Annotated in this window: 40 protein-coding genes and 1 riboswitch; of the genes, 26 read left to right on the forward strand and 14 right to left on the reverse strand. The window is 59.8% G+C overall.

What is annotated here, in order from left to right; translation table 11 throughout:
- Nucleotides 1-155 precede the first annotated feature (155 nt).
- From HMPREF3135_RS02265 to HMPREF3135_RS02300, 8 genes are all read right to left on the reverse strand, one after another.
- On the reverse strand, nucleotides 156-506 hold the full coding sequence (locus HMPREF3135_RS02265) for a monovalent cation/H(+) antiporter subunit G (protein ID WP_038626688.1): 351 nt from the start codon (nucleotides 504-506) through the stop codon (nucleotides 156-158).
- Nucleotides 503-913, reverse strand: a complete 411-nt coding sequence (locus tag HMPREF3135_RS02270) for a monovalent cation/H+ antiporter complex subunit F (RefSeq protein WP_049193795.1) — start codon at nucleotides 911-913, stop codon at nucleotides 503-505. The genes HMPREF3135_RS02265 and HMPREF3135_RS02270 overlap by 4 nt, the downstream gene beginning before the upstream one ends.
- A complete protein-coding gene (locus HMPREF3135_RS02275; RefSeq protein WP_049193796.1) occupies nucleotides 894-1547 on the reverse strand; it encodes a Na+/H+ antiporter subunit E in 654 nt (217 codons plus the stop codon). Before HMPREF3135_RS02275 ends, HMPREF3135_RS02270 begins: the two co-directional genes overlap by 20 nt.
- Nucleotides 1547-3250 (reverse strand): Na+/H+ antiporter subunit D, encoded by a 1704-nt coding sequence (locus tag HMPREF3135_RS02280; RefSeq protein WP_070437777.1) that lies wholly within the window; start codon nucleotides 3248-3250, stop codon nucleotides 1547-1549. The genes HMPREF3135_RS02275 and HMPREF3135_RS02280 overlap by 1 nt, the downstream gene beginning before the upstream one ends.
- Entirely contained in the window at nucleotides 3240-3755 is a 516-nt protein-coding gene (locus tag HMPREF3135_RS02285) for a Na(+)/H(+) antiporter subunit C (RefSeq protein WP_048760372.1), read from the reverse strand. The genes HMPREF3135_RS02280 and HMPREF3135_RS02285 overlap by 11 nt, the downstream gene beginning before the upstream one ends.
- The gene (locus tag HMPREF3135_RS02290) at nucleotides 3752-6889 is read right to left on the reverse strand and encodes a Na+/H+ antiporter subunit A (RefSeq protein ID WP_070437780.1); all 3138 of its coding nucleotides are present in this window, start codon (nucleotides 6887-6889) and stop codon (nucleotides 3752-3754) included. The genes HMPREF3135_RS02285 and HMPREF3135_RS02290 overlap by 4 nt, the downstream gene beginning before the upstream one ends.
- Before the next feature lie 218 nt (nucleotides 6890-7107).
- The gene (locus HMPREF3135_RS02295) at nucleotides 7108-7662 is read right to left on the reverse strand and encodes a 2-isopropylmalate synthase (protein WP_070437783.1); all 555 of its coding nucleotides are present in this window, start codon (nucleotides 7660-7662) and stop codon (nucleotides 7108-7110) included.
- A 225-nt stretch (nucleotides 7663-7887) separates the two neighbouring features.
- A complete protein-coding gene (locus HMPREF3135_RS02300) occupies nucleotides 7888-9273 on the reverse strand; it encodes a dipeptidase (RefSeq protein ID WP_070437786.1) in 1386 nt (461 codons plus the stop codon).
- Nucleotides 9274-9600: 327 nt separating this feature from the next.
- Between HMPREF3135_RS02300 and groL the strand changes: the two genes are divergently transcribed.
- Nucleotides 9601-11226 (forward strand): chaperonin GroEL, encoded by a 1626-nt coding sequence (gene groL, locus HMPREF3135_RS02305; protein ID WP_016421501.1) that lies wholly within the window; start codon nucleotides 9601-9603, stop codon nucleotides 11224-11226.
- A gap of 340 nt (nucleotides 11227-11566) precedes the next feature.
- On the opposite strand, the gene HMPREF3135_RS02310 is transcribed toward groL, so the two are convergent.
- Entirely contained in the window at nucleotides 11567-12043 is a 477-nt protein-coding gene (locus HMPREF3135_RS02310) for a DIP1984 family protein (RefSeq protein ID WP_070437789.1), read from the reverse strand.
- A gap of 153 nt (nucleotides 12044-12196) precedes the next feature.
- Between HMPREF3135_RS02310 and ppk2 the strand changes: the two genes are divergently transcribed.
- Nucleotides 12197-13096 (forward strand): polyphosphate kinase 2, encoded by a 900-nt coding sequence (ppk2, locus tag HMPREF3135_RS02315; protein ID WP_005510168.1) that lies wholly within the window; start codon nucleotides 12197-12199, stop codon nucleotides 13094-13096.
- A gap of 267 nt (nucleotides 13097-13363) precedes the next feature.
- Here the strand turns inward: ppk2 and HMPREF3135_RS02320 are convergent, their stop codons facing one another.
- Nucleotides 13364-14485, reverse strand: a complete 1122-nt coding sequence (locus HMPREF3135_RS02320; protein ID WP_070437792.1) for a Dyp-type peroxidase — start codon at nucleotides 14483-14485, stop codon at nucleotides 13364-13366.
- Between the two features lie 208 nt (nucleotides 14486-14693).
- A riboswitch (cobalamin riboswitch) is annotated at nucleotides 14694-14877 on the forward strand.
- Nucleotides 14878-14915: 38 nt separating this feature from the next.
- Here HMPREF3135_RS02320 and metE point away from each other — a divergent pair.
- On the forward strand, nucleotides 14916-17225 hold the full coding sequence (gene metE, locus HMPREF3135_RS02325) for a 5-methyltetrahydropteroyltriglutamate--homocysteine S-methyltransferase (protein WP_070429770.1): 2310 nt from the start codon (nucleotides 14916-14918) through the stop codon (nucleotides 17223-17225).
- 285 nt (nucleotides 17226-17510) lie between these two features.
- Here the strand turns inward: metE and HMPREF3135_RS02330 are convergent, their stop codons facing one another.
- From HMPREF3135_RS02330 to HMPREF3135_RS02345, 4 genes are all read right to left on the reverse strand, one after another.
- Nucleotides 17511-21557 carry a Pls/PosA family non-ribosomal peptide synthetase gene (locus HMPREF3135_RS02330; RefSeq protein ID WP_070437794.1) on the reverse strand — a complete coding sequence of 1349 codons (4047 nt, stop codon included), beginning with the start codon at nucleotides 21555-21557 and terminating at the stop codon, nucleotides 17511-17513.
- Nucleotides 21554-22372 carry a MarR family winged helix-turn-helix transcriptional regulator gene (locus HMPREF3135_RS02335; protein ID WP_070437796.1) on the reverse strand — a complete coding sequence of 273 codons (819 nt, stop codon included), beginning with the start codon at nucleotides 22370-22372 and terminating at the stop codon, nucleotides 21554-21556. The genes HMPREF3135_RS02330 and HMPREF3135_RS02335 overlap by 4 nt, the downstream gene beginning before the upstream one ends.
- Before the next feature lie 157 nt (nucleotides 22373-22529).
- Nucleotides 22530-22826: a rhodanese-like domain-containing protein gene (locus tag HMPREF3135_RS02340; RefSeq protein ID WP_016421494.1), complete on the reverse strand. Its 297-nt coding sequence runs from the start codon at nucleotides 22824-22826 to the stop codon at nucleotides 22530-22532.
- 153 nt (nucleotides 22827-22979) lie between these two features.
- On the reverse strand, nucleotides 22980-23453 hold the full coding sequence (locus HMPREF3135_RS02345; protein ID WP_005510088.1) for an inorganic diphosphatase: 474 nt from the start codon (nucleotides 23451-23453) through the stop codon (nucleotides 22980-22982).
- A 124-nt stretch (nucleotides 23454-23577) separates the two neighbouring features.
- Here HMPREF3135_RS02345 and dacB point away from each other — a divergent pair, with 124 nt between their 5' ends.
- From dacB to HMPREF3135_RS11085, 23 genes are all read left to right on the forward strand, one after another.
- Complete coding sequence (dacB, locus tag HMPREF3135_RS02350) at nucleotides 23578-25062, forward strand: D-alanyl-D-alanine carboxypeptidase/D-alanyl-D-alanine endopeptidase (protein WP_246818294.1); 1485 nt, start codon at nucleotides 23578-23580, stop codon at nucleotides 25060-25062.
- A gap of 48 nt (nucleotides 25063-25110) precedes the next feature.
- Nucleotides 25111-26391, forward strand: coding sequence for an amidase family protein (locus HMPREF3135_RS02355; RefSeq protein ID WP_070437801.1), 1281 nt, complete (start codon nucleotides 25111-25113; stop codon nucleotides 26389-26391).
- The gene (tilS, locus tag HMPREF3135_RS02360) at nucleotides 26375-27457 is read left to right on the forward strand and encodes a tRNA lysidine(34) synthetase TilS (RefSeq protein ID WP_256364750.1); all 1083 of its coding nucleotides are present in this window, start codon (nucleotides 26375-26377) and stop codon (nucleotides 27455-27457) included. The genes HMPREF3135_RS02355 and tilS overlap by 17 nt, the downstream gene beginning before the upstream one ends.
- Nucleotides 27458-27578: 121 nt before the next feature.
- Nucleotides 27579-28163, forward strand: a complete 585-nt coding sequence (gene hpt, locus HMPREF3135_RS02365; RefSeq protein ID WP_016421490.1) for a hypoxanthine phosphoribosyltransferase — start codon at nucleotides 27579-27581, stop codon at nucleotides 28161-28163.
- A gap of 269 nt (nucleotides 28164-28432) precedes the next feature.
- Nucleotides 28433-31111, forward strand: a complete 2679-nt coding sequence (gene ftsH / locus HMPREF3135_RS02370) for an ATP-dependent zinc metalloprotease FtsH (protein WP_069358994.1) — start codon at nucleotides 28433-28435, stop codon at nucleotides 31109-31111.
- Nucleotides 31112-31120: 9 nt separating this feature from the next.
- A complete protein-coding gene (gene folE, locus HMPREF3135_RS02375; protein ID WP_070437804.1) occupies nucleotides 31121-31696 on the forward strand; it encodes a GTP cyclohydrolase I FolE in 576 nt (191 codons plus the stop codon).
- 86 nt (nucleotides 31697-31782) lie between these two features.
- The gene (gene folP / locus HMPREF3135_RS02380) at nucleotides 31783-32724 is read left to right on the forward strand and encodes a dihydropteroate synthase (RefSeq protein ID WP_070437833.1); all 942 of its coding nucleotides are present in this window, start codon (nucleotides 31783-31785) and stop codon (nucleotides 32722-32724) included.
- 5 nt (nucleotides 32725-32729) lie between these two features.
- Nucleotides 32730-33134, forward strand: a complete 405-nt coding sequence (gene folB / locus HMPREF3135_RS02385) for a dihydroneopterin aldolase (RefSeq protein ID WP_005510214.1) — start codon at nucleotides 32730-32732, stop codon at nucleotides 33132-33134.
- On the forward strand, nucleotides 33131-33643 hold the full coding sequence (folK, locus tag HMPREF3135_RS02390; RefSeq protein WP_070437807.1) for a 2-amino-4-hydroxy-6-hydroxymethyldihydropteridine diphosphokinase: 513 nt from the start codon (nucleotides 33131-33133) through the stop codon (nucleotides 33641-33643). Before folB ends, folK begins: the two co-directional genes overlap by 4 nt.
- A gap of 2 nt (nucleotides 33644-33645) precedes the next feature.
- Nucleotides 33646-34152: a DUF3180 domain-containing protein gene (locus HMPREF3135_RS02395; protein WP_049194055.1), complete on the forward strand. Its 507-nt coding sequence runs from the start codon at nucleotides 33646-33648 to the stop codon at nucleotides 34150-34152.
- Entirely contained in the window at nucleotides 34149-35420 is a 1272-nt protein-coding gene (locus HMPREF3135_RS02400) for a DUF6779 domain-containing protein (RefSeq protein ID WP_070429764.1), read from the forward strand. The genes HMPREF3135_RS02395 and HMPREF3135_RS02400 overlap by 4 nt, the downstream gene beginning before the upstream one ends.
- Before the next feature lie 64 nt (nucleotides 35421-35484).
- A complete protein-coding gene (locus tag HMPREF3135_RS02405) occupies nucleotides 35485-36405 on the forward strand; it encodes a Rossmann-like and DUF2520 domain-containing protein (protein ID WP_070437810.1) in 921 nt (306 codons plus the stop codon).
- Nucleotides 36406-36502: 97 nt separating this feature from the next.
- On the forward strand, nucleotides 36503-37621 hold the full coding sequence (gene panC, locus HMPREF3135_RS02410; RefSeq protein WP_070437814.1) for a pantoate--beta-alanine ligase: 1119 nt from the start codon (nucleotides 36503-36505) through the stop codon (nucleotides 37619-37621).
- A gap of 137 nt (nucleotides 37622-37758) precedes the next feature.
- Complete coding sequence (gene panD / locus HMPREF3135_RS02415) at nucleotides 37759-38181, forward strand: aspartate 1-decarboxylase (protein ID WP_016421480.1); 423 nt, start codon at nucleotides 37759-37761, stop codon at nucleotides 38179-38181.
- A gap of 247 nt (nucleotides 38182-38428) precedes the next feature.
- Complete coding sequence (locus HMPREF3135_RS02420; protein WP_070437817.1) at nucleotides 38429-40606, forward strand: PhoX family protein; 2178 nt, start codon at nucleotides 38429-38431, stop codon at nucleotides 40604-40606.
- Between the two features lie 170 nt (nucleotides 40607-40776).
- Nucleotides 40777-41391 carry a DUF4178 domain-containing protein gene (locus HMPREF3135_RS02425; RefSeq protein ID WP_168163229.1) on the forward strand — a complete coding sequence of 205 codons (615 nt, stop codon included), beginning with the start codon at nucleotides 40777-40779 and terminating at the stop codon, nucleotides 41389-41391.
- A gap of 11 nt (nucleotides 41392-41402) precedes the next feature.
- Entirely contained in the window at nucleotides 41403-41942 is a 540-nt protein-coding gene (locus HMPREF3135_RS02430) for a DUF2617 family protein (protein WP_083280594.1), read from the forward strand.
- Between the two features lie 4 nt (nucleotides 41943-41946).
- A complete protein-coding gene (locus tag HMPREF3135_RS02435) occupies nucleotides 41947-42411 on the forward strand; it encodes a DUF4247 domain-containing protein (protein WP_069358987.1) in 465 nt (154 codons plus the stop codon).
- A 2-nt stretch (nucleotides 42412-42413) separates the two neighbouring features.
- On the forward strand, nucleotides 42414-42935 hold the full coding sequence (locus tag HMPREF3135_RS02440) for a DUF350 domain-containing protein (protein WP_083276369.1): 522 nt from the start codon (nucleotides 42414-42416) through the stop codon (nucleotides 42933-42935).
- Nucleotides 42936-44498 (forward strand): polyamine aminopropyltransferase, encoded by a 1563-nt coding sequence (locus tag HMPREF3135_RS02445; RefSeq protein ID WP_070437827.1) that lies wholly within the window; start codon nucleotides 42936-42938, stop codon nucleotides 44496-44498.
- 70 nt (nucleotides 44499-44568) lie between these two features.
- Entirely contained in the window at nucleotides 44569-46101 is a 1533-nt protein-coding gene (gene lysS, locus HMPREF3135_RS02450; RefSeq protein WP_038626637.1) for a lysine--tRNA ligase, read from the forward strand.
- Between the two features lie 126 nt (nucleotides 46102-46227).
- Complete coding sequence (locus HMPREF3135_RS02455; protein ID WP_210384698.1) at nucleotides 46228-46812, forward strand: hypothetical protein; 585 nt, start codon at nucleotides 46228-46230, stop codon at nucleotides 46810-46812.
- Between the two features lie 30 nt (nucleotides 46813-46842).
- A partial coding sequence (locus HMPREF3135_RS11085; RefSeq protein ID WP_141739567.1) for a helix-turn-helix domain-containing protein occupies nucleotides 46843-47067 on the forward strand: 225 nt, incomplete at its 3' end.

A 47067-nucleotide genomic window follows, 5' to 3' on the forward strand; every position in this document is an offset into this window, starting at 1 on the left:
AGCGGACACACTTTTTGTCACTTAACCCCCTATAGCACTTTTGGGGTGCATAAACCTAGCCACTAACTGAAGAAAGGCGCCCCCCCTGGGCGGCCCCGGTCGAACCCGGTTCCGCTCCAGGTCGGGGTCCAATCTTGACGGGGAGTGTCCTCTCGTTATTCCCGGCTGTCATCGCGGGCGAGGCTGTCCTCGTCGACGAGCCTCTCTTTGAACGCCTCGTGGCCAACGCGGTTACTAACAATTGGCGATGTACCCAGAGCAAACAGGATAATCAGGGTCAACAGAGCCAAGTCACTACTAGTAGTTGTGTGAGCTGACGCGTGCGTGGCGACGTGCAAAAGCGAACCCGACAGCGTCAGAATTAGCCCCAGCGTTTGTGGCTTGGAGGATGCGTGCATGCGACTGATGGTGTCGCGGAAGCGTATTAATCCCACGGACGCTGCAACGCACAGTAGCATTCCGGTGATAATGAGTGCGATGGCGATAATGTCTGCCACGAGAATCATTTGGGCTCTCCCTTCACTGTTTTCGGAGCTGCTGTCGGTGTTGCCTTAGGCGCTGCTTTCTGTGCGGTTTTCTTTGTGGCGACCTTTCCGGCTGCTTTCGCCACACCCTTTCGGGAGCCCTTCGCGGGCTGCTTTCCGTCATCCGGAACACGGAACTTGGCGACTGCCAGCGAAGACAGGAAACCGAGCAGCGCAATGATGAGCATTGGGTAGACCACCGAAGTGTCCAAACTCCATGCCATGAACGCAGCGAGCATGCCCTGCAACATTGCAGTCATGGACTCCAGCGCCACCAGGCGGTCCAGCGAGTTTGGTCCTGCGATCATGTGCCCGAGGGTAATCATCACCGCAATGAAATAGCCTGCAGCAGCTACGCCGAGCAGAATGTTAAAAACTTCCGGGTTCATCGGCTGCTCCTTTCTCCCCTTTTTCGCTGCTCGTTTCGCCTTGCTCGCCGCTTTTCGCACTGCTCGGCTGCTCTTCGCCAGAGCCTGGCTTAGTCGGTTGCTCATGTACATCGCGGTTCTCAAACGCGCGAATCACCCGTCGCTCGATTCGGGTCAACTGGTTGATTTGTTCAGCTACCTTGCCTGTCGACGAAGCGTCGAGAAGATGCATGGTCAGCGTCTTTTTTCGCTTATCGATGTCCACGATGATGCCGCCCGGCTGCAGATTAATTAGTGCCATTGCAGTCGTGAGCGAAATATCGTCATTGGTCCGCATGGGGACCTTGATAATGGCAGTCGGTGGCGGATCATCTCGTCGGATGGCCAGCCAGGCGACACTGATAGAGGCCTTCACGAAGTCGATTGTCCAAGAACCGAACAGTCGCACCATGCCACCGAAGTTGATATCCAGCGCGCTGTTTGGCGGGATAGGCATGGCGAGGTTCAGCAACGTGGCTACAAGGATTCCCGAGAGCACATTGGCAAATGTCACCTCGCCCCACAGCATGACCCAAATAATCACTGTGAATAAGAAGAGCAGGATTGAAATACGTGGTGGTCGCTTTGCAGCCACCTTGGCGCGCGCTTTACTCATCAGCTTTCACCTGCTCCTTCCAGCGTGCTGGTGGCACGTTCGGTCGCTGAATCCGACTTCCATGGGCTCTTGGTGCGGCCTGGGTTTTCCAGCTGCTCCAGGCCCTTGTCATCGGCCGAGTCGATACCGAGGACCGCTGCGCGGTACTCATCAACATTCGCGACGTTGCTTGCCGCTTCGGTAGCCACATTGGACAGTGGCCCGGCCAGAACGGTAACCCCCACAGAGGCAATCACCAGCAGGGCCGTCGGCATCACCATGCCGAGTGGCATCTTGCCGACGTCGTCACGCTCTGCGATAGCAACCATCTGAGTCCTTTCCCGGAGCGCGGCTGGCTGCGCAAGCACGGTGTCGCCCTCGGGGGCGTCGGAACGGTCGCGCCAGAAGGCCTTCGACCAGACGAGAATCATGGTGTAGAGGGTCAGCAGGCTGGTGATGATAGATCCCGCAACCAGAATCCATGCGGTGGCGGATCCGTTCTGTGCGCCGGCCTCGATGAGCATGACCTTGCCCAGGAAGCCTGAGAACGGTGGGATACCACCGAGGTTGAGCGCGGGCACGAGGTATAGCAACGCCAGCAGCGGCGACGTCTTGGCCAGGCTACCGAGGCTGCGCAGGGAGGACGAGCCCGCCTGGCGCTCGATAAGCCCGACCACCAGGAACAATGCCGTCTGCACCAGAATGTGGTGGACGATGTAGAAAATCGCGCCGCCGAGTCCCAGCGTATTGCCGACGGCAATACCGAAGATCATGTATCCGATGTGGGATACCAGCGTAAAAGACAAGAGACGTTTAATGTCATTTTGGGCCATGGCACCGAGAATGCCCATGAGCATTGTCGCTAGGCCAGCCCACATCAGGACGTCGTCAAGCCTGCCGTCTGGGAAAACGACACTGCGCGTGCGGATGATCGCGTAGACACCCACCTTCGTCAGCAGCCCCGCGAAGACCGCGGTAACCATCGACGGTGCGGTGGGGTAGGAGTCTGGCAACCACGCCGACAGCGGGAACACCGCCGCCTTCACTGCGAAGGCGACGAGCAGCACTGCGAAGATCGCGGTGCGGGTGCCATCGGGGATGTCCTCCATGCGCAGGGAAATGTGTGCGAAGTTCACCGTGCCGGCCGCTTGATAAACCAGGCCAATCGCCAGCAGGAACACCATCGAGGACAACATGTTGACCATCACATACGACACGCCTGCGCGAATGCGTGACGACGATGCCCCCAGCGTGAGCAACACGTAGGAGGCTACGAGCAGAACCTCGAAGCCGACGTACATGTTGAACAGATCGCCGGCCAGGAAGGCCATGGAGACGCCCATGTTGAGCAGCATGTACGTCGGAACGAAGACGGAGATCGGCTCATCTTCGTCACCATCGCTAATACCCTGGCCGATGCCGAACCACATCACGGCAAAGAGGACCAGCTGAGAGACGGTGATCATCAACACTGCGAGGTTGTCGGCTACGAGCGTGATGCCGATTGGTGCGTCCCAGCCGCCCACCTGGACCGTGTGGACGCCGTGCGCGTAGATGAGATACACCAAGGCGCTGGCGACTCCCAGCAGGCTGCCGAGCGAGATTAGCGCGATCGCCTGCTGTGCTTTGGGAAAACGTGCCAGCAGCAGAGCAATTGCGGCGGTGGCGGCGGGGACGATGATAGGCAGCGGAATTAGTGCCAGAATTATTTGCTCAGTCGTCATCGTCGTCACCTCCTGGGGAGTTTGATGGCGGGGTCACGGGCTTTTCGAAACTGGCCGGACCGAAGCTATCGCCGGCCTCTGTGGGACGACCGGTGGTGGGATCGTCGGACTTGTCGTGGTCCGGAGCAGCTGATGGGTCGCTGGCCCGACGCATTGCCAGGCTGCGGTCCTCGTGGTCATCTTGCACGTGATCGCCGATGCGGTAGCGGTGCTGGCGATAGAGCAGAGCCAACAGGAATGCGGTCATGCCCATGGAAATAACAATTGCGGTGAGGATAAAGGCCTGGGGCAGTGAGTCTGCCTGAGCATCGCTGACCAGCGATTCCCTATCCCAAATTGGTGGCCGTCCCGGCGAACCAGAGCCAAGCAGGATGAGCAGGTTGATACCGTTGCCCATCAGCAACAGTCCCATGAGCATCCTGGTCAACGAACGATCGAGGAACAGGTACACCCCTGTAGCAATCAGCGTGCCGACAGTTGCTAGCAGAACAAAATTGAGAATCACGGGTGTGTGTCCTTTCCTTCGGTCCTAGCTGGGGCTGTCGGTTCTGAAGCCTCTGAGGTGGCTGTGTTGGCAGAGTCTGCGGGTTTAGTGCCGGCAGGTTTAACGCTTGCGGGATTAGCGCCTGCGGACTTAACACCTGCGGGCTTAGCCGCCGCCAACTTGCTGCGCAGCTGGCGGGACTGGCCGAGTGCGGCTCGATTCACACGACGTGAACGATCACGCTCAGCGCGAAGGTTTATCTGAGCGTCGATGCCACCGCCCAAACTGCGCAGGATGTAGACAATCGTGCTAACCACGATCATGTATACGCCCAGGTCAAAGAGCATCGGGGAGACAACAGTGACATCTCCGAGCAGCGGAATTTCCCGCGAGCCATACGTAGAAGTTAGCGGTGCCCACCCCACAAACAGTGGCCACAACGCGCTGAGTGCCGACACCAGCAAACCGCCGCCGAGAAGCATCTCGTTAGGAATCGGCAGAGTTGCCGCCAACTCACGACGACCACCGATGAGATAACGCATGGTCAGTGCCAGCGCAGCCACGAGACCACCGGCGAAGCCACCGCCGACATCGTTATGGCCGGCAAAAAAGAGATAGAAGGAAACCACCATCATGGCGGGGAAGAGCACGCGCGATGCCACCAGCACCATGATCGGGTAGCGCAACCGCTCGGCTTCACCGGACTCATCGAGAGTGTTCAACCAACGGTTGGTGCGGCGAGCTCGATTCCGCTGCGGCTTAATCTTTGAACGCATATGCATGGTATGCGTGCGGAAGACCAGTGAGGTAATCCCCAGAGCCACCATCACCAGCACGGTGATTTCACCGAAGGTGTCCCAGGCGCGGATGTCGACAAGCAGTACGTTGACTGCATTCTGGCCGTGTCCAATATCGTGCGCCAGCGGCGGAATGTCGCCCGAGATTGGCTCAGTACGACGGGAGCCCATGGCGTAGGCGGCCAACACGGGAACCGTGACACCGACTGCAATGGCCAACCAAGCACGGTGTCGTGTCCACCTCGGGTTCGATGCCGGTGCCCGCGGGGAGAGCGTACGCAACACCAACACGAAAATAATCATTGAGACCGTCTCGACCAGCAGCTGCGTCAGGGCCAAGTCAGGAGCGCCGTACATGGCGAAAATAATGGCCAAGCCGTAGCCTGTCACGCCTACCAGGATGACACCGGAGAGCCTGTTTTTCTGTTGGGTGGCGGCCAAAGCCGCGATGATCATAATCAACGCGACCGCGCCCTGCGGTGCAGAGTCCCACAGTTCCATTCGGAGCTCATCACGCTCACCGAGCAACAAGGCACCGATGGACAGCACGATGAGGGTCAGCAAAATGACCGCCTCATTCAACGGAAGGGAACCACGCTGGGTCGCAGCAGTGGCACGGAGAGAAAGACGGCGGGCCAAGTCCAGGATGCCGTCGTAAAGCGCATCGGCACTACCGAGAGCCGGCTGTTCAAACTGTAGCTGACGCACCAGTTTGCGCTGCCAGTGCATGATGCCACCTGTGATCAGAATTGTGGCTGTCAGCGCCAGAGGAAGGGTGAAACCGTGCCAGAGAGCCAGGTGCGATTCTGCTTCCGCATTCGGGTAGGCATTGGTGAGGTAGGGCGAGATAGTCGAGTCGAGGACCCGCGGAATCAGACCGAAAACCAGACCTGCCAGCGCCAGCAGCCATGCCGGGCCAATCTGATCCCAGGTCGGGGAATCCATCTCGGCGACGGCGGGGGAAGTGCCACCGCCGCTGGCGTGCGTGCTGGGCTTGGTCGCAAACGCGGCACGTAGCAGGTAGAGCGAGTACGCCACGGTCAGAATCGAGCCTACGACCAGGCCAATAGTGGTGAACACCGCCGGCATACCGTGCAGTGGTTCAGCATTGAGCGTGGCCTCGAGCGCCGCTTCCTTGGCGACAAAGCCGAAGAACGGCGGCACACCCATCATCGAGGCGGCAGCGAGAATCGAAATCACCAGCAACTGTGGCGACTTCTTGCCCAGGCCAGAGAGCTTACGGATATCGCGCGTACCAGTCAGCCTGTCAATCGTTCCCGCCGTCATAAACAGCGTGGCCTTGAACATGGCGTGGCCAAGAGTCAGCGCCAGGGCCGCCAGCATCGTCGCACGCGTGCCTATCGACGCTACCGTGATGATGAATCCCAACTGGCTGACAGTGCCATACGCCATGATCAGCTTGAGATCCTTCTGGCGCAGAGCCATCCAGCCACCCATAATCATGGTCAAAAGGCCGAGCGGGATGATGATTGGTTGCCACGCGTTGGTGGCGTTGAAAGTTGGCGCAAGTCGGGCGACCAGGAACACACCGGCTTTGACCATCGCTGCCGAATGCAGGAAGGAAGAAACCGGGGTAGGAGCGGCCATTGCGCCGGGCAGCCAGAAGTGGAAGGGCGCGATAGCGGATTTAGAAAGTGCGCCGATGACCAGCAGGATTGCGGCGGTGGAGATTGCTGTGGAGTTCAGCTGTGACGTGGTCAGCGCGCCAGGTGCTGTGAGGTCGGAGAAGTTCCAGAACCCGGTGGTCACTCCCATCAGGACGATACCGACCAGCATGATCAGCCCGCCCAGTGTCGTGACCAGGAGCGCCTGGCCTGCTGCGCGACGGGAGGAAGCTCGCTCGGCGTAGTAGCCCACCAGGAGGAAGGAAAGAACCGAGGTAATTTCCCAGAAGACAAACATCAGCATGATGTTGTCGCTGATGACCAGGCCGTACATAGCCGCGGCGAAGGCAACCATTTGGGCTGCGAAGGAGCCTATTCGACGACGTTTTCCGGGCGGCGGATTGACGAAGTATCCGGAGCAATACACCAGTACGAGAAAGCCGATGGTCAAAACCAGTGTGCCGAAGAGCGATTCAATAGGACCTAATCGCAGGTTTACATCCAAGTGGATAATGGGCATCCACGAAAAATGCGTGACGGCGGGTTGCGTGGTTGCGGAGGTTTCCCCGTTTCCATTCGCTAGAGCTAAGCGAACCAGATGGGCACCGGTGTAGATAGCGCCACCTGCCAGAGGGAGGCTGAGAACGAGAAACCCGCGGGTTCCGAGCCACTTAATCGTCCATGGTGCAATCGCTGCCGTAAGGAACAGGATGCACAGGAGAGAAGTCACCATTCCATAATGAATGGAACACACCGGTTCATGCAACCCCGTTTTAGGGACTTAAGTATTCAAAACGGGGTTAACCGAGTGTGGGAAAATGGGGAATTTTTCCGGTGTGGTGAAAATTCGGGGGTGAGGATTTGGGCATTTTTTGGGGCTTGGCAATCGACTGCCAAGCCCCAAAATCGGTGCACTTCTTACTCGTGCGCTACTCGAATGTCACCTGCGCATTAGCCATGCAGGCGGTTAGCAGCACAGACCAAAGCGGAGAGCACGGAAGCCTCCGGAGTCTGACCAAAGCCCATGGTCCACACATGGTCATTGTTGTGACCTGCGTAGACAAAGGTAGCCGTAGCTTCGAAAATCTCGAACTGGTGGAACTCCACGATTTCAACGCGGTAACCTGCATCAGCCAGCAAGTTGGTGCAAGCCGACACCGGCCCCATAGCGGTGATTTCCTGGGTGAAAGTCCGGGTGCGGCCGTCCTTGTCGGTCAGCGACAAATCAGCATTGAAGTTCCAACGGCCCAGTGTGCCACGAGTTGCCTCGAAATTCTTGATTTGAACCGGGCCGTTAGTGGGAGAGTAAGTGTCCTTGAACTTCTGCCAGTTCATGCCACGAGCTTCCTGCCTCAAGCCACGAGGCAGGCGATGTCCGAAGCGAGCCCTAAACGGATCGTCGGAATAAGTTCGCACATTGCCGTTGTTCTGGTGCTCCAACGAAGGGCGCTTGCCCGTGAAGGTCGTCGAAGTGGACATGTTCTTCTGTGTGCGAGTGGAAAACATTCTTTTCTGGTCCTTTGCTTAATGGCTTTGCTGTGAGTGGCGGACCAACCAAGTGCTTCAAGAAGTTGCGGCCAGAGACCCCGCGTGGAGGGGTCAGTCCTGTCGGCCTCCACCGGGGTTCGTAGCCTTCGCTACTCGAATAAGAATGTTCTGCTGCATGGGTCGAACCTTACTACAGAAAAAAGATGTGACACAAGTCATTCAGCCAATATTTTTGGCATTGACTTAAATTCCGTTGACGGAAGCCAAGAAAACTGCCTCGCCAATAGCGATGTCGCGAATCTCGTTCGGGTCCACCGATTCGTCAGCCGAGTGAATGCGGGCCTGTGGCTCTTCCACACCGTAGAGTGCGATGTCAGCACCTGGTACGGCCTCCAGCAAAGTGGCGCACAGCGGAATCGAGGCTCCCTCGCCCATGCTTGCCGTCTCCTTTCCGTAGGCGGCCGACAGGCTGTCGGCAACCAGCTGCACAACCTTGCCCTCAACATTGGCCCGGAATGGGTTCGCTAGCTCGTCGCGCTCGACCGTCACCTTCACTCCCCACGGAGCATGCGCGCGCAGGTGATTCTCCAGTGCCTCCTGTGCTTCGGCCGGGTCGACGCCGCCTGGGATGCGGAAGTTGATGTGCGCCATAGCAGTCGATGAAATTGCGTTGACAGCATTGGTCGCTGGTGGGCAGTCGATTCCGGTCACAATCACAGACGGGCGAGCCCAGGTCAGGTCAGAGACGGAAGCGTCCTCGTTGCTAATTAGGTCCACGCCGTCGAGTACACCTGCGTCGGCGCGGAAAGTCTCTGGCGCGTAGTCCAGCCCCTCCCAGCGCTGCGAGCAGTCCAGGCCGTCAATAGAGGTAAAGCCATTTTCATCGCGCAGGCTGTCGAGCATACGAATCAACGCCGCCAGTGCATCCGGAGCTGCTCCGCCGAACATGCCCGAGTGCACCGGCTGCTCCAGCGCATCGACGCGAACTTCCACATCGGCGGTGCCGCGCAGGGTGGTCACGAGTGTCGGCTGGCCAACCTCGGCATTGCCGACATCCGCAATGAGGATGACGTCGGCGTCGAAAAGCTCCGGCTGCGTGGCGATGAGGTTGTTCAGGCCCGCCGATCCGCGCTCCTCGGAGCCTTCCACGATGAGCTTGATGTTTGGCAGATCGACGCGGTCCGCAAGCGCGTCGTCACGCAGCGCGCGCAGCGCAGCTAGGTGCATGACCACGTTGCCCTTGCAATCGGCGGTGCCACGGCCGTACCAGCGACCGTCGCGCTCGTCGAGCGTCCACGGATCTGCAGTCCAGGCGGATTCGTCGCCCGCCGGCTGAACGTCGTAATGGGAATAGAGCAGTACGGTCTTCGCGCTTTCCGACGACCCGGGGACGAAACCCGACAGTGCAATCGAGCCGTCGACGGTGTGGTGCGCCTCCAGTTCGATGCCCAGCTCTGCGTACATGTCGGTAACCGCCTGAGCTGCGTCAATGCAGGCCTGCTTGGTTTCTTCGGTGCCGTGTACGGAGGGGAAGGCCACCAGCTCGGTCAGCTGGGTGCGGATGGTCTCGCGTTGGCTGGAGATGTGGTCTCGCAGGGTCTCCGTGAGTTCCTTATTAATAATGCTCATGTGCGACAGTGTAGGCGCACAACCATGATGGCGTTGGAAGTGGCATAAGGAGTGACGCCAGGAGTGACAGTGCTTAACCTTGCACTCGATGGGGTTGAGTGCTAGAAAAGTGAATTAGCACTTGCTCTAATTGAGTGCTAATAAAAACAACTTCACACCTTGTGTATGCGTGTGCTGAAACAAGTGTTGAAAAGTCGTTAAAAAGTACAGTGTTGACTCCGGTGATGGAGAGGGCGGCGCTTCCCTCGAATCACATGCCGTCGCGGGCGCCTGGGTCAACTTCCAATGTAAGTGCCACATAAATAGACGGAGGATTCTTCAAACCTCATGGCTAAGATGATTGCATTTGACGAGGAGGCCCGCCGCGGTCTCGAAACGGGTCTGAATACCCTGGCAGACGCTGTCAAGGTCACGCTGGGCCCGAAGGGTCGCAACGTAGTCCTCGAGCGCAAGTGGGGCGCACCGCTGATCACCAATGACGGTGTCTCCATTGCACGTGAAATCGAACTTGAGGATCCTTACGAGAAGATCGGCGCTGAGCTGGTCAAGGAAGTTGCCAAGAAGACCGACGACGTCGCTGGTGACGGTACTACTACCGCTACCGTTCTGGCTCAGGCTCTGGTTTCCGAGGGTCTGCGCAACGTTGCTGCGGGCTCCAACCCGATGGGCATCAAGCGCGGCATCGAGAAGGCTGTCGCGGCTGTTACCGAGAAGCTGCTGGAGTCCGCTAAGGACATCGAGACCAAGGAGCAGATTGCTGCTACCGCTGGTATCTCCGCTGCTGACCCGGCTATCGGTGAGCTGATTGCCACCGCTATGGACAAGGTCGGCAAGGAAGGCGTCATTACCGTGGAAGAGGCCAACACCTTTGGTCTCGACCTGGAGCTGACCGAGGGTATGCGCTTCGACAAGGGCTACATCTCCGGTTACTTCGCCACCGACATGGAGCGCCAGGAGGCCGTTCTGGAGGATCCGTACATCCTCCTGGTTTCCGGCAAGATCTCCAACATCAAGGACCTGCTGCCGCTGCTGGAGAAGGTCATGCAGTCCGGCAAGCCGCTGCTGATCATTGCTGAGGACGTCGAGGGTGAGGCTCTGTCCACCCTGGTCGTCAACAAGATCCGCGGCACCTTCAAGTCTGTCGCTGTGAAGGCTCCGGGCTTCGGCGACCGCCGTAAGGCAATGCTGCAGGACATGGCTATCCTGACCGATGGCCAGGTCATCTCTGAGGAGGTCGGCCTGTCGCTCGAGACCGCTGACCTGCCGCTGCTGGGTCGCGCTCGCAAGGTCGTCGTCACCAAGGACGAGACCACCATCGTCGAGGGCGCTGGTGAACAGTCCGCTATCGAGGGCCGCGTCAACCAGATTCGCGCTGAGATCGAGAACTCCGACTCCGACTACGACAAGGAGAAGCTGCAGGAGCGCCTGGCTAAGCTCGCCGGCGGTGTCGCAGTCATCAAGGCTGGCGCCGCAACCGAGGTCGAGCTCAAGGAGCGCAAGCACCGCATCGAGGATGCCGTCCGCAACGCAAAGGCTGCTGTGGAAGAGGGCATCGTCGCTGGTGGCGGTTCCGCACTGCTGCAGGTCTCGCACGTGCTTGACGACGAGCTGGGTCTGACCGGCGACGAGGCAACTGGTGTCCGCATCGTGCGTGCGGCTCTCGCAGCTCCGCTGCGCCAGATTGCTCTGAACGCTGGCCTCGAGGCCGGCGTCGTCACCGAGAAGGTTGCTTCCCTGCCGCAGGGCGAGGGCCTGAACGCTGCTACCGGTGAGTACATCGACCTGATGGAAGCCGGCATCAACGATCCGGTGAAGGTTACCCGCTCCGCACTGCAGAACGCTGCTTCGATTGCGGCTCTGTTCCTGACCACCGAGGCTGTTGTCGCTGACAAGCCGGAACCGGCTATGCCGGCAATGCCGGGCGGCGACGAGATGGGCGGCATGGGCTTCTAAAAGAGGTCCCAACTGCTTGAGTTAGCCTTAAAAATCGCCGCTGAGGGGTGTCCCTCAGCGGCGATTTTGCTCTGTAACTTGAGAAAGCTTAAGTCCCCGAACCCACCCTCGTCGCATCAGATGCCTCAGCGCTTGGTAGTGAAAAATAACCGATGATCTGTACCCATGTACGCAATGCCGAGGACTGTCTGTTATTAATCCTGCTGCCTCAGTACAGGTGAGATCTTTAGGTGCCCCTTTAAGGCCAGAGACAGGCCGTCGCGCTCGCCGACAATCTGGATGCAACTACCGACTTATCAAAGTGTGAAATTCTTCTGGTCTCGCTACCGAACCCTGCTTGCTATTCGGCCGGCTTATCCGCGGCCTCGATAAGCTCGGTTGACCAGTTCGCCTGCTGAATACGGGTATCCAAGTCCCGGTATTCCTTCGCCGCCTTGTCGGCTTTCTGGCGCAGCGACCGGATATCCACAGTGGCGACATAGCGAATCTCCGAAGCTGAGTATCGATCCCGCCGACCCGAGCCCTGATCGGCTGCGGAGGTGTAGAACCGCCGCCGTGTTAGCAGGTGGTCGCGCTTCGCAAGTGCGTCGCTAAGCGTTCCGTCCTCGAAGGCAGTAGCGGAATTCGTTGCGTTAATCGAGCGCACCAGCCATTCGAAGCGCGCCATCAGACGCTCGGCTTCGGCAATAAGCGCTTGCGGATCTTCATCAGGCGTATCGCCTTCCTGCACCTGCGCTACTAGCGAAAGACGGCGATTAATCTCAGCCAGCCGGTCGGAAACTTCGGATCGTGCGGCAAGAGCTTCGGATAACAACATGGCATTTATTGTACGCGCAGTGCTCATCGACGGTCGCTGCGTGCAGTCCCACCCCTCAATTTCGGTAAGACGGAACGTTAACTGCTGGGAAATTGCAGGTAAGGGCACCCGCATGGGGGACGCGTGGCAGAGAAATTCAGTAGGATAAGGGGTATGGCTGACAAGAATGAAGAGGAATTCCACATCGTCGATTTGGCGAAGACCGAAGGTTACGTCGTCGATGATTCTGATGAGGACGATCCGGTACTGGTCACTCCAGACGGTGAGCGGGTTGATACCTGGCGCGATGGCTACCCGTACGAGGAGCGCATGACGCGCAAGGAATATGAGTCTATTAAGAGGAAGCTGCAGATTGAGCTTCTGAAGTGGCAGAACTGGACCAAGGAAACTGGTCAGAAGCACATCATCCTCTTCGAAGGCCGTGACGCCGCCGGTAAGGGCGGTACTATTAAGCGTTTTAACGAGCACCTGAATCCGCGTGGTGCTCGTACTGTGGCTCTGGAAAAGCCGTCGCCGCGTGAGTCCACCTCGTGGTACTTCCAGCGCTACATTGAGCACTTTCCGTGCGCTGGCGAGATCGTCTTCTTCGACCGTTCTTGGTACAACCGTTCGGGCGTTGAGCGCGTGATGGGTTTCTGTACTGAGTCGCAGCACGCAGAGTTCCTGCGTGAGGTCCCGATGCTGGAGAACATGATTCTGGGCTCCGGTATTTCGCTGACCAAGCTGTGGTTCTCTGTGACCCAGAAGGAGCAGCGCACTCGCTTCGCAATTCGCCAGGTTGACCCGGTACGTCAGTGGAAGCTCTCTCCGATGGACCTCGCTTCGTTGGATCGTTGGGGTGACTACACCCGCGCAAAGGAAGAGCAGTTCCGCTATACGGATACCGATGAGTCCCCGTGGATTACCATTAAGTCCAACGACAAGAAGCGTGCCCGCATCAACGCGATGCGTTACGTGCTGAGCAAGTTTGAGTACACGGAGAAGGACCACGAGCTGGTTGGTACTCCGGACCCGAAGATTGTTAAGCGTGGCCGTGACCAGATTGGTGACTAGCTCGGTGGTCCGTGACTGACAAAGTTCTTGTCTAGAGGTAACGCCCGCATGAGTGCTCAGGCACTCGGCGGGCGTTTTCTTATGGCGGGCGGCGGCGGGCCAATCCTCCTGTGGCTGGGGACCCGGGACCACCGCGAGTTAGTGAATGAGTTTATGACAAAAACGGCCAGAAATTTTGCTCGAAAGTGTCATAAACTGGGTCAGTTTCACATTTGCAGCCCGCCAGCTTTTTAGTCCGTCAGACTTTAGCCTGCCAGCTTGCAGCCTTTACCCCTCAATCAACTCCTGACCCCAGTAGGAATCTGGGGTGGTGCCAGGGGCAATCCAATACACAGCGGAGCCCATGTGACGGTTCCACTCATTGAGCAAATCGCCGCGATCCAAACGGGCCTGGATTGCGCTGAACTGGTTGTCCGGGTTCTTCTGGAATGCAACCCAGACCAGGCCAACGTTCGGTCCTTCGAATGGGAAAGCTGGCTCACCGGGCTGGTCTTCGTATGCATAGGCGCGGCGACGCAGGGCGTCGTCAGGCTGGCCATCCTGCTCACGGGACAGTGCCAAGTGAGACTGGCGGTGGATGAGGTACTCGCCCTGGTCATCGACGGCGTCCATGTCCTCTTCATCGAACTCGTCGTTGCCGCCGGAAAGAGGAGCGCCGGTGTGGAAGTCACGACCGATAACGATGGAGCGTTCGTCGGTGCTGAGCTCCTCCCAATTGTTCAAGTCGAGCGCAATACGGCGAACAACCATCACGCAGGAGTTGTTAATCGCCTTGTCCTTGGAGTCGATCCACACCTGTTCGGACCATTCCTCTGGAGTGGACGGGTTGACGGTGCCGTCGAGCTGGCCCAGCGGGTTGCGTGGGGTAGCGCCGTGAGGCTGCGAACCCCAGGCGTAGGAAAAGCCCTTCTGGAACCACTTCACGCGAGCCCACGGAGCCGCCTTCTTTTCCAGTAGACGGGACGCGGCCGAAACGGTGACGAGATCATCACCGCACAACTGCAGAGCGAAGTCAGACTGACCCCACTCAGGGCGGAGCATGTCATGCTGGAATGATGGGATATCGTGCAGACCAGCCGGCTTGCGCTCTGGCTTGCCGAGGACATCGAAGATGCGCTCACCGAAACCGGCTGTGATAGTCAGGTTTGCAGTGGCTGCAACCATTTCCGGTTCCAGATACCCCTCGATGTCCTGGCCTTGGGTGAGGCGGCGGGCAACGTCGGTAAGCGAGGAGAACAGTGCCTTCAGATCTGCTGCGTCGACGCCGTCCTTCAAATCGAATGCGACGAGGCGGAGATGTGCTTGGCCGGGCTGTTCAACGCCTGACTGGACCGGGCCATCGAACGGAATCTTGGCGCCCCTCAGGGAAGTTTCGGAAGCCTGTGTCAATCGAGGTCACTCCTTGAAAGCGGTGGAATGAATAGCCTTTATGACTACGAGCTTAATCACTTTGGTCCCAGCAGGAGAGCATCAAAGCAAAGGCTCGGGGAGGGGGCTAAGTGAATGAGATATTTGTATATTGCGATATACTTCACATCCACAGCCGCCTCGAAGGTGTTCATTAAGGAAAGTGCTGCATATCGCACGTTTTCCGCGCAAGGTGTGTTTTGAGCCTAGCGCGCATAAGGCCTTCGAGTTATGCAGGGGAATCCCGGTGCAAGTCCGGAACTGTCCCGCAACGGTAAGCATCACTGCCAGAGCTTTGGTTTATCCGACGCGTTGATAACCAATCTTTTCAGTGATGACAAGTCCGAATGCCTGCCGGTTGTGCAATTTCATACCCGATGCTGATCACGACTGACGAGGAAATCACGAGATCATGGCAATTCACGCAACCCTCGCGGGCATTCCGCGGATAGGGCGTAATCGTGAGCTCAAAAGAGCTCTGGAAAACTACTGGCGCGACCCGGCGACCGGCGGCCTGCTGGCCGCGACGGCGCGCAACACTGTCAATAGCTACATTGGCGCAGCGCTGAAGGCAGGAATCGACTCGGTTCCGACAATTGGGCGCTCGTTCTACGACTCTATGCTGGATACATCGGCGCTGCTCGGAGTGCTTCCAGCCCGCTTCCAGAATGTCCCGAAAACGGACGGTTCCAACCTACCGGAATGGATCAACCACTACTTCGCCGCCGCTCGCGGTACGAAGACGCAACCGGCATCCGCAATGACCAAGTGGTTCGACACCAATTACCACTACATTGTTCCGGAGCTGTCAGCCGATACTGAATTTACCTCTGACCTCACTGACTGGTTGGATGATTCCTGCAGCTTAAACAATGGCGCCACCACCATGCTGCGCCCTCATTTGATTGGTCCTGTGACCTACTTGAGCCTGTCGCGTACCGACGATGATTCGAACCCACTTGGCCTTTTGGAAAAGTTGACCGATGCGTACGCGGAAATCATCGCTCAACTGGGGGATAAGGGCTTTGAGTGGATTCAGCTCGATGAGCCAGTATTGGTCACTGACCTCGATGAAGTGACTCTTGCTAGGACTCGCCAGGCCTACGAGAAGTTGGCCGGCGTGGCGGAGTCTGCGAATACCAAGTTGTGGGTGCAGACCTACTTTGGTGATGGTGATCAGGCGCTGGAAACCCTTTCTGGCACAGGCGTGCAGGCCATTGGTTGCGACCTGGTAGCAGGTAGCTTTGAGTTGCCGCATTGGACCGGCAAGGAACTGCTGGTTGCGGGCATTGTTGATGGGCGTAATGTGTGGCGCACCGACTTGGATGCAGCCCTGGCGACGCTGGAGAAGCTGGCAGTCCGAGGCCCCATCGCGGTGTCGACTAGCTGTTCGCTGCTACACGTCCCGTACTCCCTGGCCTCGGAAAACCCGAGCGAAGAAGATGCCGAGGTGCTGCAGTGGCTGGCCTTCGGGGATGAGAAAATCGGCGAGGTGACCCTCTTGGCGAGGGCGCTTGATGCCAGGTTGAATGACCGCCAACTCGATGCCGCGGATTTGAAGGCGTTGAGGGAGTCCCGGGCAGCACTGGCATCAAGGGCAGAATCGAAGCGGATTGTTAAGCCTGAAGTTCGTGAAGCTTTGGCAGCAATCGAGGAGAGCGACCGGACTCGTTCCTCGTTTGCAGCTCGCCAGGCGGCTCAGGCTGAGGCCCTTAACCTGCCTCCGCTGCCGACCACCACAATCGGTTCCTTCCCGCAGACCAATAGCATTCGTCGTGCACGTGCGCAGTTGCGCGCGGGAGAGCTCACCCCAGTCGACTACGAATCAGCAATGCTCGCTGAAATTCGATGCTCCATTGAGCAGCAGGAAGAATTGGGACTCGATGTGCTCGTTCACGGCGAACCTGAGCGCAATGACATGGTGCAGTACTTCTCGGAGCAGCTGGACGGCTACCTCGCGACCGCCAATGGCTGGGTCCAAAGCTATGGTTCCCGCTGCGTGCGGCCGCCGATTCTCTACGGTGATATCACCAGGCCAGAGCCAATGACGGTGCAGTGGTACAAGGCAGCGGCAAACATGACTGACCTTCCCGTCAAGGGAATGCTCACCGGGCCGGTGACCATGTTGGCATGGTCGTTTGTCCGTGATGACCAGCCCATCGGTGACACTGCGGATAACGTTGCGCTGGTTTTGCGCGATGAGATTGCAGATCTCGTGGCCGCTGGAGCGCAAATCGTGCAGGTCGATGAGCCAGCCATTCGCGAGTTGCTGCCCCTGAATGAAGCGGACCAGCCCGCCTACCTGAAGTGGGCCGTAGGTTCCTTCCGTCTGGCTACCTCTGGTGTGGCTGACGACATTCAGATTCACACGCATATGTGCTACTCGGACTTCAATGAGCTTATCGACACCGTCGATGATCTCAACGCCGATGTCACGTCCATCGAAGCAGCTCGCAACGGTATGCAGGTGCTCGCAGCGCTGAAAGATGAGGGATACGTTCGCGGGATTGGTCCAGGTGTCTGGGACATCCACTCGCCTCGCGTGCCGACGGACGGAGAAGTCAACCAGCTCGTGGAAGATGCGCTTGAAAGCGTTGACCCCAACCTGCTGTGGATTAATCCGGACTGTGGTCTAAAGACCCGAGGTTGGGAAGAGGTTACGGCTTCACTGAAAGTATTGGTAGCCGCAGCTCAGCAGGCTCGGTTGCAGCTAGCAGAGTAAGTCGCGAACTGCATAGCCGCAAAATAAATAGTGGGTTAAGTAGCAAAAAGTGTGTCCGCTCGGCGTGTCGCCGGGTGGGCACCTTTTGCTACTTAGCCCTACTTAGCCCCAATGCGAGTTAGTGACCTCGGTTATGGCTGGCAGCGGGCCAATGGAGTTACTGACCGCGTTTATAGCAAAAATTGTCCGAAAAATGGCTTGAAAGTGTCATAAACTCTCACAGTTTCACATTTGCAGCCCGTTGTGCCTACCAGGCTCCTACCTAAGCCCCCCACTCAATCCGGGCTACTTCTTGGCCACCACTGGCTCAATTGGGTTACCTCGCCAGGAGGTGTGCGCAGGAACATGGTCACCGCGCATGACGAGAGAACCGGGCTCGACGCGGCAGCCGTCGTCAAGTACAGATGCCGGCAGTGCGACTGAGTGCGGTCCCAGCACGGAGCCGTGTCCGATGTGGACGGTGTCGAGCGTCATCACACGGTCGGTGAACAGGTGCGTCTGAACGACACAACCGCGGCCGACAGAGGCACCCCGCTCGATTGTGACCAGGTCGGTCTCGGGCAGCCAGTACGTCTCCAGCCACACGCCGTGGCCGACGTTCGCGCCGAGCAGACGCATCGCGCGTGCGATACCGCCGGTGGCCATCGCCGGGTTCAGGTACCACGGCGCGGCGACCATTTCGACGAATGCATCCTGCAGTTCGTTGAGCCAGACGAACTTGCTCCACAACGGGTGATCGCCGGGCTTGTGCTTGCCGACGCATACCCACTTGGCCAAGACCGTGACCAACAGCCCCAGCACACCAACAATCAGCAGCACGGCAGGGGAGAGCAGCCACGCGACCACCAGGCCGAGCAGGGCAGCGTTGACGCCACCTGCAATGACCAACTCCGCGGTGAACATGCCAATTCCCTGCAGACTAAACAGCGTGATCGTCGCCAGCATGAGAGAGACCATCGGTGCCAGGACGCGCAGCGTCTCCACAATGCCGCGGGCGACCTTCAATCCCGTAGTCGGACGGTAGGTCTGTGCCGACTCATCGCTGGAGACGGTGCCCACGCGGCGCATGCGCTCTGGCGGCGAACCCCACCAGTTGGAACCGGACTTGGTCTTCTTCGGGGTAGAGGACAGCACGGCTACCAACGAGTTCTTCGCCAGCTTGCGTTCCGGAAGTGTAATGCCGGAGTTGCCCAGGAAGGCGCGCTTGCCGATGCGGGAGTCACCCACCAGCAGCCAACCGCCGCCGAGCTCGTAGCTGCCGACCATGGTGTCGTCAGCCAAGAAGGACTCGTCCTTGACGTGCAAGAACTTCGGAATACCGATCGCGGTGGAGACTTCGCTGTCGTGACCAATTTGGGCGCCCAGTGCACGCAGCCACAGCGGCGTCAACATGGAGGCGTAGATGAAAAATAGGTCGTGACGGGCAGCGTCCATCAGGCGAATTGTCGCCCACGACTGCCAACCCACGCGCGAACGCACCGGGAACACTCCCGGCTTCAGGCCGATGCTGAACAGGCGCACGAGAATCAGCGTCAGCAGGGCATACACCGCAACACCGACGAAGGTGGCGGGAATAGCCCACAGCACGGCGCTACCCAGCGTTGGCCAGAGATTCGAGGTGGTTAGCTCGGTGGTGCCGTCGATAAGCCCCGTGCCCCAACCGATGACAGCAGCCATCGCGACCGCAGCGGACAGCGGTACGAGTGTCAGCAAAACAGCGGTGAGACCGTAGATAGCCACCCAGTGGCGGCGAGCCGGCGGAACTTCCTCCGGGAAGCGGTGCTTGGACCGACCGACCTTGCGAGCCGGGGAACCCGACCAGCGCGCGCCAGCCTTGACCTTCTTCTCGCCGGTGACGGTGGAACCCGCCTCGATGTGAGCGTCATTGCCAATACGCGCGCCGGGCAGCAGCGTTGAACGGGCACCGATGCGGGCGTGCTTGCCAATAGTGACCTCGCCGACGTGGACGACATCGCCATCGACCCAGTATCCGGACAGGTCTACCTCCGGCTCGATCGAGCAGTAATCATCCAGTTTGACCAGACCCGTCACCGGCGGCAGCGCGTGCAGATTCACACCCTTACCAATGCGGGCACCCAGCATGCGGGCGTACCACAGCACGAACGGAGCGCCCGCCACAGAGTGGGCGCCAGAGCTCTCCGCCAGGCGTTCGGCCGCCCATAGCCGCAGGTGTACCGAACCGCCACGCGGGTAATCACCCGCGGTGATGTTGCGCGTGAGCAGGCGTGTCGTCGCCGCGTTGATGGGCATGACCCCCAGCGGGGTCAGGAACAGCACGGCCAGTACGGCCACCAACCAGCCTGGTAGCGCCAGCGGTCCGCCGATAACCCAGTTGATAATCGCAAGCCACGTTACCCAGCGCATGCCACGTGCCCACTGCAATGGCACCATGAGGCCCACCTGGGCCCAACGGGTCTTACGGGAGACAGGCGTCGGCTCGGGCACCTTTTCCAGGTGAGCGGTGGGGTCGCTGGTGTCGTCGGCAAGCATGTCGTCGCTGATGAAACCGCGCGCGACCAGCTCTTCAGCGAGATTTCCCAGGCGCGGGTGGTCGTAGAGATCGCGCACGGCGACCTGTGGGGCGCGCTGGCGAATGCGCGCAATGACGCTCGCCGCCGCCAAGGACGTGCCGCCCAGGGCGAAGAAGTCCGAGGCCGCGCCGGGCGCAGGTACGGACAGCACGTCCGCCCAGATGTCGGACAGCCACTTCTCCACAGGGCTCAGCTTGTCGACGTCGCCCTCACCCGCACGCGCAGGCAGTGGCCACGGCAACGCCGCCTTGTCGACCTTGCCGGAGGTACGAACCGGCAGCTCATCCATGATGTGCAGGCGTGGCACCATCGCGGCTGGCATGGCATCGCGGAGAGTGTCCATGCACTTGTCATAGTCCATGGCTGCGGCGTCGCCACCGGCGCCGACGTAGCCGACCAGGATGGAATCGCCAGCACCGGTCTTCTGCACCACGACAGTCGCCTGAGTAGCGCCGGGGAGGGCAGCCAGGTGCGCCTCGACCTCGCCGAGCTCAATTCGCCGACCGCCGATTTTCACCTGATCGTCGACGCGGCCGGTGAAGTACAGTCCGGCCTCGTCCATGATGACGTGGTCGCCGGTGCGATACGCACGCTCCCAGCCGAGGGCTGGCAGCGGTGCGTACTTCTCGGCGTCCTTCTCCGGATCCAGATAGCGTGCGAGTCCCACGCCGCCGATGACCAGCTCGCCCTTGGTGCCCGGTGGGACGGGGTTGCCCTCTTCGTCGATGACGGTGAGGTCCCAGCCGTCCAGAGGAAAACCGATGGTTACGGGCTTGCCGGGCTTCAGCTCGATGCCGGAGGCCACGACGGTGGCCTCGGTGGGGCCGTAGGTGTTCCACATTTCGCGCTCTGGGGTGGACAGACGCTCGACCAGCTCTTGCGGGCAGGCCTCGCCGCCAACGATGAGCAGGCGCACGCTGTCGAGCGCCTCGGCAGGCCACAGGCCGGCCAGTGTCGGCACCGTGGAAACAGCGGTGATGTGGCGGGAAATCAACCATGGCCCCAGGTCCACGCCGGAGCGCACCAGTGAACGCGGGGCTGGCACCAGGCAAGCTCCATTTCGCCAGGCCAGCCACATTTCCTCACAGGAGGCGTCGAAGGCGACGGACAAGCCGGCGAGAACGCGGTCATCCGGGCCGAGCGGTCCTTCCGGGTGGTTCGCCAAGAACCAGCGGGCCTCCGCATCGACAAAAGCGGCGGCGCTGCGGTGGGTGACCGCCACGCCCTTGGGCTTGCCGGTGGAGCCAGAGGTGAAAATAATCCAGCAGTCGTCGTCCGGAGTGGGCTCCTGCGAGATGATCTCGCGTGCGCTCGGCGGTGTCGGTTCCGTCTCTTCCTCGTCGGAGTCGGCATCGGAGTCCAGCGGGCGGGGGCGATTACGTGCCGTGGAGCCAGCCAAATGCAGGCCTTCAGCATCGAAGTAACCGGCGATACCGGCCTCGCCGAAGACCATTTCTGCACGCTCGTCGGGGTCATCCGCATCCACCGGAACGTAGGCGGCTCCGGCGGCCATGATGGACAAGATTGCCAGGTAGAGCTCGCGGCTTCCCGACGGCATCCGCACACCAATGCGGTCGCCGCGACGGATGCCCTGTTCGTAGAGCCACGTAGCTGTGGAATCAATCTCGTTGATCAACTCCGCATACGTGACGACAACCTCGCCGTCATCGATGGCCTCAGCCTCGGGGAACCTTCGCGCGGTCGCCCGGACAATGTCAATGAGTGTGCGCTCAAGCGGCTGTTCCGTAGCGCGTAGGAACTTCGCTTCAGTGGTTGTCACTTAGAAGACCCCTTCTTATTCTTCTTCTTGCGCTTTTTCTTCTTCGACTTCTTACGTTTAGGACGCGGGGCATCGCTTGACGACGTCGCCTGCGTCTTATTCTCCGCCATGTCCTTGGTGTCTGTCTCAGTGGCCGTGACCTCTGGGGTAGTGGTCTCGGGGTTCTTCGCGCCGGCATCGGTTTCGGGGCTTGCAGCGGAGTCGTCGGCAAGCGATGCAAGCAGCGCGCGTACCTCGGGTGCGCATTCGGCGACGGCGGCGCGTTCGGCTCTGCGGAGTGAGCGTCGCAGAGATGCGCGGGTGGTGTTGCCCGTTTCTGTCAGCGCGATGAGCTGGCGGCGTCGATCCTTGGAGTCTCGGGTGCGTTCGACTAGATTTGCCGACTCCAGAGAGTCAATCAGGCGAACCATGTCAGAGCGGTCCATGCCGAGCAGCGCGCTCAGCTCGGTTTGAGCCATGTCGCCGCCATCGGCGATAGCCTCCAGAACCCAATACCCGCGGATGGAAATCGACTCAATCTGAGTGCGGCCCAGAGCCGCGTTGACACTGGCGCGGACAGCCGCATCGAGCTGTGCCAGGCACCAGGACGCGGATTTGCGCAGGGCGGCCGGTGTGACGGCGAGTTCGCTTGCGGAGCCGGGCTTGCACTTGGACTTAGCGCTGGCCTTGTTTTTCGCTTTCGCTCCCTTGCGAGCCTTCTTCGCCTTGGTGCTGCTCTGTGCGTCGACAGCAGGCACCTTCGCGTCTACGTCGGGTGCCACACCACCGCTGGTGTCGGCTGAGTCCGCCGAGGAAAGTACGGATGAATCAGACATACTTCCCATACTAGACAATCTGGGGAACCATCAATAATGGGACATGGCCAACTAATAATGTCCCTGTTTGCCTGCGGATTGTTAGAAGGTCGGTGCTTTGGGGTGGGTAGATAAAAGAAAAACTGCCCTGCAGGTAGGCAGGGCAGTTGTAGTTGATTTAGTTGGCCTTCTCCATTGGGCGGCCGAAGTGCTCCCAGTCGATCATGCCGCCGGTGATGACGATGGTGTCGATACCGTTCTTCTCCAACCAGGAAGAAACCTGAGCGGCACGTCCACCGGAGCGGCACATCAGGTAAATGTCGGAATCCAAATCCAGCTCGCCGTAGCGGGACGGAATCTCTTCCATGGGGATGTGAACGGCGCCGGTGGCGTGGCCGTCATCCCACTCCATCTGTGAGCGGACGTCAATGATCTGTGCGTCTTCGGGTACTTCGGATACGTTTACGGTTTCCATAGTGCGCACTATACGCAATCTGGCCTTATCGCCGGAAGCACAAAGGCCGCCGGAGGAAAACTCCGACGGCCGTAGCGCTGAATCACGGGAACTGCGTCAAAGGTGCGAGCCCCAGAAAGGGAGATTGGCTAGCGCAATTTTTACTTGTGGCTCTTACTTGTGGCGCTCGATAGCCTCAGCCAGGATGCGCTCAGCCTCAGCCTTGTCGCCCCAGCCCGAACCGGAAACTTCCTTGCCCGGCTCCAGGTCCTTGTAGTGGACGAAGAAGTGCTCAATCTCGTCCTTGGTGAACTGGGAAACATCGTCGATGTCCTGGTAGTGGTCGAAGCGGACATCATCCAGGACGCACAGCAGCTTGTCGTCGCCGCCGGCCTCGTCGGTCATCTTGAAAACGCCGAGCGGACGAGCCTTGACAATAACGCCCGGGAAAACCGGCTCCGGCAGAATCACGAGAGCGTCCAACGGATCGCCATCCTCGCCGAGGGTTTCATCGATGAAGCCGTAGTCGGCCGGGTAGGCCATTGGGGTGAACAGGTAGCGGTCGAGGTAGACCTTGCCGGTCTCGTGGTCGACTTCGTACTTGTTGCGCTGACCCTTCGGGATCTCAATAGTGACCTCAACGCTCACGGCGATGACTCCTTATAATCGGTGTACACTTCTCTGACGGCTATCTTATGCGAAACCCGCTCAAAATCGTTTATTTGTGCACCTTAAGTGAGGTTTTGTTTCCAGGAAGAAGGTGTTTGTGACCGTGGGTAGTACCGACTCTGACAGCTCCAAAACCGCCGCTAAGGGCACGCAAAAATCGCCCAGTTCCGTAAAATCCGGCAAGTCCAAGAAGTCGCGTGGACTGAAAATCGGCGGTGCCATCGCCGGTGTTCTCGTTATCGCAGCGGGCAGCGGCGTAGCGGTTGTCGTCAATAACAATCGTCAGATTGTGGTCGATGCGCCGCCCGCCGTCAGTCAAGCTTCTGTTCCCGTGACGGCTGCGCAGTCTTCGCTTGACGACGGCACTCTGGCCCAAAAAGTCAGCGCCATCATGGACGCTGCTGCGGCTGATCCAGCCTTCGGTGAGCTGCATGGAATTGTCAGCGATGCTTCGACCGGCCAGAAACTGTGGGGGATCAATGACACCGCGGTGGCCTTGCCGGCGTCCAGCATGAAGATTCTCACCGCGTCTGCCGCACTGTTGGACTTAGGTGAAGATCATCGGGTTTCCACCCGCGTCTCCCGGGTTACGGGGACTAATGACATCGTTTTGCACGGCGGGGGCGACCCTACCTTAAGCAAGGACGGGGAAGGGTTCTTCCAGGACTCGGCTTCAATCGCTGAGTTGGCGAAAAAGATTTCCGTGGTCATTCCGGAGGGGGTCGGCAAGGTTTATCTCGACAACTCTCTATTCACCGAGAGTTTCCACGAGACCTGGGAGCGCGAGGGGTTGGAGGACGGCTACATCGCACCGGTGGAGTCGGTGATGATGGATGCCGGTCGTATCGATCCGACGAATGAAGAATCGCAGCGCAGCGCCACGCCCGCTGCGGATGCAGTTGATGCGCTGGCCAAGGCGCTTGGTGCGGAAAACGGAGGCAGCCTGAGGGATGCAGCCAAGGATGGTCAGTCACTACCTCTGGACCCAGACATTGTTGCGCTCGTGCAGTCGGCTCCGCTAGTTACCCGTGTGCACGAGATGATGATTTACAGCGACAACGTGCTCGCAGAGTCCATTGCCCGTGAGGTGGCTATCTCTCGCGGTCTGCCGCCGACCTTTGAGGGGGCCGCACGTGCCGTGCGTGACACTCTCGCGGAGCACGGTTTTCCTCTCGATGGTGCGGTGCTGTCGGACTCCAGCGGCCTGAGCACGGATAACCGTATTTCTCCGCAGCATCTCTCCGAGGTGCTCAATTCCGCCGCGGGGCCGGTGGAATCGGCTGAGCAGGGAGGACTGGCGGAGTCGCAGGAGTCGTCGGAAAGCACTGCGTTGCGGTTGCGCCCACTGTTGGACAGCCTGCCGGTGGCGGCAGTGTCCGGCACTCTGGCGACGCGCTTTGCTGGTCAGTCCGGGGCGGGCATCGTCCGTGCGAAGACAGGCACGCTGAATAAAGCCTCGGCGCTGGCGGGGTATGTGGTGACGAAGTCGGGGCAGGTGCTGACGTTCGCATTTATTTCCAATGAAGCGAGCCTGTTGCCAGCAAGAGCTGCGGCGGATAAAGCAGCGAGCGCACTGGCAGATATCTAAACTGAGATTCATTTACCACTGAAAATAATTTGAGGAGATGAATCCGCAATGGCCTCTCACACTTCCGCGATTAGGAACTTGCCAACCGTTCACGAGATTGCCGCACTGGTTCGCGAGGGAAAGCTAAGCCCGGTGGACAGCGTGCAGCGCAGTCTCGACGCTATCGCCAGACTGGATGGAGGGATTCATGCCTTCCGTGAAGTGTGGGTGGATAGGGCTCTGCAGGCTGCGCGGGAACTCGAGCACAGCGAGAACCTCTCGGAGTTGCCGCTCGCAGGTGTGCCATTCGCGCTGAAGGAAAACACCGCTCTAGAGAACCCGTTTGTCCAGCAGTTGACTAGCGCCGGTGCAATCGCAGTGGGAACTACGGTGAATCCGCAGTTCTGTACGTGGGGGACGACGACGCTGCCGGGGCTGGCCGTCGATAATCCGATTCTGCCGGGGCACACTCCGGGTGGGTCCTCCGGTGGATCCGCAGCGGCTGTCGCCGCTGGGATGGTTCCGTTTGCGCAGGGCAACGACGGCATGGGGTCACTTCGTATCCCTGCAGCGTGCTGCGGGCTTTCGACTCTGAAGGCGACCCCGGGAACAATGCCGGGGCGCGTGGGCGGCAATGACTGGTACGGAATGTCTGTCCAAGGGGTGCTCACAGTCAATAACGATGACTTGCGCCTGATCACCAAGATCCTCACAAATGGCATGGTGGATGCGGAGGACCCGGCGAAGACCCTGCCTGAAAACTTCGCAGTCAGCGTGGACACCACTGCGCCCGTATTCGGTTTGAAGGCTGCACCGGAGTACGTCGATGCGGCACAACAGGCGGCGAGAGTATTCGCGGACAAGGGCTTTGCCGTCTCGGAAAAGAACATGCCGTACCCGCTGAACCCACTGCCGATGCTCGCGCGCTGGACTGCGGGGGTGGCGGATCAGCTTCGCGACGAGCCGCGCCCTGATCACCTGGAGTGGCGCAATCGAGTCCACGCCGGCATTGGTCGCTTGCTGCGTTTCACAATCAATGGCCGCCAAGTGGCACGCGATGGCGCTCGCATCGAGCGTGAGCTACCGGGTGACACCATCTTGATTACCCCGGCTCTGGCCAAGAACCCACCGCGAATCCGCGCGTGGCATCGCATGCCCTGGATTGTGAACCTGCTGTCCAATCTGCGTTTCACTCCCTACGTCTCGACGTGGAATTACCTGGGATTCCCGGCTGGCATCGTTGTGGAACCGACCTCTGGGTTGCCGGTGCAACTGATTGCGCGCCCGACCCAGGAGCGAATTCTGCTTACCGCGATGGAAACCATCGCAAGTGGTGGGCGCGTTGGCTAGACCTTTTTGGCCGGACCGCAGCCCTCATTTCCTCATCATTCGGCACGCTGTCCGCGCGATAGTGCAGCAGGTGGGGCAGGAATTGGGCAGCGGTGTCGTCATTGGGCTTTCCGGTGGTGCGGATTCGCTGGCCCTGACCGCCGGGGCCTGTGCGGAAGCTCTCGGGCCCAAGGGTGCGCTGGCCGGCCGCAAAGTCCACGCCGTCGTAGTTGATCATCAGCTTCAGCAGGGCTCTGCAGAAGTTGCCGAGCGCGCCGCCCACATTGCTCGGGGGATGGGGGCTACGGCCGAGGTTATCGCGGTCGATATCAACAACAATTCCGACCGTGGTCCCGAATATGAGGCGCGTTTGGCACGACACGCAGTGCTACGGGAGGTCGCCCAATCTCGAGGTGCGGCGCTGATGCTCGCTCACACCTTGGACGACCAGGCGGAAACAGTTTTGCTGCGGCTGGCCAGGGGAGGCGGTCCGCAAGCGCTGTCCGCCATCCGCGACAACCTCACGTGGTCTGACGGGACTCGGATTCTGCGCCCGCTGCTCGGTGTGCGACGCTCAGATACTCAGCTCTGCTGCGAAGAGCTGGGCTTGAAGGTGTGGCACGACCCGCACAACCATGACGACCATTACGCCCGCGTCCGGGTTCGAAAGACGATTTTGCCGCTGCTGGAGCAGGAGCTGGGTCCGGGAGTTGCGGAAAATCTCGCTAAGACTGCGGCGATTGCAGCAGTCGACAATGACTTTTTGGACGCTCACGCCGAGTCGGCTCTGCATGCGCTGCTGGGGGAGGAAGAGGCGTCGGCAAGCGGGAGCCTGTCTGTGCGAGGGGTGGCTGAGCTTGACGACGCCATCGCGGTGCGCGTCCTCGCGCGTTGGTTGAGGCAGGCGGGTGCGGAGCCCAGTAGTAAACAAATCGACATGGTGATGGCGCTCGTGCACCGCTATCACGGACAGGGCGAAGTGCCGGTGACCCGAGGTCGCGATGGTGCCGACAGAAATGCCAGGTTGGTCGTTGAGCGAAAAGATGGCACTCTACAATTGGTAATGAATCGTCCCGCGGTGCCTTAAGAAGGGTGCCGCAATCCAACTTCCGGCGGCTGAGAACAATCGGTTGCCATAACCCTGAACTTGCCCTGGGGCAGTTACGCTCCATCGACACGCCGCCATAGAAGTGCGGAAAGGAAATGCGATGCATGATGTGAAGGATTTCAACGTCCCCGCAAACCCCTACGGCGATGAGGTAGAGGCAGTTCTCATTGGCGAAGAGGAGCTGCATGCTCGCATTGACGAGATGGCGCATCGTGTGAATGAGAAGTACAAGGATGCCGACAGCGATCTGATTCTGGTCGCAGTGCTGAAGGGCGCGGTGTTCTTCCTGACTGACTTCGCCCGTCAGCTCAGCATTCCCAGCCAGATGGAGTTCATGGCGGTTTCCAGTTACGGAAACTCCACCTCGTCGTCAGGCGTGGTGCGTATTTTGAAGGACCTGGATCGCGATATTGAGGGACGCGATGTCGTGATTGTCGAGGACATCATTGACTCCGGCCTGACCCTGTCCTGGTTGATGAAGAACCTGCGCAACCGTAATCCGCGCTCCCTGGAGGTCATTACGCTGTTGCGTAAGCCAGAGGCTGTGCGCACCAGCCTGGATGTTGCGGATGTTGGCTTCGACATTCCGAACGAGTTCGTCATCGGTTACGGCCTGGATTACGCCGAGCGCTACCGCGACCTGCCGTACGTCGGCACGCTTCACCCGCGCGTTTACCAGGGCTAGGTCTGTCTTCGGCGCTTATTGCACAGTGCCGATGCTTGACGACGGGCATTGCGCGCTTACCCTCCCGCAGTTCTAGCTGTCTTCTAGCTGTGAAAAGTAGGAGTTGGAAACTTTTTTCGGTTGCGATGCGTTATGCCTACTGTGGGGTCAGGTGCCATGAGCCCTGGCCCCACGTTGTGTCATTGATGCGTCTTCGAGAAGAACTCGTTGATGCGTACAATTAATAAAAGCAACTAATAGATGTAGAGAGCGAAAAGCGAACCCACTGTATGGACAAGAAAAAGGTGTTCCGGTTTGCCACCGTTGCCGGCATCATCCTGATTATCCTCTTTGCTATTACTCAGCTGGCGGATGATTCCCGGGAATACCGCGAGGTGGATACGTCCGTTGCCCTGACCCAGTTGGATAAGGGCAACGTCACGGAAGCTCAGATTGACGATCGCGAACAGCGAATTCGCCTCACCCTAAAGAAGGGCGTGGAGGTCGAGGGTACTGAGGACGTCACGAAGGTGATGACCAAGTACCCAGCGCGTGCGACCGACCAAGTCTTTGACAAGGTCACCGCCGCCGAGGGCATGGAGAAGTTCGATACCAAGGTCACGCAGGATTCCTTCCTGATGTCCACCTTGGGCTTCCTGCTGCCGATGGTGATCTTCTTCTTCGTCATCATGTACTTCTTCAGCCGCATGCAAGGCGGCAAGAACGGCATGTTCGGCTTTGGTGGCAACCGCGCCAAGCTGCTGAACAAGGAGACCCCGACCAATACGTTCGAGGATGTTGCTGGTGCCGATGAGGCCGTCCAGGAGCTCGACGAGATTAGGGATTTCCTGCAGCACCCAGCTCGCTACGAGGAGCTCGGCGCGAAGATTCCGCGTGGTGTTCTGCTCTACGGTCCTCCCGGTACCGGTAAGACCTTGCTGGCCCGCGCCGTCGCTGGTGAGGCAGGAGTGCCTTTCTACACCATCTCGGGTTCGGACTTCGTTGAAATGTTCGTCGGTGTCGGTGCCTCTCGTGTCCGTGACCTGTTTAATCAGGCCAAGGAAAACAGCCCGTGCATTATCTTCATCGACGAGATTGACGCCGTCGGTCGCCAGCGTGGTGCCGGTATGGGCGGCGGCCATGATGAGCGTGAGCAAACCCTGAACCAGCTGCTGGTGGAGATGGATGGTTTTGGTGATCGTCAGGGCGTAATCATCATGGCTGCGACCAACCGTCCGGATATTCTCGACCCGGCGCTGCTGCGTCCCGGCCGTTTTGACCGACAGATTCCGGTGGGCGCACCAGACCTGAAGGGCCGCGAGGCAATTCTGAAGGTCCACGCCCGGAACAAGCCGCTTGGACCGGATGCGGATCTGACGTCGCTGGCGAAGCGCACCGCCGGTATGAGCGGTGCTGATCTGCAGAACGTGCTGAATGAAGCTGCGCTGCTGACCGCTCGCGTCAACGGCAACATCATTACTGCGGATGCGCTGGAAGAGGCAGTCGACCGAGTTATCGGCGGTCCGCGCCGTACCTCCAAGGTGATTTCCGAGCAGGAGAAGAAGGTCACCGCCTACCACGAGGGTGGCCACACCCTGGCTGCGTGGGCGCTGAAGGACATCGAGCGTGTTTACAAGGTCACCATCTTGGCTCGCGGTCGCACTGGTGGACATGCGCTGACCGTCCCCGAGGACGACAAGGGCATGTATAACCTGCCAGAGCTCTTTGCCCGTCTGGTCTTCGCCATGGGTGGTCGCGCTGCCGAGGAGCTGGTTTTCGGACTGCCGACTACCGGTGCTTCTGCCGATATTGAGCAGGCCACCAAGATTGCTCGCGCCATGGTGACCGAGTACGGCATGTCGCCGGAGCTCGGCCCGGTGAAGTACGGGGAGGAGCAGGGCGACCCGTTCGTCGGCCGCGGTGGCAGCGGCTCTTTGGACTACTCTCCGGAGGTGGCAGCAACCATTGATCAGCAGGTTCGTTTGCTGATCAATAAGGCTCATGACGAGGCCTACGCCATCTTGAAGGAAAACCGCGACACTCTCGATGTTCTGGCTGAGAAACTGCTGGAGAAGGAGACTCTGCGTCGTCCGGATCTGGAAGTTATCTTCACCGATGTCGTTCCCCGTGAGCGCCTGAACTTCTTCGATAGCGACACTAAGCACCCGGCCGATGGCCGCGAGCCGGTGAAGACACCGGTGGAGTTGGCAATCGAGCGCGGCGAGGAACCGCCGAAGCGTGTCAACATCTTCGCGCCGGTGCGCCGCCGCGAACCGGAGAACCAGGACGCGGGCAACAACGGCAATGGTCAGGGGCCGGCAGGCTCCGCTGGTGCCGGTAATGCTAGTGTCCCGGGTTTGCCGGGCGCCCAGCAGGACCGACCGAATGTTCCGGTTTACGGTGGCACCCCACCGCCGGCTGGTTGGACCGCTCCAGGTTGGCCGCCGAAGGATACCGGCAGCACGCACAGTTCGGCTCCCGCACCGGCACCGGCGCCTGCGCCGACTCCTCGCCCTGATGGGCAGAACCAGCCGGGTTCGCAGGAAGGCCAGGGCAACGCGCGTGGCCAGCACCCGGGCACTGCTAACTACCCGGCAGGTGCGCCGGACTTCGGCTCGAAGGCAACCGGTACGGGTAGTAACGGTGGCAACGGCCCCGCGAATATCCCTGCCCCTCCGAAGATGCCGTGGGACAGGCAGGGCGGACGTCACCGCCAGGACAACTCTGGCAGCGATGCCACCCCGACTACGGTGATGCCGTCGGCAGGACAACAGCAGGAGCTGCGCGGATTCCGCCTGCCGGATAACGAGCAGCCGGAACACACAGAACGTCCGGAAAACCCGAAGAACGCCGACAATTCCGATGACAAGGGGGCACAGATGCACGATTCGGATAAGGACGGCGTCGTCAAGCGAAACGAAGACAACAGCGCCTGGCAGGACAAGCCGGACACCAACGAGGAGCGATAAGTACACATCATGGAGCGCGAATTCGATCAGGGGCGGGCCGAGGCTGCGGTTCGTGAACTGTTGATTGCCGTCGGTGAGGATCCCGACAGGGAAGGCCTGAAGGAGACACCGGCGCGAGTGGCGCGAGCCCACCGTGAGGTTTTCGCGGGCCTGTTTGAAGATCCGTCTGAGGTGCTGGCAAAGACCTTCAACGAGGATCATCAAGAACTCGTTTTGGTGAAGGACATCCCGATTTACTCCACCTGTGAGCACCATTTGGTGCCGTTCTTCGGCGTTGCCCACATTGGTTACATCCCGGGCAAGGACGGTCGTGTGACGGGCTTGTCCAAGCTCGCTCGTCTGGTCGATGGCTATGCGAAGCGCCCGCAGGTGCAGGAACGTCTGACCAGTCAGGTTGCGGATGCCTTGGTGGAGCGGCTGGATCCGGCCTCGGCGATCGTCGTCATTGAAGCGGAGCATCTCTGCATGGCCATGCGCGGTATCCGCAAACCGGGTGCGCGCACGGTGACCTCAGCCGTCCGCGGTGGCTTCAAGACGGATGCCCGTTCGCGCGCAGAGGCAATGGCGCTCATCCGCAAGAGCTAACGCAACAGTTAAATGGTCGATTGGAAAGGCTGGACAACAAGGTGACTGAATCCCCCTTGCAAGCGCAGGCAGGACAGCCGGCGGAGATGGGTATCGAGAATCAGCTCTGCAAAGTGATGGGCATTGTCAACGTCACCGAGGACAGCTTTTCCGATGGCGGCCTGTACAAGACCTTCGACGCGGCGATTGCCCATGCGCACGAGCTGCTCGCTGAAGGCGCACATATTCTCGACATCGGTGGCGAGTCCACTCGCCCCGGCGCACACCGCGTTTCCGAGGATGAGGAAATTGCCCGAGTCGTGCCGGTGGTCCGTGAGCTCGCGGCAGACGGGCACCTGATCAGCGTCGATACTATGCGCGCAAGTGTCGCAGAGGCAGCAATCGCCGAGGGCGCGGTGTTCATCAACGATGTCTCCGGCGGTCTCGCAGACCCCAACATGTACGCAGTCTGCGCCGATGCCGATGTGCCCATCTGTCTGATGCACTGGAAGACCGATCGCTTTGGCTCCGCTTCTGGGCGCGCCGAAACTCACCCGGACGGCATTGTCGCCGATGTCCGTGAGCACCTGCTTCAGCTTGTCGACGGTGCCATGGGCGCCGGAATCGTCGAGGAAAATATTGTCCTCGACCCAGGCTTGGGCTTTGCCAAAAACGCCGATGACAATTGGGCGCTCCTCCACGACCTGCCGGAGCTTATTGACCTCGGTTTCCCCGTGTTGGTCGGTGCTTCCCGCAAGCGTTTCGTCGCCGCCGTTGGCAGTGAGGCACGCGCACCAAAGCAGGCTGATGCCGCGACTACCGCAATTTCCGCGCTGTCCGCAGCGGCGGGCGCATGGGCGGTTCGAGTTCACAATGTGGCCGACAACCTCGACGCAGTGCGTGTGGCGCAGGCATGGAACCTTGGACGTTCACTGACCGGTTACACAGCGGCCGGCGACTATCCGGAAGGTGGGTCTAACCGCGCTGCGCAGCACGACGAGTCGGCTGCGGAATCGCCAGCCGAGTCGACTCTGGAAGGAGACGCGTAAACACAGTGGCTGATCGCATTGAACTCAAAGGTCTGAAAGCCCACGGCTACCACGGTTGTCTCGACTTCGAGCGCCGGGATGGCCAGGACTTCATCTGTGATGTCACCCTGTGGCTGGATTTCTCCGGTGCTGCTGCGAGCGATGAGCTGGACGACACCGTCAACTACGCCGACATTGCAGCCACAGCGCACGGGATTTTGACCGGCACTCCTCGCAACCTCATCGAAACAGTCGCGACCGAGATCGCCGAAGCAGTGCTTGCCGACGACGACGCCCGCGCCGAACGCGGATTGTCCCCACTGTTGCATGCGGTGGAAGTGACCATTCACAAACCACATGCGCCCATTCCGCTCGACTTCGATGACGCTGCGGTGACAGCCCGCCGTTCGCGGAAGAAGCGGTTGGCATGATTCGCGCAGTTCTTTCTATCGGCGCGAACATGGATCGCGCGCGAGAAAACCTAACAGGTGTGCAGGACTTCTTCGCCGATGAATTGGTCGCAGCCTCAAAAATTTATGCCACCCCGCCTTGGGGTGGGGTAGAGCAGGGCGACTTCCTCAACGCCGTACTCATTGTTGACACGCGCCGGACACCAATGGAGCTACTGGAAGCTGGTTGGAAACTGGAAAATGACGCTGGTCGAGTGCGTGAAATTCACTGGGGGCCGCGGGCGCTCGACGTGGACATTGTGCAGGTCATCGACAAGGAATCCGGCGAGGAGATTATTTCTGACGATTCGACTCTGACCCTGCCGCACCCGTGGGCAACCGAGCGTGCCTTTGTGCTGGTGCCATGGCTCGACGCCGACCCGGATGCCGAATTGGAGGGAGTTCGGGTCGCGGAACTCGTCGATAAGCTGGCACCTGAAGACGTAAACGCGGTGCGCCTAGCAGACAGCGCGGATGGAGAAGGGGCCTAGAGATGAAACCGACCTCACCGATTACGTTGGCAGCATCTGCGCTGGTTCTCGCGCTGGCGTCATGGATGATCCTGGCACAGTTTTTCGGTGCGCTCGGGCCGCGAAGTTGGTGGGACCTGGGGTTTCCCTGGCTGCTCACAGCCGTCTGTGTGGCGGCAGCGCGGTGGATTAAGTCGGTACTGAAAGAGGCGAAGGTCGGGCAGGATCGCAGCCAGGTGCAGCCGTTAACGTTGTCGCGATGGTTGGTGGTCGGTACGGCATCCGCGTGGTTGGGTGCGATTCTCGGAGGACTGTACGCCGGTGGCGTGCTGTGGGCTGTGCCGAAGTGGACGGAGCTTGCGGCCGCACAGGCCGACGGGCCGATCATGATTGTCGGCACAGTATCCAGCATTTTGCTCGCTGCGGCGGGGCTGTGGCTGGAAAAAGTTTGCCAATTGCCAACTGATGGCGAAAATTCTTCGCCTCCTAGCGGGGAAATGGGAACTAACTCGGTAGGGTGGGAGTTATGACTGACCTCTCCAACGCCGGTAATGACCCGAAGCGCTCGGGTGATGCCGCATATTTTCAGGGCGACGCGGCAGCTACTTCGTCGGATATGGCCGAGTCTCCGTCTCCGTCGCCTTCTTCGGCTTTCGAAAGCTACTCCGCTGGGGCTAACTCCGGGGCTGATGCGGCATATGCAGATGAGCAGAGCAATGATGTGACGAAATTCAGTTCTACCGATGGTATGACGGAGAAAACCGCCGTCATTCTCATGGTTGTGCTGCTGATGCTCGCGGTGATTGCCAGTATCGTCATGCTCTTTGCCTCCTCTGCCGGGTGGATGAAGGTTGCCGTGCTGCTGGCGTTGTGGTCGGCAGTTATCGGGGCTGTGCTGGTGACTCGATACCGCAAGACCATTGCGCTGGAGCGCAAGCGGTTGGAGACAATCGAGGAACTGCACAAGGTGGAGCTTGACCGCGAGCTGGCTACTCACCGTGAGCAGGAGCTGATTCTCGAGCAGAACTACCTGGACTCGCTTGAGGGTAACAACGATGACAACATTGCGGCGCTGCGCGCTGAGGTCTTTGCACTGCGTGCCCAGCTTGCTGAGTTCATGGGGGAGGATTTCGACGACGAGCAGGTTGCTCTTCGCGCCCAGGCCGAGCGTCTGCGTGAGCTCGACTCGCCACAGCAGGCCTCGCCGATGAAGGATCCGACCGGTCACGACCGGCCGACACCACGCGCGACTTCCCACCGCGCTGAGATGACCGCTAACGGCACTGTTGGCGTTCATACCCAGCACGGCGGCACGGGCTCCGCTTCCTCCGCTTCGCCGGTTGAAGACGCCGAGGCTACCGACATGCGCCGTACATTCTCGCCGTCTGGCCAGCCGGTTGACGTCCACGAAGTCGCCGATTCCAAGGATGACGAAGCCGTTTCCAAGGAGAAGTTCTCCACTAACTCTTTCCGCGCCATCAACTGGCAGGAAACCCCGGCCGAGGACGCCGCAGAGGATGATTCTCAGGGCGGTGCTCACGAGGCACACGGTGCACGGCACCCATTCGCTGCGCCGGAATCGGACGATGCCTCGGACTCTCCGACTCGCCAGCTGCAGGCCATTCGCGATGAGGACCTCGCAGAAGAGCCAGCTCAGAAACCGGCTCAGGCTCCTGAGCAGGAGCCTGCAAGCCACGGTCGGCGCCGTGCTGAGGACAACAAGGGCAGCCTGACGGTTGCCGAGCTGATGGCGCAGATGCGCAAGAAGAGGGAGCAGCGCGAGGACGAAGAGGCCTAGTCGCTTACCGAGTATGCGCGGCCTACTCACTGCACATAGCTGGTTTGGTCTAACCTAGTCAGTCATGACGCAAAGCCAGCATGATTCCCATCCCCATCGGACAACCGCTCCGCGGTTGGCGGTGGGGATTATTTCTGCCGGAAAAGTCGGGGTCGCGCTCGGCCAGGCGTTAGAGCACTGTGGGCATCGTGTCACTCACGTGGTCGCGCGCTCACCAGAATCTGTCACACGAGCGCATCTACGTCTCCCGAACGCACAGGTTAGTAGCATTGCCGACACAGCTTCCACCTGCGAGCTCATCGTTATCGCCGTGCCGGATCGCGCCATCGCAGAGGTCGCCGAGGACGTCGCCCGCCATGTCGGCCCCGGACGCATCGTCATGCATACTTCTGGTTCCCTCGGGCGTGCCGTGCTCGATCCGGTCGCACTCACCGGCGCGCTGACCATCGCCGCCCATCCCGCAATGACATTCGCAGGGCTTGACGACGACTCCGAGCTCCTGACCGGCTGCCCATGGGGCATCACGGTTGGGGATGAGCTCGCGAAAACAGTCAGTGAACTGCTCATTGGTGAACTCGGCGGTCGTCCGGTGTTCATCAACGAACGTCACCGCGGTCTCTATCACGCGGCTATGGCCCATGGCTCAAACGGTCTGGGCGCAGTTGTGGTCGATGCAGTAGAAATGCTGGCAACCACTATCGGCGGAGACACCGCAGCCGAAGACACCGACCTAGCTGAGCTGCGTCGAGGCCAGGCCGCCGAGCTGCTCCGTCCACTGCTGGAAGCTTCATTGGACAATGCCTTGAGGTGGGGTTCCCGGGGGCTGACTGGCCCGGTGACGCGGGACGACCTTGGGACCGTCGTCAAGCACGAACGTGAAATTGAAGCGGTGGCACCGGAAATGGGAACCGCCTACCTGGCTCTTGCCGAGCGCATCGCCGAGCTGCGCGGCGCCAACGAGGTTTTGCGGTACCTACGCCGATGAGCTGAGCGGACTGGCTGTTCTGGTCATCCGGGATGTGGCGTAAGGTATTGCCGTCGGGCGAAAAGTTTGGTCCGGTAGATCTGAACGCGGAGGAAACATGACGGGTTATACCGCCGGAGAGACAACTGTTCACAAGACTATTGCGGGAATCGCGCAGGTCACCCGTGCGTTGCGGAAGACCGGGCGGCCGGTGGTGCTCGTACCTACGATGGGTGCGCTACACCAGGGGCACCTTGAACTAGTACAGGCCGCGAAGACGCTGCCGCGCGCTGTTGTGGTGGTGTCGGTTTTCGTCAATCCTCTGCAGTTCGGTGAGGGGGAGGACTTTGACGCCTACCCGCGGACTCTGGAGGAAGACGTTGAGAAGCTCCGCGCTGTCGGTGCTGAGCTGGTCTTTGCGCCGAACGCGAAGGAGATGTACCCCAACGGTTTCCGCACGACGGTGCAGCCGGGGCCGCTGGCTTCGGAGCTCGAAGGTGCTACTCGCCCGGGGCACTTTGCCGGTGCGTTGACGGTGGTCAACAAGCTTTTCAACATCACCAACTGCACTGATGCCGTTTTTGGTGAGAAGGACTACCAGCAGCTGTGCCTGATGCAGCAGATGGTCACTGACCTGAATATGCCGGTGCAGTTGCACGGTGTACCGGTGATTCGCGAGGCCGACGGGTTGGCTATGAGCTCCCGCAACCGCTATCTGTCCGAGGAGCAGCGCAATCTCGCAGTAACCCTGTCCGCCGCGCTGACTGCTGGTGCTTTTGTCGCGGACCGTGGTGCGGATGCTGTGCTGGAAACCGCGCGTGGTGTGCTCGCCAGCCAGCCTGAAGTCGAGTTGGATTACTTGGAGCTGCGTGACGCTGCGCTCGCCCCGCTTTCCGACGAGGCGTTGCGCGGCGACGGCCAGGAGACTGAAGCTCGCCTGCTGGTTGCTGCGAAGGTCGGCACTACTCGTCTCATTGATAATGTTGGCTTGATTCTGGGTGCGCCGCGCCCGGATTCGGCAAACGGTTTCGGGCAGCTCGGGCAGAAGGACGCCGAAATTGCGTCGGCGGCTCTGTCGGCGGCGGGGCTGGACGGCGAATTGACTGAGGAAGAGGCCGCTGAGTTGGCTGAGCTGCAGGAAAAGGTTCGTGCTGCTCGAGATGCTCGTCTGAAAGATGAGTCCAGCAGAGAAACTCTGAAGAACGCTGGCTTTGGCGTTGAGCAGGACAGCGAGTAGGACGGCTTTTAGAAGTAGTTTCTCGTGGCTGGGAAGTTGTCGTATTATAGTGTGCCGACTAATAACCTGCCACGCTAAGGGGTGCCGCGGTAGGCAAGCATCCAGGGGACAAATCCAGGAAGGGACCTACCTTTTTCATGTTTCGCACTATGTTGAAGTCCAAGATTCACCGCGCCACGGTGACTCAGGCTGATCTTCACTACGTTGGATCGTGCACGATTGACGCTGATTTGATGGAAGCGGCCGACCTGCTTGAAGGTGAAGCCGTCGACATCGTCGATATCAATAATGGCAACCGGCTTACTACTTACTGCATTACCGGAGAGCGCGGCTCGGGCATCATTTCTATCAATGGTGCCGCCGCTCGTCTGATATCGCCGGGTGATCTGGTTATTATCATCGGCTACGGAATGATGGATGACGCTGAGGCGCGTACGTACAAGCCGAATGTCATCTTCGTCGATGAGGACAACAAGATTCTGGAAAGTGGCAATGACCCGGCGGATGTGCCGGAGGGTTCTGATTTGAAGAATCCGCGTAGCCCGGAGAACCAGGGCTAGTCCACGTAGCCCGCAGAGCTGGGGCTCGACTGCGTAGTTGGAGAGAAGAGTCGAGCCGGAGAACCGCAACACCAGGGTGTTCACTTTGCGTTAAAGCGCAAGTCATTAGACCGTCAGCTAAAGCTCATTGGCGAGTTGATTTTTAGAAACCGAAAGGTAACGCAACGTCCTTAGCTTCTTAGAGGATCTAAAAGTTTTAGTTTTCCATTTCCTCACCTAGTCGAAGCTATACAAAGGCGGTCTCCCCGTGGTTCGTATTGGCAAGAATCTGCTGACAAATCCTTTTGCTACCTCTCGCAGCTCTCTGACCTGCACTTACAAGTGTGGTAATGCTTGTGCTGACGATGCTCCGAACGAGTTCTCGGACAACCAGTACTTCGGTGATGTTGCGAAGGAGGCGTTCTCCCAGCGCGCATTCTCCCGTCGCGCGGCACTGAAGGTCACTGGTGCTAGTGCTCTTGCGGTCGGCGGTGGCGCCGTGCTGGCCGCTTGCTCCTCTGATGATTCGGGCAGCGCCGCAGGTGGCTCCGACGCCTCCGGTACCGCTGCTGCCGGTGACGGTAGCAAGGGCGAATCGCCGGAGGGTATGCGTTTCGACGCCGTCAAGCCGAACACGGAAGACGCAGTCGTTATCCCGGACGGCTACGAGCAGAATGTTCTGATTCGCTGGGGCGACCCAATCCACGAGGGTGGCCCGGAGTTCGACTTTGACAAGCAGACTCCGGAAAACCAGCTGAAGCAGTTCGGCTTCAACAATGACTTCGCTGGCCTGATTAAGGCTGAAGACGGCACACTGCTGTACGTCTGCTCGCACGAGTACACCACCGAGCCGATGATGTTCCGTGCTTACAAGAAAGAAGATGCTACTAAGGAGCAGGTCGACATCGGACTGGCTGCCCACGGCCAGACCATCCTTGCTGTGGAAGAGGATGACAAGGGATTCCTGAAGCCAATCCTGAGCGACAAGCGTAACCGTCGCATTACTGGCTTCACCGAGTTCACAGTCGACGGCCCGGCTGCTGGTCATGATCTGCTGAAGACCAAGGCTGACCCGACCGGTATGAAGGTCGAGGGAACTTTGAACAACTGCTCCGGTGGTGTTACTCCGTGGGGTACCTACCTGTCCGGTGAGGAGAACGTTGACCAGTACTTCGGCAACGTTGGCAAGCTCGACGACGAAGAAGCTGTTAAGAAGCTCAAGCGCTACTCGGTCAAGAATGAAGAGCTGTCCGACCGCGCGTGGGAGAAGTACTACGACCGCTTCGATGTCTCCAAGGAGCCGAATGAGCCGAACCGCTTCTTCTGGCTGGTAGAGATTGACCCATCTGACCCGAACTCCACCCCGGTCAAGCACACCGCACTGGGCCGTTTCAAGCATGAAGCCGGTCAGATCTACGTCACCGACGACGGCACGGTCGTGTGCTACTCCGGCGACGACGAGCGTTTCGAATACATCTACAAGTTCGTCTCCTCCCGCAAAATTAAGGAGGGGGACCTCAAGCACAACATGGGCATTCTGTCCGAGGGCACTCTCTACGTCGGTAAGTTCAACGGTAATTCCGAGTCCGAGATTGACGGCTCCGGTGAGCTGCCGAAGGACGGCCGTTTCGACGGTGACATTGAGTGGCTTCCGCTGATGACCGCCAAGGCAGACGGCAAGCACGACTCCCACGTTGATGGCATGACCGCCGAAGAGGTCTGCATCTACACCCGCATCGCCGGTGACAAGGTCGGTGCGACCCGTATGGATCGCCCGGAGGATATCGAGCCGTCTCCGAAGACCGGTAAGGTCTACGCGGCGCTGACCAACAACAAGTACCGCGGTAAGGCGGGCGCGAAGGACGACAAGGGCAAGGAACGCAAGGATGGTGCAGGGCGCCCGCTTGCCGACGCCGTCGAGGTCGCACCAATCACCGAGAACAAGAATGGCCTTGTTCTGGAGATGGAAGATGACCACGCCGGTACCAAGGGCAAGTGGAACCTCCTGCTGGTCTGTGGTGACCCGAACGAGGCTTACACCTACTTCGGTGGCTTCGACAAGGAATCGGTCTCGCCAATTTCCTGCCCGGACAACGTCGCCTTTGACGAGTACGGCAACCTGTGGGTTTCCACCGACGGCAACGCGCTGGACTCCAACGACGGCCTTTTCGCCGTTGCCGTCGAAGGCGAGCGTCGTGGTGAGACCAAGTGCTTCCTGACTGTTCCGGTTGCTGCAGAGACCTGTGGTCCGCAGATCTTCTCCAACCGCGTGATGGTCAACGTCCAGCACCCGGGCGAAATCGAGACGGATCAGGGTCATCCAGTCGGCGACAACCCGGACCCGACCACCAACCCGACCTCGCACTGGCCGGACGGTGGCAAGGAGCAGCCACGCCCGGCCGTCGTTCAGGTTGTACGCACTGATGGCAAGAAGATTGGTGTGTAGGTTGCCCTTGGCAAGGAGCTAAGCAGAAACGCGCGGATTAGCGCGTAGACCTATCGCGGCGCGTCTCGAACGAAAATAATGTTCGACGGCGCGCCGCGACTGTATTCGGTAGAAAGTTAGTAATCGGGCGTTTACTTAGCGCCACCACACTATCGATGGGATTAATCCTAGTGAACAGCATTGTCATAATCGGCATCATCCTCGTTGTCATCGGGGTCATCGTCGTTGTTGTAGCGCGTCGGAATACTCAGGTTCCGGGTTCTGATCGGGAGCGCTTCGTCGATCCACTGATGACTGATGAGTACCGTAAGTACGGTCCAACCTCTGTCGCGCCGGGCGCAATCCTGAACTACGGTGGTGCCTCCCATGTTGTGCGCGGATCACTTGAGCTCTCTCAGGGGCCGTTCCGCTGGTGGGAGCATCTCGTCGACGGTGGGACGGATGGTTCTTGGTTCGGCGTTGAGGAAGATGAAGGTGAAGTCATCCTCACCTGGTGGCGCAAGCTTCCAGGTAGCTTCGAACCAACTAATCCCATCGTTGTCGACGGGGTGGAGTACTGGGAGGAGGAGCGGGGAACCGCCCGCTACACCGCGATTGGCACCACTGGGCTGCCGCCGGAGGGGGCTACGGACTTCGTCGACTACAAATCCGGTGACGGTCGCTTGCTCGGGCTGGAACGCTACGGTGACTCGATGTGGGAAGCGTCCACCGGTATTAGGATTCTCCCCGGTGAGATTGATGTCATGGCAGCGCCGGACCATAATCCGGACGCGGACAATCGCTAGTGGCGGTCGCTATGTCGCTGGCAATTCTAGATGTGCCGTTCAAAGACACTGCTGCGGAGCAACTCCGCATTGCTTTTGACGGCCAAGTCCCGGACACCCTCTGCGAGGCGGTTATCTCTCACCCCGACGGCACAACACCGCCGCTGACGCTCGGAGTCCTCGGAGCGTCGCATGTGGTTTTCGTCGGTAAGCGGGAGAACCCGTGCTTTACCGAGGAGATTTCCTGTACCGCGGCACACGGCGTGCCCCTGAGTGAGGCGGGAGTGATGGTGAAAGCTCGTGTGGAGAACCTCTCGCCAGAAGCCTTCGTTCAGCGCGCAGATGCTTTACGACGCGAGTTCGGTACAGGGCATCCTCATTCGGTTGTCGCGGAGTTCCCCGGTTCGCCCGGCGCGCTGACTGTGTTGGCTGCAGAGCCGATTGAGCAGGGGTATCGCTGGGATACGTGGCACGGCTACCCGCCGGGGCAGCTCGTGTGGACGTCGAATACTTGGACTGCCGTCGCTGGTAACCATGGGGCCGAGGCAGACCGCGTAAAGGGAGGTTCCTGAGTCTATGGGACGCGGAAGTATTGGTTACGCACTGATCGTTGTCGGCATTGTGGTCACTCTGGCCGGTTTCTTCGTCGGCGGGAAATCTGCGGAAGAGAGGATTAGCGAGCGCTATCAGTCCGCGCCCGGCGCAGCATCTGCGACGCAGGTCAGCAGCGGAATAGATCGACGTTGGACCTGTGGCGACCGCGACCCCATTGAGGTGGGGCGTGAGCTGAAAGAAGAGATTAAGCCACAGGCTTACAACGAAGATGGCGGGGCAGCGTACCTGAGGACGAAGAAGCACCTGTTCATCGTTTCGCGTCAGACCCCTGAGGCAGGGTCAAAGGACACGTGCCTGATAACCAGAGAATCACTTAGTGGCCGCTATTCGGGTGGGCACTTCATCTATCTCGGCCCCGGTTTCGGTCCCTCCGCCCCCTCCGGCGGTTCGGGTGGATCGGCCGGATCATTCGGAGGAGCGAAATAAACATGGGACCAGTAACGTACATGGACACCACCGGGACGGCTATCCTCACGGCGCAGTCGGAGACATCGGAGCCAGCGCAGTCGGTCGTGGCCTCAACTGTGGGCGAGCATCTGGCCGTCGGAGTGCCGGCCACCGTCGGTTACTTCCTTGCGGGTGCCCTAGTGCTCGTAGTTGGATTCATTGTCCTTGATCTGATTACTCCTGGGAAACTGCGTGACCTGGTGTTTCTCGAAAACCGTGCGGGCGCCGCGATGATAGCGGGCTCACAGCAGATTGCACTGGCCTGCATTGTCGTTTCGGTAATCCGCGCATCCGACGACGCTCTGATGATTGGCCTGGGGGAGACCCTCGTTTACGGTGCACTCGGCATTGTGTTGCAGGCAGCATCGCTGCTGGTGCTGGAAGCTCTGATTCCGGGGCGCTTCCGCGATGTCGTAATGGACGCGAAGGTACGCCCCCGAGCGGTGTTGGCCGCGACCACCTTCATTGTTATCGGTGTGATTAACGCGGTGGCGCTGTCATAAATGGAGACCACCACGACTTCCCGGCGCTGGCGGGCTCTCCTGCTGGGCTCTGTGGCGGCCTGTGCTGCCTGCGGCCTGGTTTATGAGCTGGCACTACTGGCGCTGTCGGCTTCTCTTGGCCGCGGCGACGTCGTTGCGAATTCCCTGATTGTGGCCGGTTATGTCGCAGCGCTGGGTTTTGGCGCCGTGGCGGCGAAGCCGTTTGTGCGCCGTGCCGCGGTGTCTTTCCTCGGTATCGAGTGTGCTTTGGGTTTGCTTGGCGGTGTGTCCGCAACCGCCCTGTACTGGATATTTTCGGTTACAGGTGAGAGCCTCGGAGCATTGGTCGCCGCCACTTTCATAATCGGAACGCTGGTTGGTGCCGAGGTGCCGTTACTCATGACACTTCTGCAGACCGGCCGGACGTCCTCCGCCGAGGACACCGGTCGCGTGCTGGCGAATCTCAACGCTGCGGACTACTTCGGAGCCTTGGTCGGCGGTTTAATCTGGCCGTTTGTGCTCCTGCCTACGGTGGGCATGCTGAAGGCCACTGCCATCGCTGGACTGATTAACGTCACCGCGGCATTGATAATCGCCGCGCTGCTACTGAAGCAGATGTTGACCCGCCGGGCACTGGCCGCATCTGTCGCCGCCCTCGTCGCGGCACTGGTTGGGTTGGTAGCGTTACTGGCCGGAATCCGGGACATCGAGGCGACCGCCCGGCAGTCGCTCTACGCCCAGCCCATTGTTTTCGCCAAGCACTCGAAGTATCAGGACATCGTCGTCACTCGATTTGGCGGGGACCGGCGGCTTTATCTCGACGGGGGATTGCAGTACTCCAGTCGTGACGAGTACCGCTACACCGAGTCGCTGGTCTACCCGGCGGTGGATAAAGAAACGAAGTCGGCTTTGATCCTCGGCGGAGGCGATGGGTTGGCTGCCCGGGAGCTGCTGCGGATGCCCAACATCGAGCGCATTGTTCAGGTCGATTTGGATCCGGACGTCATCGAGGTCGCCCGCACTGTGCTGCGGGAGGACAACCGCGGCAGCCTGGACAATCCCCGAGTGGAGAAGATTGCTGCGGATGCATTCGCATGGCTCCACGAGCAGGCACGTGGTAAGGCGCAGGTGCAGAAGTTCGACGCCATCTATGCAGACCTTCCCGATCCCGACAACGCAGTGCTAGCCAAGCTCTACTCTCAGGAGTTCTACGGGTTGATCCGCACGGTGGCCGCGCCGGGCGCAAAGTTGGTGGTGCAGTCGGGTTCGCCGTTTTCGACGCCGCAGGCCTTCTGGCGCACCGACAGCTCGATTCGCGCCGCAGGCTGGTCGACCACTCCGTACCACGTGCATGTTCCCACCTTCGGGGACTGGGGGTTTGTACTCGCGCAGGCCGGGCCTGAGCCTCCTACGCTCGAGCTTTACGACGACGCCCCGCCGCTGAAATTCCTCACTCCTGACGTGGCCCGGGCTGCGACCGTGTTCGGTGCCGATAACGGTCCGCAACAATTGGAACCGTCGACACTTGCTCATCCTCGAATTGTGGAGGATATTCGTCGAGGTTGGCGGCAGGCAGGGGAGTAGCCCGCCGAGTATTTCGCAAAGGGGCGGGCGAGTAGCAGGTCGGCGGTGTAGTCGGCTAACCTTTATAGCCGTGACTGACGCGAAGAAGACCCCTGAAAACACCGCCACCGTTCCTGAGCAGCTGCGCATTCGCCGCGAGAAGCGTGACCGCCTGCTCGAGGCTGGAATTCAGCCGTACCCGGTTGAGGTTCCCCGTACTCACTCTCTCAAGGATGTCCGTGAAGAGTGGGGCCACCTCGAGGCTGGCGAGGAGACTCAGGATGTCGTGACTGTCATTGGTCGTGTCATGTTTATTCGTAACACCGGCAAGCTCTGCTTTGCCGCTCTGCAGGAGGGTGACGGCACGACCCTGCAGGCCATGCTTTCCAAGGCTGAGGTCGGCGAGGACGCCCTGGCTGCTTGGAAGTCGGACGTAGATATGGGCGACTTCGTCCTCATTACTGGCCGCGTAATTTCTTCGCGCCGCGGCGAGTTGTCCGTGATGGCTACCAAGTGGCAGATGGCCTCGAAGGCTCTGCGTCCGCTGCCGGTGTCGTTCGCTGATCTGTCCGAGGACAGCCGCGTGCGTCACCGCTACACGGACCTGATTATGCGTGAGCAGGCTCGTACTAACGCACTGACTCGCATCAAGGTCATCCGCGAGCTGCGCCACGCACTTGAGCGTCGCGGTTTCCTCGAGGTCGAAACCCCGATGCTGCAGACTCTGCACGGCGGTGCAGCTGCACGTCCGTTCGTGACTCATTCCAACGCTTTGGACATCGATCTCTACCTGCGTATCGCGCCGGAGCTTTTCCTCAAGCGCTGCGTCGTCGGCGGTATGGAGCGAGTCTTTGAGATCAACCGTAACTTCCGCAACGAGGGTATCGACTCCTCGCACAGCCCGGAGTTCGCGATGCTGGAGTACTACGAGGCATTCGGCACCTACGATGACTCCGCCCGCACCGTCCGCGAGGTCATTCAGGAAATCTGCGTCGCGGTCTTCGGTTCGACGACTGTTACGCTTGCCGACGGTACGGAGTTCGACTTTGGCGGCGAGTGGAAGCAGATTGAGATGTACCCGTCGCTGAACGAGGCACTTGCTCGCAAGTTCCCTGGTCAGCCGGAAGTCACTATTGACTCGACCGTCGAGGAGCTCAAGGCAATCGCCGATGTGATTGGCCTTGAGGTTCCGGAGAAGGGCGGCTGGGGCCACGGCAAGCTGGTTGAGGAAATCTGGGAGCTGCTCTGTGAAGACCAGCTCGACGGTCCTATCTTTGTCCGCGACTTCCCGGTCGAGACCTCTCCGCTGACTCGTCAGCACCGCTCCAAGCCTGGCGTGACCGAGAAGTGGGATCTTTACGTCCGTGGCTTCGAGCTGGCTACCGGCTACTCCGAGCTGGTTGACCCGGTTGTCCAGCGTGAGCGCTTTGAGGATCAGGCGCGACTGGCCGCTGGCGGCGACGACGAGGCCATGGTTCTGGATGAGGACTTCCTGCACGCAATGGAGCAGGGCATGCCGCCGACGACCGGTGTGGGCATGGGCATTGACCGCCTGCTGATGGCCCTGACCGGCCTTGGCATTCGCGAAACCGTGCTGTTCCCGATTGTGAAGCCGGAAGCGTAAGCGACGTTCCTTTTTAGCATGTAGTCTGCAGCGGCCAGCCAGAAAACCACGGCTGGCCGGCGAATTCATGTGTAGTTATCCCGGTGTTATCACCGGGATTATTTTTATCCCGTAGTTTCTTCACCCATGACTTCGGTAAATGGAAATAAGAGAATTAATCGGCGATCCGTATTGCGCTTGGGAGCAGCAGCGGGAGCAGTAGCGAGTGCGGGTGCCGTAACGGTGGCCGTCAATAGCGTCGGGATGCGAGCAGTTGCATCGGCGGCTCCGAACCAGGCGCCGTTTCCATTAACAGGTTTGACCAGTGGCCTCGTGGTGACGGACCTGGAAGTCGTGACCGTGACCGATACGTCGGTGACATTTTCGTGGGCGACGTATGCAGGCCCACATCCAGCGTGGGGGAAGCTGGCCCCGCTGGCACCGGCCGACACTGAAGTTGCGCTAGTGCCAGTCGACGCTGATGAGGGCGGCGAGCTGCCCGTGGTGCATAAGGACGAGGCGCAGGTTGGCTACCACTTTGTGACCGTCGATAAGCTGCGCCCTGGAACCACGTACCGTTTCGAATGTCGATCGAATGGGCTGGTCGCCGAGCCGGGGTTAATTACCCGAAACCTCCCCAATACACCTGAGCAAACTGGGCTGTTCACGACGCTGGTCGCTCCGGAAGGGGAGTACCTGACCACGATTGCCATCGGTAGGTTCAGGCGGTGAATGCATCACCACTTTCGACCAGGAGAAGTAGTGAAGCAAACCCGCCGAACGAAATACAGTGCCATCAAACCGATTGCGCTTCAACACATCGCCAACGGGGCATCAGCAAGCGCAGTTGGACGTGAGTTAGGGATACCCTCACCAACAGTCAGGCGGTGGGCGCGACAAGCCGGAATTGAGATTCAGCACCAGTCGCACTGCCCGAAGGTCTCGATGATGGATAAGCATCGCGTGATCTACGAGATGCTTATGGCC

Origin of the sequence: Corynebacterium sp. HMSC14H10 (assembly GCF_001807105.1) — a bacterium.
GTDB classification, from domain to species: domain Bacteria; phylum Actinomycetota; class Actinomycetes; order Mycobacteriales; family Mycobacteriaceae; genus Corynebacterium; species Corynebacterium jeikeium_D.

Excerpts from the sequence above, each read along its gene's own strand:
- HMPREF3135_RS02265 (WP_038626688.1), bottom strand. The coding sequence starts at position 506 with ATGATTCTCGTGGCAGACATTATCGCCATCGCACTCATTATCACCGGA.
- HMPREF3135_RS02270 (WP_049193795.1), bottom strand. The coding sequence starts at position 913 with ATGAACCCGGAAGTTTTTAACATTCTGCTCGGCGTAGCTGCTGCAGGC.
- HMPREF3135_RS02275 (WP_049193796.1), bottom strand. The coding sequence starts at position 1,547 with ATGAGTAAAGCGCGCGCCAAGGTGGCTGCAAAGCGACCACCACGTATT.
- HMPREF3135_RS02280 (WP_070437777.1), bottom strand. The coding sequence starts at position 3,250 with ATGACGACTGAGCAAATAATTCTGGCACTAATTCCGCTGCCTATCATC.
- HMPREF3135_RS02290 (WP_070437780.1), bottom strand. The coding sequence starts at position 6,889 with ATGGTGACTTCTCTCCTGTGCATCCTGTTCCTTACGGCAGCGATTGCA.
- HMPREF3135_RS02295 (WP_070437783.1), bottom strand. The coding sequence starts at position 7,662 with ATGTTTTCCACTCGCACACAGAAGAACATGTCCACTTCGACGACCTTC.
- HMPREF3135_RS02300 (WP_070437786.1), bottom strand. The coding sequence starts at position 9,273 with ATGAGCATTATTAATAAGGAACTCACGGAGACCCTGCGAGACCACATC.
- groL (WP_016421501.1), top strand. The coding sequence starts at position 9,601 with ATGGCTAAGATGATTGCATTTGACGAGGAGGCCCGCCGCGGTCTCGAA.
- HMPREF3135_RS02310 (WP_070437789.1), bottom strand. The coding sequence starts at position 12,043 with ATGTTGTTATCCGAAGCTCTTGCCGCACGATCCGAAGTTTCCGACCGG.
- ppk2 (WP_005510168.1), top strand. The coding sequence starts at position 12,197 with ATGGCTGACAAGAATGAAGAGGAATTCCACATCGTCGATTTGGCGAAG.
- metE (WP_070429770.1), top strand. The coding sequence starts at position 14,916 with ATGGCAATTCACGCAACCCTCGCGGGCATTCCGCGGATAGGGCGTAAT.
- HMPREF3135_RS02335 (WP_070437796.1), bottom strand. The coding sequence starts at position 22,372 with ATGTCTGATTCATCCGTACTTTCCTCGGCGGACTCAGCCGACACCAGC.
- HMPREF3135_RS02340 (WP_016421494.1), bottom strand. The coding sequence starts at position 22,826 with ATGGAAACCGTAAACGTATCCGAAGTACCCGAAGACGCACAGATCATT.
- HMPREF3135_RS02355 (WP_070437801.1), top strand. The coding sequence starts at position 25,111 with ATGGCCTCTCACACTTCCGCGATTAGGAACTTGCCAACCGTTCACGAG.
- hpt (WP_016421490.1), top strand. The coding sequence starts at position 27,579 with ATGCATGATGTGAAGGATTTCAACGTCCCCGCAAACCCCTACGGCGAT.
- ftsH (WP_069358994.1), top strand. The coding sequence starts at position 28,433 with ATGGACAAGAAAAAGGTGTTCCGGTTTGCCACCGTTGCCGGCATCATC.
- folE (WP_070437804.1), top strand. The coding sequence starts at position 31,121 with ATGGAGCGCGAATTCGATCAGGGGCGGGCCGAGGCTGCGGTTCGTGAA.
- folP (WP_070437833.1), top strand. The coding sequence starts at position 31,783 with ATGGGTATCGAGAATCAGCTCTGCAAAGTGATGGGCATTGTCAACGTC.
- folK (WP_070437807.1), top strand. The coding sequence starts at position 33,131 with ATGATTCGCGCAGTTCTTTCTATCGGCGCGAACATGGATCGCGCGCGA.
- HMPREF3135_RS02395 (WP_049194055.1), top strand. The coding sequence starts at position 33,646 with ATGAAACCGACCTCACCGATTACGTTGGCAGCATCTGCGCTGGTTCTC.
- HMPREF3135_RS02400 (WP_070429764.1), top strand. The coding sequence starts at position 34,149 with ATGACTGACCTCTCCAACGCCGGTAATGACCCGAAGCGCTCGGGTGAT.
- HMPREF3135_RS02405 (WP_070437810.1), top strand. The coding sequence starts at position 35,485 with ATGACGCAAAGCCAGCATGATTCCCATCCCCATCGGACAACCGCTCCG.
- panC (WP_070437814.1), top strand. The coding sequence starts at position 36,503 with ATGACGGGTTATACCGCCGGAGAGACAACTGTTCACAAGACTATTGCG.
- panD (WP_016421480.1), top strand. The coding sequence starts at position 37,759 with ATGTTTCGCACTATGTTGAAGTCCAAGATTCACCGCGCCACGGTGACT.
- HMPREF3135_RS02430 (WP_083280594.1), top strand. The coding sequence starts at position 41,403 with ATGTCGCTGGCAATTCTAGATGTGCCGTTCAAAGACACTGCTGCGGAG.
- HMPREF3135_RS02435 (WP_069358987.1), top strand. The coding sequence starts at position 41,947 with ATGGGACGCGGAAGTATTGGTTACGCACTGATCGTTGTCGGCATTGTG.
- HMPREF3135_RS02440 (WP_083276369.1), top strand. The coding sequence starts at position 42,414 with ATGGGACCAGTAACGTACATGGACACCACCGGGACGGCTATCCTCACG.
- HMPREF3135_RS02445 (WP_070437827.1), top strand. The coding sequence starts at position 42,936 with ATGGAGACCACCACGACTTCCCGGCGCTGGCGGGCTCTCCTGCTGGGC.
- HMPREF3135_RS02455 (WP_210384698.1), top strand. The coding sequence starts at position 46,228 with ATGACTTCGGTAAATGGAAATAAGAGAATTAATCGGCGATCCGTATTG.